The 57,482-nt window shown below is 63.1% G+C and carries 50 protein-coding genes (1 of these 50 running past the window's edge); 26 read left to right on the top strand and 24 right to left on the bottom strand.

What is annotated here, in order from left to right:
• On the bottom strand, positions 1–213 hold the beginning of the coding sequence (locus V7787_RS21710; RefSeq protein ID WP_198747674.1) for a DUF1028 domain-containing protein. Its footprint begins 465 nt before the window's first position; 213 of the gene's 678 nt are visible here — the first part of the coding sequence; it begins with the start codon at positions 211–213; its stop codon lies beyond the left edge, outside the window.
• Between the two features lie 317 nt (positions 214–530).
• On the opposite strand from V7787_RS21710, the gene V7787_RS21705 reads away from it, so the two are divergent.
• Both V7787_RS21705 and V7787_RS21700 read left to right on the top strand, forming a co-directional pair.
• Positions 531–1,850: a flavin-containing monooxygenase gene (locus V7787_RS21705; protein ID WP_104887761.1), complete on the top strand. Its 1,320-nt coding sequence runs from the start codon at positions 531–533 to the stop codon at positions 1,848–1,850.
• Positions 1,850–2,266, top strand: a complete 417-nt coding sequence (locus tag V7787_RS21700) for a RidA family protein (protein ID WP_014590706.1) — start codon at positions 1,850–1,852, stop codon at positions 2,264–2,266. Before V7787_RS21705 ends, V7787_RS21700 begins: the two co-directional genes overlap by 1 nt.
• A 198-nt stretch (positions 2,267–2,464) precedes the next feature.
• On the opposite strand, the gene V7787_RS21695 is transcribed toward V7787_RS21700, so the two are convergent.
• A complete protein-coding gene (locus V7787_RS21695) occupies positions 2,465–3,205 on the bottom strand; it encodes an SDR family NAD(P)-dependent oxidoreductase (protein WP_064492653.1) in 741 nt (246 codons plus the stop codon).
• A gap of 177 nt (positions 3,206–3,382) precedes the next feature.
• On the bottom strand, positions 3,383–4,210 hold the full coding sequence (locus V7787_RS21690) for an amidohydrolase family protein (protein WP_274141795.1): 828 nt from the start codon (positions 4,208–4,210) through the stop codon (positions 3,383–3,385).
• Positions 4,211–4,358: 148 nt separating this feature from the next.
• On the opposite strand from V7787_RS21690, the gene V7787_RS21685 reads away from it, so the two are divergent.
• Positions 4,359–5,297 (top strand): LysR family transcriptional regulator, encoded by a 939-nt coding sequence (locus V7787_RS21685; RefSeq protein ID WP_064492655.1) that lies wholly within the window; start codon positions 4,359–4,361, stop codon positions 5,295–5,297.
• A gap of 80 nt (positions 5,298–5,377) precedes the next feature.
• Here V7787_RS21685 and V7787_RS21680 read toward each other — a convergent pair whose 3' ends face one another.
• From V7787_RS21680 to pgm, 4 genes are all read right to left on the bottom strand, one after another.
• Positions 5,378–7,783 (bottom strand): TonB-dependent receptor, encoded by a 2,406-nt coding sequence (locus tag V7787_RS21680; RefSeq protein ID WP_064492656.1) that lies wholly within the window; start codon positions 7,781–7,783, stop codon positions 5,378–5,380.
• Positions 7,784–7,850: 67 nt separating this feature from the next.
• A complete protein-coding gene (locus V7787_RS21675) occupies positions 7,851–8,795 on the bottom strand; it encodes a FecR domain-containing protein (RefSeq protein ID WP_064492657.1) in 945 nt (314 codons plus the stop codon).
• Positions 8,792–9,304: a sigma-70 family RNA polymerase sigma factor gene (locus V7787_RS21670; RefSeq protein WP_010954430.1), complete on the bottom strand. Its 513-nt coding sequence runs from the start codon at positions 9,302–9,304 to the stop codon at positions 8,792–8,794. The genes V7787_RS21675 and V7787_RS21670 overlap by 4 nt, the downstream gene beginning before the upstream one ends.
• 78 nt (positions 9,305–9,382) lie before the next feature.
• Positions 9,383–11,020, bottom strand: coding sequence for a phosphoglucomutase (alpha-D-glucose-1,6-bisphosphate-dependent) (pgm, locus tag V7787_RS21665; protein WP_336089532.1), 1,638 nt, complete (start codon positions 11,018–11,020; stop codon positions 9,383–9,385).
• A gap of 173 nt (positions 11,021–11,193) precedes the next feature.
• Here pgm and V7787_RS21660 point away from each other — a divergent pair, with 173 nt between their 5' ends.
• Together V7787_RS21660 and V7787_RS21655 are read left to right on the top strand one after the other, a co-directional pair.
• Positions 11,194–11,841, top strand: coding sequence for a DUF1345 domain-containing protein (locus tag V7787_RS21660; protein WP_020191439.1), 648 nt, complete (start codon positions 11,194–11,196; stop codon positions 11,839–11,841).
• A 274-nt stretch (positions 11,842–12,115) separates the two neighbouring features.
• On the top strand, positions 12,116–12,376 hold the full coding sequence (locus V7787_RS21655; RefSeq protein ID WP_003247746.1) for a DUF1652 domain-containing protein: 261 nt from the start codon (positions 12,116–12,118) through the stop codon (positions 12,374–12,376).
• Here the strand turns inward: V7787_RS21655 and V7787_RS21650 are convergent.
• The 6 genes from V7787_RS21650 to tpx form a co-directional block, all read right to left on the bottom strand.
• Positions 12,373–14,460 carry a putative bifunctional diguanylate cyclase/phosphodiesterase gene (locus V7787_RS21650; RefSeq protein ID WP_064492659.1) on the bottom strand — a complete coding sequence of 696 codons (2,088 nt, stop codon included), beginning with the start codon at positions 14,458–14,460 and terminating at the stop codon, positions 12,373–12,375. The genes V7787_RS21655 and V7787_RS21650 overlap by 4 nt on opposite strands.
• Before the next feature lie 130 nt (positions 14,461–14,590).
• Complete coding sequence (locus tag V7787_RS21645; protein WP_064492660.1) at positions 14,591–16,081, bottom strand: efflux transporter outer membrane subunit; 1,491 nt, start codon at positions 16,079–16,081, stop codon at positions 14,591–14,593.
• Positions 16,078–19,185: an efflux RND transporter permease subunit gene (locus tag V7787_RS21640; protein ID WP_336089531.1), complete on the bottom strand. Its 3,108-nt coding sequence runs from the start codon at positions 19,183–19,185 to the stop codon at positions 16,078–16,080. Before V7787_RS21640 ends, V7787_RS21645 begins: the two co-directional genes overlap by 4 nt.
• Positions 19,182–22,280, bottom strand: a complete 3,099-nt coding sequence (locus tag V7787_RS21635) for an MdtB/MuxB family multidrug efflux RND transporter permease subunit (RefSeq protein WP_336089530.1) — start codon at positions 22,278–22,280, stop codon at positions 19,182–19,184. The genes V7787_RS21640 and V7787_RS21635 overlap by 4 nt, the downstream gene beginning before the upstream one ends.
• Positions 22,277–23,584 carry an MdtA/MuxA family multidrug efflux RND transporter periplasmic adaptor subunit gene (locus V7787_RS21630; protein WP_198747667.1) on the bottom strand — a complete coding sequence of 436 codons (1,308 nt, stop codon included), beginning with the start codon at positions 23,582–23,584 and terminating at the stop codon, positions 22,277–22,279. Before V7787_RS21630 ends, V7787_RS21635 begins: the two co-directional genes overlap by 4 nt.
• Positions 23,585–23,931: 347 nt before the next feature.
• Positions 23,932–24,432, bottom strand: a complete 501-nt coding sequence (tpx, locus tag V7787_RS21625) for a thiol peroxidase (RefSeq protein WP_064492664.1) — start codon at positions 24,430–24,432, stop codon at positions 23,932–23,934.
• Between the two features lie 300 nt (positions 24,433–24,732).
• Here tpx and V7787_RS21620 point away from each other — a divergent pair, with 300 nt between their 5' ends.
• Entirely contained in the window at positions 24,733–25,920 is a 1,188-nt protein-coding gene (locus tag V7787_RS21620) for a Bcr/CflA family efflux MFS transporter (protein WP_198747666.1), read from the top strand.
• Between the two features lie 73 nt (positions 25,921–25,993).
• Here the strand turns inward: V7787_RS21620 and V7787_RS21615 are convergent, their stop codons facing one another.
• From V7787_RS21615 to V7787_RS21605, 3 genes are all read right to left on the bottom strand, one after another.
• Entirely contained in the window at positions 25,994–27,274 is a 1,281-nt protein-coding gene (locus tag V7787_RS21615; RefSeq protein ID WP_012052080.1) for a serine/threonine transporter, read from the bottom strand.
• A gap of 411 nt (positions 27,275–27,685) precedes the next feature.
• A complete protein-coding gene (locus tag V7787_RS21610; RefSeq protein ID WP_103462591.1) occupies positions 27,686–28,882 on the bottom strand; it encodes an amino acid aminotransferase in 1,197 nt (398 codons plus the stop codon).
• A gap of 219 nt (positions 28,883–29,101) precedes the next feature.
• Entirely contained in the window at positions 29,102–30,127 is a 1,026-nt protein-coding gene (locus tag V7787_RS21605; protein ID WP_064492666.1) for an Ldh family oxidoreductase, read from the bottom strand.
• A 142-nt stretch (positions 30,128–30,269) separates the two neighbouring features.
• Here V7787_RS21605 and V7787_RS21600 point away from each other — a divergent pair, with 142 nt between their 5' ends.
• From V7787_RS21600 to V7787_RS21550, 11 genes are all read left to right on the top strand, one after another.
• Complete coding sequence (locus V7787_RS21600) at positions 30,270–31,142, top strand: MurR/RpiR family transcriptional regulator (RefSeq protein WP_064492667.1); 873 nt, start codon at positions 30,270–30,272, stop codon at positions 31,140–31,142.
• Between the two features lie 22 nt (positions 31,143–31,164).
• A complete protein-coding gene (locus V7787_RS21595) occupies positions 31,165–31,917 on the top strand; it encodes a transporter substrate-binding domain-containing protein (RefSeq protein WP_003247722.1) in 753 nt (250 codons plus the stop codon).
• 103 nt (positions 31,918–32,020) lie between these two features.
• A complete protein-coding gene (locus tag V7787_RS21590) occupies positions 32,021–32,740 on the top strand; it encodes an ABC transporter permease (protein ID WP_003247720.1) in 720 nt (239 codons plus the stop codon).
• Positions 32,737–33,447: an ABC transporter permease gene (locus tag V7787_RS21585; RefSeq protein WP_003247716.1), complete on the top strand. Its 711-nt coding sequence runs from the start codon at positions 32,737–32,739 to the stop codon at positions 33,445–33,447. The genes V7787_RS21590 and V7787_RS21585 overlap by 4 nt, the downstream gene beginning before the upstream one ends.
• 16 nt (positions 33,448–33,463) lie before the next feature.
• Positions 33,464–34,708, top strand: coding sequence for an NAD(P)/FAD-dependent oxidoreductase (locus tag V7787_RS21580; RefSeq protein WP_014590688.1), 1,245 nt, complete (start codon positions 33,464–33,466; stop codon positions 34,706–34,708).
• Positions 34,709–34,730: 22 nt separating this feature from the next.
• Complete coding sequence (locus V7787_RS21575; protein ID WP_010954443.1) at positions 34,731–35,513, top strand: amino acid ABC transporter ATP-binding protein; 783 nt, start codon at positions 34,731–34,733, stop codon at positions 35,511–35,513.
• 428 nt (positions 35,514–35,941) lie between these two features.
• Positions 35,942–36,751: a gamma-glutamyl-gamma-aminobutyrate hydrolase family protein gene (locus V7787_RS21570; RefSeq protein ID WP_020191450.1), complete on the top strand. Its 810-nt coding sequence runs from the start codon at positions 35,942–35,944 to the stop codon at positions 36,749–36,751.
• Positions 36,752–37,476: 725 nt separating this feature from the next.
• On the top strand, positions 37,477–38,388 hold the full coding sequence (kdgD, locus tag V7787_RS21565; protein ID WP_010954445.1) for a 5-dehydro-4-deoxyglucarate dehydratase: 912 nt from the start codon (positions 37,477–37,479) through the stop codon (positions 38,386–38,388).
• 104 nt (positions 38,389–38,492) lie between these two features.
• Positions 38,493–39,857, top strand: a complete 1,365-nt coding sequence (locus V7787_RS21560) for an MFS transporter (protein WP_064492668.1) — start codon at positions 38,493–38,495, stop codon at positions 39,855–39,857.
• A 77-nt stretch (positions 39,858–39,934) separates the two neighbouring features.
• A complete protein-coding gene (garD, locus tag V7787_RS21555; RefSeq protein ID WP_014756302.1) occupies positions 39,935–41,488 on the top strand; it encodes a galactarate dehydratase in 1,554 nt (517 codons plus the stop codon).
• Between the two features lie 58 nt (positions 41,489–41,546).
• Entirely contained in the window at positions 41,547–43,127 is a 1,581-nt protein-coding gene (locus V7787_RS21550) for an aldehyde dehydrogenase (NADP(+)) (protein WP_336089528.1), read from the top strand.
• Between the two features lie 133 nt (positions 43,128–43,260).
• Here V7787_RS21550 and V7787_RS21545 read toward each other — a convergent pair whose 3' ends face one another.
• On the bottom strand, positions 43,261–44,010 hold the full coding sequence (locus V7787_RS21545; protein WP_003247694.1) for a FadR/GntR family transcriptional regulator: 750 nt from the start codon (positions 44,008–44,010) through the stop codon (positions 43,261–43,263).
• A gap of 200 nt (positions 44,011–44,210) precedes the next feature.
• Between V7787_RS21545 and V7787_RS21540 the strand changes: the two genes are divergently transcribed.
• Entirely contained in the window at positions 44,211–44,861 is a 651-nt protein-coding gene (locus tag V7787_RS21540; protein WP_064492670.1) for a DUF998 domain-containing protein, read from the top strand.
• Between the two features lie 74 nt (positions 44,862–44,935).
• A complete protein-coding gene (locus V7787_RS21535) occupies positions 44,936–45,265 on the top strand; it encodes a hypothetical protein (protein ID WP_049588097.1) in 330 nt (109 codons plus the stop codon).
• 32 nt (positions 45,266–45,297) lie between these two features.
• On the opposite strand, the gene V7787_RS21530 is transcribed toward V7787_RS21535, so the two are convergent.
• From V7787_RS21530 to V7787_RS21520, 3 genes are all read right to left on the bottom strand, one after another.
• A complete protein-coding gene (locus tag V7787_RS21530; protein WP_064492671.1) occupies positions 45,298–46,218 on the bottom strand; it encodes a LysR family transcriptional regulator in 921 nt (306 codons plus the stop codon).
• A 39-nt stretch (positions 46,219–46,257) separates the two neighbouring features.
• A complete protein-coding gene (locus tag V7787_RS21525; protein WP_064492672.1) occupies positions 46,258–47,232 on the bottom strand; it encodes a quinone oxidoreductase family protein in 975 nt (324 codons plus the stop codon).
• Between the two features lie 113 nt (positions 47,233–47,345).
• Positions 47,346–48,560 (bottom strand): YeeE/YedE thiosulfate transporter family protein, encoded by a 1,215-nt coding sequence (locus V7787_RS21520; protein WP_198747661.1) that lies wholly within the window; start codon positions 48,558–48,560, stop codon positions 47,346–47,348.
• A gap of 130 nt (positions 48,561–48,690) precedes the next feature.
• Here V7787_RS21520 and V7787_RS21515 point away from each other — a divergent pair, with 130 nt between their 5' ends.
• A complete protein-coding gene (locus V7787_RS21515; protein WP_104887774.1) occupies positions 48,691–49,599 on the top strand; it encodes a LysR family transcriptional regulator in 909 nt (302 codons plus the stop codon).
• Here V7787_RS21515 and V7787_RS21510 read toward each other — a convergent pair whose 3' ends face one another.
• Positions 49,600–50,118 (bottom strand): DMT family transporter, encoded by a 519-nt coding sequence (locus V7787_RS21510; RefSeq protein WP_198747660.1) that lies wholly within the window; start codon positions 50,116–50,118, stop codon positions 49,600–49,602. It abuts the gene before it with no gap.
• Positions 50,119–50,294: 176 nt separating this feature from the next.
• On the opposite strand from V7787_RS21510, the gene V7787_RS21505 reads away from it, so the two are divergent.
• The 3 genes from V7787_RS21505 to V7787_RS21495 are packed head-to-tail and all read left to right on the top strand — an operon-like array spanning position 50,295 to position 51,490.
• Entirely contained in the window at positions 50,295–51,059 is a 765-nt protein-coding gene (locus V7787_RS21505; RefSeq protein WP_198747659.1) for a hypothetical protein, read from the top strand.
• Between the two features lie 20 nt (positions 51,060–51,079).
• On the top strand, positions 51,080–51,247 hold the full coding sequence (locus V7787_RS21500) for a hypothetical protein (protein WP_196766218.1): 168 nt from the start codon (positions 51,080–51,082) through the stop codon (positions 51,245–51,247).
• Between the two features lie 6 nt (positions 51,248–51,253).
• Positions 51,254–51,490 (top strand): hypothetical protein, encoded by a 237-nt coding sequence (locus V7787_RS21495; protein WP_198747658.1) that lies wholly within the window; start codon positions 51,254–51,256, stop codon positions 51,488–51,490.
• 100 nt (positions 51,491–51,590) lie between these two features.
• Here the strand turns inward: V7787_RS21495 and V7787_RS21490 are convergent, their stop codons facing one another.
• The gene (locus V7787_RS21490) at positions 51,591–52,172 is read right to left on the bottom strand and encodes a hypothetical protein (RefSeq protein ID WP_064492677.1); all 582 of its coding nucleotides are present in this window, start codon (positions 52,170–52,172) and stop codon (positions 51,591–51,593) included.
• Positions 52,173–52,388: 216 nt separating this feature from the next.
• Here V7787_RS21490 and V7787_RS21485 point away from each other — a divergent pair, with 216 nt between their 5' ends.
• Positions 52,389–54,521, top strand: a complete 2,133-nt coding sequence (locus V7787_RS21485; protein WP_014861625.1) for a TonB-dependent receptor — start codon at positions 52,389–52,391, stop codon at positions 54,519–54,521.
• 84 nt (positions 54,522–54,605) lie between these two features.
• Here the strand turns inward: V7787_RS21485 and V7787_RS21480 are convergent, their stop codons facing one another.
• Positions 54,606–55,898 (bottom strand): PQQ-dependent sugar dehydrogenase, encoded by a 1,293-nt coding sequence (locus V7787_RS21480; protein ID WP_064492679.1) that lies wholly within the window; start codon positions 55,896–55,898, stop codon positions 54,606–54,608.
• The gene (locus V7787_RS21475; RefSeq protein ID WP_020192131.1) at positions 55,895–56,323 is read right to left on the bottom strand and encodes a DUF2231 domain-containing protein; all 429 of its coding nucleotides are present in this window, start codon (positions 56,321–56,323) and stop codon (positions 55,895–55,897) included. The genes V7787_RS21480 and V7787_RS21475 overlap by 4 nt, the downstream gene beginning before the upstream one ends.
• Positions 56,324–56,487: 164 nt before the next feature.
• On the opposite strand from V7787_RS21475, the gene V7787_RS21470 reads away from it, so the two are divergent.
• The gene (locus V7787_RS21470; RefSeq protein ID WP_020192132.1) at positions 56,488–56,772 is read left to right on the top strand and encodes a hypothetical protein; all 285 of its coding nucleotides are present in this window, start codon (positions 56,488–56,490) and stop codon (positions 56,770–56,772) included.
• Between the two features lie 332 nt (positions 56,773–57,104).
• The coding region (locus V7787_RS21465; protein WP_336089526.1) for a toxin VasX at positions 57,105–57,482 on the top strand (378 nt) is incomplete at its 3' end.

Here is a 57,482-nt window from a genome sequence, read left to right as displayed (position 1 = left end):
CCTGTCCAGCGCAGCGGCGGGCGGCAACTGGCCATGCTCCAGGGCATCGAGAATCTGCGGGCCCAGCGCCGGCAGGGTGATGTTCTGGGTCGAGACTGCGCCCACACCGGCACGCACCCAGGGGCAACGGGCACCCACGGCGATGCTCGACGAGCTGATGGCAATACCGACCTGGCCGGTTTCCTGGCAACGACCAATGATGGAGAACGTCATGTCATGGTTCCTGTTGTGCTGTGCGATACACGGCATTCTGAGTGGAACCTTCGGGCGGGCGAAACGACCTTTTTCCGAGGGGGTAGGCAGGAAAAAACTATGCTCAGGGGCCCGCCCTTCGCACCCGCTCGAAAAACCACGTCACCCACCCGGCCAACCCGCCCCACAGGCCAGAAAACTCAAGGCCTTCGCCGTTTTATCGGCAAGCACCAGCTAAATACTATTTTCGCCATTTCCACGGCATCCCTAGTCTGGCTCCAGGCAACGGCGGTCCTCCAAACCGACCTGACAATAACCGCCTGAACAAGGGCTCGGACATGACACTGAACAACCTCGAAATCGACACCCTCGTCGTCGGCGCCGGCCAGGCCGGCGTGGCCATGAGCGAACACCTGAGCAAGCTTGGTGTGCCGCACCTGGTACTGGAGCGCAACCGCATCGCACAGGCCTGGCGTACCGGCCGCTGGGACTCGTTGGTCGCCAACGGCCCGGCCTGGCACGACCGCTTCCCGGGGCTGGAATTCAACCTCGACGCCGATGCATTCGCCGGCAAGGACCAGGTGGCCGACTACTTCGAGCAGTACGTACGCAAGTACAACCTGCCCGTGCGCACCGGCATTGAGGTGAAGCGCGTGGTGCGTAACAGCGACCGCCCTGGCTTCACCATCGACACCAGTGAAGGCGTGATTCGCGCCAATCGCGTAGTCGCCGCCACCGGCCCGTTCCAGAAACCAGTGATCCCGGCCATCGCGCCGAAAGACAGCAACCTGCACCAGATTCATTCCGCCGCTTACTTCAACCCAGAGCAGTTGCCTGAAGGCGCGGTACTGGTGGTCGGTGCCGGCTCTTCCGGCGTGCAGATTGCCGAAGAGCTGATGCGCGCCGGACGCCAGGTGTACCTGTCGGTCGGCGCCCACGACCGCCCGCCGCGTGCCTACCGCAACCGCGACTTCTGCTGGTGGCTGGGCGTGCTGGGCGAGTGGGACGCGGAAATTGCCAAGCCCGGTCGCGAGCATGTGACCATCGCAGTCAGCGGCGCCCGTGGAGGCCACACCGTGGACTTCCGTGCCCTCGCCCACCAGGGCATGACCCTGGTCGGCCTGACCCAGTCGTTCGAAAACGGCGTCGCGCACTTCCAGGACAACCTGGTCGAGAACATCAACCGAGGAGACGAAAACTACCTGGCCCTGCTGGATGCGGCCGATGCCTACATCGAACGCAACGGCCTGGACCTGCCGGAAGAGCCCGAAGCCCGCCAGCGCCTGGCCGACCCGGAGTGCATGCGCAACCCGCTGCAGCAGCTGGACCTGGCCAAGGCCGGCGTCAGCAGCATCATCTGGGCCACCGGTTACGGCGTGGATTTCAGCTGGCTGCAGGTAGACACCTTCGATGCCAACGGCAAGCCCCAGCACCAGCGTGGTGTGGCCCGTGAGCCGGGCGTGTACTTCCTCGGCCTGCCGTGGTTGTCGCGCCGTGGTTCATCGTTCATCTGGGGGGTGTGGCACGACGCCAAGCACGTCGCCGGCCACATCGCCACACAACGCACCTACACCGCCTACCGCGACCGCGAGCAACGCGCAGCGGATGAGCAGCAAACCGCCAAGATCAGCAATGTCAGCACCCTCGGAGCCCACTGATGCCTACCCATACTCGCATCCGCATGTTCAACACCAAGGAAACCTACCCCAACCAGACCCTGGACAACGACTTGTGTCAGGCCGTGCGGGCGGGCAATACCATCTACGTGCGCGGCCAGGTCGGTACCGACTTCGAAGGCAAGCTGGTGGGCCTGGGTGACCCGCGCGCACAAACCGAACAGGCGATGAAGAACGTCAAGCAACTGCTTGAAGAAGCCGGCTCGGACCTGTCGCACATCGTCAAGACCACCACCTACATCACCGACCCGCGTTTCCGCGAGCCGGTGTACAAGGAGGTGGGCAAGTGGCTCAAGGGCGTGTTCCCGATTTCCACCGGGTTGGTGGTAGCCGGGTTGGCCCAGGCCGAGTGGCTGATGGAGATCGACGTGATCGCCGTGGTACCCGATCAGCAATGACCGCAGGCCTGAATGGCGGGTGGTGACTGCCACCTGCCGTCCAGCCACGCCTGGGTTGCCCGTGCCGCAGCGTGCAAGCGCTGAGGTGCGGGCACGCCAACGGACGACAGTTCCACGCTGACACGTCGCCCGCAGTTCGCGCGTGGCTGGCTACCCGGCGCAGCTCCAACGCCATTGGGCGTACCACACCCAGTCCATTCAGTAGGTCGCCCTCCCGCCGCTGAGGTCAAACACAAAGCCAGTGGTAAAGCTGCACTCAGGCCCGGCGATCCAGCTGACCATGTTGGCAATCTCCTCGGCCTTGAGGAAGCGCCCCATGGGGATCTTGGCCTTGCTCGCGGCAATATGCTCGGCCGTCATCTCGGCCATCAGCGGCGTCTCGACCATCGCCGGTGCCACGCAGTTGAGCAGCACGCCATCCTGCGCCAGCTCCTTGGCTGCCGCCTTGGTGAAAGCGATGACCCCGGCCTTGGCTGCCGAATAGCCCGAGATGTACTGCACACCCTCCTTGCCGGCCATGGAGGCGATATTGACGATGCGCCCGTAGCCGCGCTCACGCATGTGCGCGATGGCGGTGCGGCAGCAATAGAACACACCGTTCAGGTCGATGGCGATGACCTTGTCCCAGGCCTCTGGCGGGTACTCCCAAGACGCCACCACCGGGCCGTTGATGCCGGCATTGTTGACCAAAATCTGCACCTGCCCCAAACGCGCCAGCGTCTGGGCAAAAGCCGCCTCCACCGAGGCCAGCGACGACACATCCACTGCCTGGCGCAGCACCGGCTCGAAGCCGTTTTCCGTACTGCTCCAGCCATCGACGGCAAGGTCCCAGATCACCACCTGGGCGCCGGCGACATGCAAGCGGCGGGCAATCGCCAGGCCGATGCCACGCATGCCACCGGTGACGATAGCGGTTTGGCCTTGCAGGTACTGGCTCATTGTTCAGCTCCATTTTCGACAGAAGGAATATCCGGCAAGCGACGCAGGTCACATGCCTTTTGGGGCGCTAGCCGAGACGATCCTCCAGGCCATGGAGGATGCCGCCCGGGACGGGTGTTCTGTTCAGTGTTCATCAGGATTGCGCGCTTGTTGTTGGAAGGGCACACAACGGAGGGGCTAGGCAAACCCGAACAATCGCCGAGGGGTGTCCCACATCACTGTGCGGCGCAGCCGGGCATCTGGCATCAGGCGCTCGGCCAGCTTCAGCAGCGGGCCGTAGTCCACCCGCGCGGGCTGGCGAATGAACGGCCAGTCCGAACCCCACACACAGGCTTGGGCGCCAAAGGCTTCGAGCAGGGCCTGCACGTATGCACAGCTCTGTTCGAACAAGGCATCCGCTGCGGCAAACTTCTGCATGCCTGACAGCTTCACGCAGGCGCGGCCACTGTCGGCCAGCCGCAGCAACGCCTGGAAGCCGGCCTGCTGCACACCGGCAGCGACATCCGGGCGGCCGCAATGGTCAATCAACAGACGAGCCTGCGAGCCTTGCAGCAGGCCGTGCAGGTCCAGCAACTGGTCGTCACACACCTGCAGCTGGGCGAACAGGCCAAGCTCGGCGAGCTTGCCGAACAGCCCGTCAACGCCCTTGAGGCTGGCTACCCCGTACAGCGCGGGGTTGAAGGCGATACCCACCACGCCTTGCGCCTGCAAGGCCGCCAGCGCATCAAGGTTGATGTCCGCCTTGACCACCGCCACCCCCTTGAACCGCCCCTGCCCGCTGGCCAAGGCATGCAGCAGGCAGCGGTTGTCGGTGTGGTAGCCGCTGTTGGGGCCCACCAGCAAGGCATGTTGCACGCCGTAAGCGTCCATCACCCGGGTGAACTGCGCCTGGGTGGCGACCTCCTGGCCGGAGGGCGCATAGGGTGCGTCGGGGTGATAGGGGAAACGGGGAGGGTCAAACAAATGGTTATGGCAATCGATCTTCGCTTCGTCAAATATGTTCACCCAGCACTCCCGTCAAGCGCCACTGCGCTTGTCTGCAGATCTTGTTATTGTGCGCCGCAAGGGCGATTAGGCTGGGGTTCACGATACTGTGTGGCCGGCTTTGACGCTCATACCCAGATGGCGAAAACCATAACCGAAGGTAATACACATGCTGCTTGGCAACGAAGGCGCAGACGCAAGCCCCATGGTGTTCAAGCTGCGGCACATGGAAGTGTTCAGGGCGGTGATGCTGACGGGCTCGATCAGCGCGGCGGCCAAATTGCTGTATGTGTCGCAGCCGGCGGTGAGCAAGCTGATCCAGTACATCGAAGCGCGCCTGGCCTACCCGCTGTTCGAGCGCGTCAACAACCGCCTGGTGCCGACGGCCGAAGCGCAGGTGCTGTTTCGCGAGGTCGAGCGGGTGTACCAGGCAGCGTTGCAGGTCAACGAATGCGCCCTCGCGCTGGGCGCTGGCGGCCAGCGCAAGTTGCGTATCTCGTGTAGTGCATCGTTGTCCACGGTGGTGATCCCGATGGCCCTGGCCCAGCTCAAGCGTGAATCACCGTCACTGAATATCGAGTGGCAAACCTCGTTGATGGGCGAAATGCCCAATCAGATCTTGTCGAAGAAGGTCGACCTGTCGATCGCCGCCCTGCCGGTGGTGCACGACCACCTGCATTCGCAAGCGTTCATGCGTGGACGCATGGTGGTGGTGATGCCGCCGGGTCACCCTTTGGCCGGTCAGCCCGCGCTGACCTTGCAGCAGCTGGAGGGCCATGCGTTGCTGCTGTTCCGGCCCGACATGCCGTTTGGCAAGCTGTTGGCCGAACACATCGGGCGCCGCGGGCTACAGCTGAAATCACTGTTGTCGTTCACCAATGCCAACGAGGCTGTGGCGTTGGTCAAGCAAGGCATGGGCATCAGCGTGATCGACGAGTTCGTTGCACAGGACAGCGGGCTCGCGGTGGTGCCGTTGGCCGATGAGATTCACTTCGATATCAGCTTCGTCTATTCGCGCTTCGAGCCGCCCTCGCATGCAGCGGTGCAGTTGATGCGGGTGTTGCAGGGGCAGGCGCAGAAGCTGGGGCGGGCGCTTGCGCCGGGCTGATCATCTACGCAACCGCCCCACCGAGTCGCCTGATTCCCGGTCGCACCCGCTCCCGCTGGGTAGGTATACAAGGGTCCGGTTTAAAAGCCGACCGTGGCCGAGAGCAGATAGGTCCGCGGCGTAGACAGGGTCAACCCCGGCTCACTGTCATCCGACGCCCCCGCCGAGCTCCAGTAGCGATCATCGAGCACATTCTCGACACTGGCCCGCAAGGTAACCTCGGTGGCGTCCACCTTGAAGGCGTAACGTGCGCCCAGGTCATAACGCTCCCAGCCATCGATGCGCTTGCTGTTGTTCTGGTCCAGGTACTGGGAACTTGAGTGAATGCCGCGCGCTGTGAAGGTTAGGCCGTTCACCCCTGGCACGTCCCATTCAGCCCCCAGATTGACGTTGTATTCGGGCGTGGCCGGCGCACGGTTGCCATCGTAGGCACCGCCGACGGTGTCGGTCAGCTCGCTGTCGATAAACATCACCCCACCCAACACCCGCACGCCCTGCACCGGTTCACCGAACACACTCAGCTCGATGCCGCGGTTGTCACGCTTGCCATTGGGGCCGAACACCCGCGAGGTGGGGTTGGTCTCGTAGGCCGGCTGGCGAATGCGGAAGGCGCTGGCGGTAAAGGCCACCTGGCCGAGGTCGTACTTGGCCCCCACCTCGATCTGGCGGCTGGTGAACGGCGGGAAGATCTGGTCTTCGTTGATCGAGGTCGATGGGGCGATCTTGCCTTGGCTCAGGCCCTCCATGTAGTTGGCGTACAACGAGAGCTGGTCGGTGACCTTGAGCAATACGCCCCCAGAAGGCGAGACCTTTTCTTCGTCATAGCCCGTATCGCCTTTGACGCCGTCGCTCCAGTCATCCACCTGCACCCGTTGCCAGCGCGCACCCAGGGTCAACAGCAGGCGGTCGTCAAAAAAGCCAAGGGTGTCGGCCAGGGCCACGCCGGAGAAGCGGTTTTCCGTGTAGACCTCGGGGTCGAGGCGGGTTGGCGTACCGGGTGTCGGTGCGGCCACCGGGTTGTAGAGGTTGCTCGGCGCCGAGGCATAGCGCGCCCCGCCGTTGGTGAAGTCCATGTAGTAATAGGTGGCGGCCAGGTTCAGCTCGTGGCTGACCGGCCCGGTATGGAACCAGTGACGTAAACCGGCCATGGCGGTGCGCACCGACTCGTCCCGGGTAAAGTCACGCGGCTGCACGGTGAAGTCGCCGGCATCGTTGGTGATCGACACGTTATGGCGCAGGAAGTCATGGTTGCTCTTGCGCGCACCGACCGCACCATAGGCCAGCAGCGATTCGCTGATATCGTACTCGGCGTTCAGCGAACCGAAGGTGTCGTTGGTACGCGCCTTGCTCCAGGCCTGGGCGTAGTTGTGACGTACGTCATTGGCATTGGGCACCTTGGCATTGGCACCGACCAGCACACGCTCCTGCGGGGCGTCGGTGTCGCGTTCGGTGTGGCCAAGGTCTGCCGAGAGACGCAGGCGCTCGCCTCGAAAATCCAGGCCCAGCACCGCCATTTCACGGTCGACGCGCTGGTGGTCCCATTCGGTATCACCGGCCTGCTTCACGCCATTGAAGCGCACGCCGAACTGCTGGCCTTCACCAAAGCGACGGCCGATGTCCACTGCGCCGCCAGCCTGGCCGGCCGAGGCGTAGCTGCCGGTGAATTCGGTGATCGGCTTGTCAGCGGCTCGCTTGGGCTGCACGTTGATACCGCCGCCCACGCTGCCGCGCGGCGATATGCCGTTGATCAACTGGCTGGGGCCTTTGATGATGTCTACCCGGTCGGCCATTTCCATGTCGATCGAATAGGTCGGCAAGATGCCATAGAGACCGTTGTAGGCCACATCACTGTTGAACAGGCTGAAGCCGCGAATGGTGAACTGCTCGAAACGCCCGCCCGCCGGGTTGGTAGCACGCACCGAAGGGTCGCTGGCAATCAGCTCGCCCAAGGTGCGCGCCTGCTGGTTCTTGACCAGTTCGCTGGTGTAGCTGGTGATGCTGAACGGGGTTTCCATGAAGTCGCGCGAACCGAGCAAGCCTTGCGCGCCCTGGCGTGCCACTTGGCCACCGGCATACGGCTGCGTTTCGTTGCCTGCGGCCAGGCCGCCGACGATGCTGGTGGGGGCGATTTCCAGCGCGCCACTGGCCTGGGGGGCTGGCATCAGGGTGAAGGCCCCCTCACCCACCGGTAGCGCCTGCAAGCCGCTACTGCGCAGCAACTGGCTGAAGCCTTCATCGACACTGTAACGACCGGACAAGCCGTTACTTTGCCGGCCCTCTACCAATGCCGGGTCGAGCGAAAGGCTGACACCGGCCTGGTCGGCGAAATGGGTCAAGGCGGCACCCAGGCTGGCTGGCGCCACCTGGAACGTACGCCGGGCCGGCTCATCGGCCCATGCGGGTGCACACAACAGCAGGCTCATCGCGAACAATGGATGTGCTGCGCGCGCCAGTGGGCGCAGGCGGCAGGATTTTACTGCAGGCATTGAACAAGGCTCCCCTTTTATTTTCTCCTACCGGTAATGACCGGCGAGTGAAAAAAAGGGGACAGCCTCATGCTCGATTTTCTCGTGCGGTCAGGCTCACCCAATAACGCGTGCGGGTCTGCACTTGCAACGGCAGGCTGGCGGCGAGCAGGGCCAACACCCGGTCGGTGTCGTCAAGGCGGAACGTGCCGGTAACACGCAAGCGCTCCAGTTCTGGTGCCCAGCGCAGTACGCCGGGGCGATACCTGCGCAGTTCGTGCAGCAACTCGCCCAGTGGGCGGTCGTCCAGCCGTAGCGCACCTTCGCGCCAGCCCAGTTGCCATGCGTCGAGGGCTTTGACAGGGCCAACGCCAGCCGCCTGCAAACTGGCCTGTTGGCCGGCCTGTAGCATCACGGCAGATCCACGCAACGGCTGCAGGCTGACTAAACCCTTGATCGCCGACACCCGGCAGGCCTCATCAAGCAGGCGCAGGCACGCCTCGCCCTCACTGAGCACCACCCGGCCGTAAGGCACCTGCAAGGTGAGGCTCAGGTTAGCGGGCACGCTGACGGCCACTTCACCGCGCAGCAGTGCCACGCGGCCTGCACCCAGCTCGATATCGACCGCACTGTCGGTGTTCAACTGCAACAAGGTGCCGTCGCTCAGCAGTGCCTGCCTGCGCTCCCCGACTGCGGTGCGCATGTCGGCGGTCCAGGCATCCAGCGGCAGCTCACGGCTCACCAGCCAGGCCACCGGCAACAACGCCGACACACCCAGGGCTTGTTTGAGCAGTGCCCGACGACCGGCATCCGGACGATCCAGGGCGGCCATCGCCAATGCGCCGGGCAACCCGGCAAACCGCGCTCGCAGCAGCGATGCCTTTTGCCAGGCGTCTTCGTGCAGGTGACTGCTGGCGCGCCATTGCGCCAGACGCAGCAGGTCAGATTCGCTTGCGTCGCCAGAATCCAGCAATGCCAGCCAACGGGCTGCAGCACGCAGCGCCTCGCGGGTTTCTGGGGTGTGCGGGCTCATTGCAACTCGGCCAACAGGCAATGTTCGTAAGCCTGCGCCATGTAGCGTTTCACCGAGCGCTGACAAACGCCCAGGCGCTGGCCAATCTCGGCGTAGCCCAAGCCTTCCAGCTGGCTCCAGAGAAAGGCCTTGCGTATCGCCGGCTTGAGGCCGTCGAGCAATTCATCCAGCGCTTGCAGGGTTTCGAGCAGTACCCAGCGCTGTTCTGGCGACGGCACGTGTTGCTCGGGCAACTGCGCCAAGGCATCAAGGTAGGCCTGCTCCAGGCTACGTCGCTGGTGGAAGTTGCTGAGCAAACGCTTGCCCACGGTCAGCAGGTAGGCACGCGGTTCGCGTATGTCTGCCAGCGGCTGGGCGCTGGCCAGAATGCGCAGAAAAGTATCCTGGCTGAGGTCGGCGGCATCCCAGGCATTGCCCATACGCCGGCGCAGCCAGGCTTCAAGCCAGCCGCGATGCTCCCGGTACAGGGCAGGCAGGCCAGGCTCCGGTGGCGGCGCGGCGTCGATCATGAGGAGGGTCCTGCGGCGGAGTAAATAAGATTAATTCTAATTTACATCACACCACAGAACCAAGCGGTTTGTTACCGGTCAGGCAATGGCTTCATCGACCAGCACTTGTGCTTCCTGCACCAGACGCTGCAAATGCGCCTCGTCGATAAAGCTTTCGGCGTAGATCTTGTAGATGTCTTCAGTACCCGACGGGCGCGCGGCGAACCAGCCATTGGCAGTCATCACCTTAAGCCCGCCAATCGCCTGGCCATTGCCTGGGGCGTGGCTGAGGATCTGCACGATCGGCTCACCGGCCAGCTCTGTCGACTTCACCTGCTCCGGCGCCAGCTTGCTCAGCAACGCCTTCTGCCGCGCATCGGCCTTGGCCTCGACACGGGTGGCGAACGGCTTGCCCAGCGCCTCGGTCAGGTCGGCATAAGCCTGGCTCGGGTTACGCCCGGTACGGGCGCTCATTTCGGCGGCCAGCAAGGCCGGGATCAACCCGTCCTTGTCGGTGGCCCACACCGAGCCATCGCGGCGCAGGAACGAAGCCCCTGCACTTTCTTCGCCACCAAAACCGAGCGAACCGTCGAACAGGCCCTGGGCGAAGAACTTGAAGCCCACCGGCACCTCATACAGATCGCGGCCCAGCCGTTGGGTAACGCGGTCGATCAGGCCGCTGGAGACCACGGTCTTGCCCACGGCGGCGTCACTGCGCCACTGCGGGCGGTGGCGGAACAGGTAGTCGATGGCCACGGCGAGGTAGTTGTTGGGTTGCAGCAGGCCGTCAGGGGTGACGATGCCGTGGCGGTCGTGGTCCGGGTCGCAGGCGAAGGCCACGTCAAAGCGCTCGCGCAGGCCTATCAGGCCCTGCATGGCATACGGCGAGGAAGGGTCCATGCGGATCTGGCCGTCCCAGTCGACGGTCATGAAGCGGAAGGTCGGGTCGACCTCGGTGTTCACCACTTCCAGGTCCAGCTGGTAGTGCTTGGCAATGGCCGACCAGTAGCGTACCCCTGCCCCGCCCAGCGGGTCGACGCCCAGGCGCAACCCGGCGCCACGGATGACATCGAAATCGATGACGTTTTCCAGGTCGGCCACATAGTTGCTGACGTAATCGTGGCGGTGGGTGGTCGGCGCCTGCAGCGCCTGGGCATGGTCCATGCGCTTGACGCCCGCCAGGTTAGCCGCCAGCAGCTCGTTGGCCTTGCCCTCGATCCACTTGGTCACGTCGCTGTCGGCCGGGCCGCCGTTGGGCGGGTTGTACTTGAAGCCACCGCTTTGCGGCGGGTTGTGCGACGGGGTGATGACAATACCGTCAGCCAGGCCCTGCGTGCGGCCGCGGTTGTGACAGAGGATGGCGTGGGAAACCGCCGGCGTAGGCGTGTATTCGTCATCCTTGGACAGCATCACCTGCACGCCGTTGGCGGCCAGCACTTCCAGTGCGCTGGCGGTCGCCGGCGCTGACAGGGCGTGGGTATCGGCGCCGATGAACAGCGGGCCATCGATGCCTTTTTCCTGGCGGTACAGGCAGATCGCCTGGCTAATGGCCAGGACGTGATACTCGTTGAAACTCAATTCAAGCGAACTGCCCCGGTGCCCCGAGGTGCCGAAGGCCACGCGCTGGGCCGCCACGGCAGCGTCTGGGCGGCCCGTGTAATAAGCGGTAAGCAGCCGGGGAATATCGACCAGCACGCTGGCCGGAGCCGGCTTGCCTGCCAAAGGACTGAGCGTCATGCAAAAACCTCGAGTTCAACGGATGTTGGTGTTGGAACGTGCAGTGTACTGAGAGTTGCAATGCCGTGCGATGGGGGCATCAAAGAAACCCCAGGCCCTGCAGGGTATTGCGCATCCCGCCCAACCCTATGACGGTCTAGAGTACAAGCCATACCCCTTGTGAACGAGGCTCCATGGCTTTCCATCGTCTGACCCGCACACACCCTCGCCTGAGCATCGCCGCTGCAGTCGGCCTCGCCGGCGCCTGGCTGATCCCCGCCGGTGATACCGTGCAGCACATCCTCGCTGGCTGGAACCTGGGGGTGTGGCTGTACCTGCTGCTGGTGCTCTACCTGAGCTGGACAGCCAGCCCGGAAAAGGTCCGCAAGGTCGCCGGCGTCGAAGACGAGAACGCAGGCCTGGTCCTGCTGACCGTGTGCATCGCCGCCATCGCCAGCCTTGCCGCGGTCACCCTGCAACTGGTCTCCAGCCGCGGCCTGCAAGGCACGGCCCTGGCCGTGCACTATCTCTACACTGGCCTGACCGTCGCCGGTTCCTGGCTGCTGATCGGCTGCATATTCACCCTGCACTACGCCCGCCTGTTCTACACCGGGCAAAACCACGAACCCCCACTGCGCTTCGCTGATGGCGAGCGCAACCCGGATTACTGGGACTTCCACTACTTCTCGTTCACCATCAGCGTGGCGGTGCAAACCTCAGACGTGGGTGTCGCCGGTCGTGGGTTGCGGCGGGTGGTGCTGGCGCATTCGCTGGTGGGCTTCGTGTTCAATACGGCGATTCTGGGGTTCACTATCAACATCGCCGCCGGGTTGTTGGGTTAAGCAAGCCGCTCGTCTGAAAAACCTGCGCGTCGAACGTCCGCGAAAGTCACCAAACCCGATGGTTACCTGGCACCTTGCGGCCGGGAAAACGTTTGCCATGCAGCCAGCCGTCACACTGCGCCCATGACAAGGGTGTGACCAGTGTCAAGCATTCGCACATTTGTCGTACTTGCAACCGAAAATTGCGCCTAGCAGGTGCTATCTTTAGTTTCCCGGCGGCCGCATCGATGTGGCCACCCGCTCATCACGTCCAGGTACGGACAAGGAGGCTGGCATGAACAAGATGACGTTCCCCAACGCCTGCCAGGTGATGCGCTGGCATTTCCATCCGTTAGGTTTCGAGGCCAGCATGGATGCGCCACGCAGCATGGTCGCGCGGCTGTTCGACCGCGCCAGCGGTGAAACCCTGCTGGCGATTGCGGGTATCCCCTGTGCAGCGATCATGGCCGCCGCCGATGTAGAGCGCATCATCGAGGCCGTCGAGGCGGAAATGGATGCGTTCATACCCGCCTTTACCTTGCGCGATGCAGTCTAGCCCGCAGCAGTGAGTTCCGGGGCCATGGCCTGCAACTTGCTCATGAACTGCTCGGCCGGCACGGGCTGGCCCAGCAGGTAGCCCTGCAACGAATCACATCCCAGACGGGTCAGGAAGTCCTGCTGCTTGTCGGTTTCAACCCCCTCGGCAACGATACGCAGGCCCAACGCCTGGCCCAGTGCGACGATTGCCGAAACAATCGCTGCATCGTCACTGTCCTGCTCCAGATCACGTACGAACCCGCGGTCGATTTTCAGCTCGTTGGCTGGCAGGCGTTTGAGGTACATCAGGCTGGAATAGCCCGTACCAAAGTCATCGATGGACAAGTCCACGCCCATGTCGGACAGGCGCTGCAGCACGGTCAGGCTGGCGTCGGCATCGTGCATGGCGGTGGTTTCGGTAATTTCCAGTGTCAGGCAGTTTGCTGGCAAGCCGTTCTGCTGCAGGGCGCGGGCCACGCTGTCGACCAGACCGGCATGGCAGAACTGGATGGCCGACAGGTTCACCGCCATGCGCCAGCCATGGTGCCCCTGGTCCAGCCACTGACGCATCTGACGGCAGGCCTCAGTGAGTACCCACTCACCGATGGGGATGATCAGGCCGGTCTTTTCCGCCAGGCCGATGAAGCGGTCAGGCAGCAGCAGGCCCTGCTGCGGGTGCTCCCAGCGCAGCAACGCTTCGGCACCGATCGGCTGGCAGGCCTGGGCGTCGAACTTGGGCTGGTAATGCAAGCGGAACTGGCGCTGCTCCAGCGCCAGGCGCAAGTCCTGCAACAGCTGCAACTGCTGGCGCGCATTGCTGTTCATCGACACATCGAAGAAGCTGTAACCGTTCTTGCCGGCGCTCTTGGCATGGTACATGGCAGCGTCGGCGTTACGCAGCAGCTCATGCTGGTCCTGGCCGTTGCCCGGATACAGGACGATGCCCAGGCTGGCCGACAGTTGCAGGTCGTGCTCGGCCACGCGGAAAGGCCGGGACACCAGGTTGACCTGCTTGACCGCCACGTCCATGGCATCGTTCGGCTCCTGCAGTTCCACCAGCAGCACGAATTCGTCGCCGCCAATCCGAGCCAGCGTGTCCTGGCTGTGCAGGTGACCGCGCAGGCGGGCCGCCACTGCCTTGAGCAGAAGGTCACCGATATGATGGCCAAAGGCATCGTTGACGGGTTTGAAGCCGTCCAGATCAATGAACATCAGGGCAAAACAGCCGCCCTGCTCCGCCACTTTGGCGATGGCCTGTTCGATACGATCGGCCAGCAAGGTACGGTTGGGCAGATCGGTGAGGGTGTCGTGCAGGGCCAGTTGGGTCAGTTCCTGGTTGGCCAAGGTCAGCGAACGGGCCAACTCGGCAGTACGTGCCTCGAGACGCGCGTCCAGCACCGAAGTCAGCAAAGCCACTGCCAGTACTGCCAGCGTGGTGATCAGCACCAGGTAAACCAGGCTGTCACCCTGCAATCCGCCCCCCAGCGCGCCGCAAAAGCTGCCCTCGGGGAAGTTCGCCGCTGCCATGCCGGTGTAATGCATGCCCACGATGGCAAAGCCCATGACCACCGCCGCCAGGCCGCGGATCTGCCGCACATAGGGGGTGTGTTTGCGCAGGCGGAAGGCAATCCACAATGCCGCCGCCGAGGCGCCCACGGCAATCAGCAGCGAAGCGCCGAACAACGTCGGGTCGTAATCGATGCCAGGCAGCATGCGCAGCGCGGCCATGCCTGTGTAGTGCATGCAGGCGATACCGGCGCCCATGATCAGCGCGCCGAACCCCAACTGCAGCGCTGGCAGGCTCGGCTGGCTGACCAGCCACAAGGCAAAGCCCGAGGACAGCACAGCGATCAGCAGCGAGAACGCGGTCAGGGCCAGGTCGTACCCCAAGTCGATGGGCAAGCTGAAGGCAAGCATGCCAATGAAGTGCATCGACCACACGCCGATGCCCATGGCCAACGCACCACCGCCCATCCACAGGCAGGCAGCGCGGCCCTTGGCCGTGGCGATGCGGCCGGTCAGGTCAAGGGCGGTATAGGATGCCAGTATCGCCACGCACAGCGAAATCAACACCAGCGAAGAGGAGTAGCTACCGGTCAGCATTGAGAGTTCCAGCGCCGGGAAAGGGGGCCCGGCAAAAGCTGACGATTGTACTCAAGCTTAAGCGAAACGCACGGGGTTTTTGCGAATGGGAATGGATCCAATAACCGCAGTCTACCCCCTCTGCGTTTGGTCAATTCTGCTCGGCAAACGCCTGCTCTGCATCCCAGCCGCCGCCCAACGCAGCCACCAGTTGCACACTGGCCACCAGGCGCCCTTGCAGCAGGTTCAGCACGCTGCGCTCGTTGCTCAGCGCCGTGGTTTGCACGTTGACCACATCCAGATAGCCGATCAGACCGGCACGGTACTGGTTCTCGGTCAGGCGCAACGACTCACGGGCGGCATCAAGCGCCTCTTGGCGCACCACGGCTTCATCGCCATACACCTTCAGCTGAACCAGCAGGTTTTCCACTTCCCTGAAGCCGTCCAGCACGGTCTGGCGGTACTGCGCCACCGTCTGGTCATACACGGCCACCGTGCGGTCGACCTCGGCGCTGCGTTTGCCGGCGTCGAACAGGGTCAGCGCCAGCTGCGGGCCCACCGACCAGTAGCGGTTGGGCAGCTCGATCCAGTTGCTGAAGCTGCTGCTGGAATAACCGCCACTCATGCTCAGGCTGAGGTCCGGGAAGTAGGCTGCCCGCGACACCCCGATGTTGGCGTTGGCCGCCATCACGTTGCGTTCGGCTGCAGCGATGTCCGGGCGCCGCTCCAGCAGCTGCGAAGGCAGCGAAACCGGTATTTGCGGCAACGCGGGAATCGCCTTGCTGTCGGCCAGGGCGAAGTCGGCCGGAGCCTTGCCCAGCAGCACGGCGATGGCATTTTCGAACTGCGCACGCTGCCAGATCAGGTCAATCAGGTCAGCCTGGGTGCTTTTGAGCTGGGTGCGTGCCTGGGCCACGGCATCCGGGCCGGCGACACCGGCGCGGTACTGGTTTTCGTTCATTCGCAGCGAGCGCTCATAAGCCGCCACGGTGGCTTCCAGCAAGCGCTTCTGCTCATCGATAACCCGCAATTGCAGGTAGTTCTGCACCAGCTCCGACTGTTGGCTCAAGCGGATCGACGCAAGGTCGGCGAAACTGGCTTCGGCACTGGCTTCGTTGGCATTCAGGGTTTCGCGCAGCTTGCCCCACAGGTCGATCTCCCAGCTCACGCCCAACTGCGCGTTGTAGGTGTTGCGAATGCCGCTGCTGTTATTGGACAGGCTGGAACTGGAGCTGCCGGTGCCCTGCGCCGAGCGGTTCTTGCTGGTGCTCAGGTCCAGACTGGGGAACAGCGCCGCACGGCTGCTGCGCACCAGCGCCTGGGCCTGGCGATACTGGGCTTCTGATTGCGCCACGGTCTGGTTGCTGCGGTTGAGCTCTTCGACCAGCGCATTGAGCCCGGCATCGCCGTAGATTTCCCACCAGGCGCCGCGGGCGATGGCGTCGGACGGCGAGGCCTGGGTCCAGCCTTCGGCGTGCTTGAACTGCGCCGCCGTGCTGTTCAGCTCGGGGCGTTGGTAGTCGGGGCTCAGGGTACAGGCACTGAGCAAGGCCACGCACAACCCGGCGCCGAGCAGGCGCGAGCCACGGCCACGGGTCAGTGCCTGCAGGGCACGGTGAAGTGGGGTCTGGGCAAAAGTCATAGCGGGGTTTCCAGAGCGGCGTCGGTACGCACGCCGCGCCAACGGTTGAAACGGTGGCGCAGGCGGTCCAGGTACAGATAAACCACCGGCGTCGTATAAAGGGTGAGGATCTGGCTGAACACCAGGCCACCGATGATGGTCAGGCCCAGCGGCTGACGCATTTCTGCGCCTTCAGCCTGGCTCAGCAGCAACGGCAATGCGCCAAGGATCGCCGCCAGGGTGGTCATCAGGATCGGCCGCAGGCGCAGCAGGCAGGCCCGGCGGATCGACTCTTCCGGCGAAAAGCCCTGATGGCGCTCCAGCTGCAACGCCAGGTCGATCATCAGGATGGCATTCTTTTTCACCACCCCGATCAACAGGAACAGCCCCAGCAACGAGATCAGGCTGAACTCGCCACCGGTGACGTACAGCGCCAGCAAGGCACCGACGCCCGCCGAAGGCAGTGTCGAAAGAATGGTCAGCGGGTGAATGTAGCTTTCATACAGAATGCCCAGCACCAGGTACACCAGCAGCAGTGCGCCAAGGATCATGAAGGGCTGGCCCTGCTGGGTCTGGGCAAAGGCATCGGCAGTGCCGCCGAGCTTGGCAATCACCTCCTCGGGCAGGCCCAGTTTGGCCACCGCGCGCTCCAGTGCCGCCATGGCCTGGTCGGGGCTGTAGCCCTCGGCGACGTCGAAGGCGATGTCTTCCGAAGCGAACTGCCCTTCGTGGCTGACCCGGTCGTTGGCCAGGCTGTTCTCGTAGTGGGCGATGGTCGACAGCGGCACCCGGGCGCCGTCGGCGGTGATCACCTGCACTTGCTCCAGCGTGCTCGGATCCCAGGCGTATTTGGGGTTGATCTCCAGCACCACCTGGTACTGGTTGAGGCTGTCGTAGATGGTGGAGATCTGCCGCTGGCTGTAGGCGTTGTTCAGTACTGCGGTGACCATGTCCATGTCGATGCCCAGGCGCTTGGCCTGGTCACGGTCGACCACCAGCGTCACCTGTTGGGTACCGGCACCATCGCGGGCGTCGATGGCGGTCAGCTCAGGCAGTGCACGCAGCGCCGCGACCACCTTGGGAAACCATTCGCGCAACGCCGCCAGATCGCCGCTTTGCAAGGTATACAGGTACTGAGAAGAGGTCTGGTCACGCCCACCGCCCCCCAGTTGCAGGTCCTGGTCAGCCATCAGGAACAGGCGCCCGCCGGGCACCTTGGGCAGTTCCTTGCGCAGGCGCTCGATCACCTTCTGCGCGTCGATCTTGCGCTCGCTGATCGGTTTCAGGCGCACCAGCACAAAGGCGTTGTTGGTACCGCTGTTGCCACCGATGAAACCGGCGACGCTCTGTACTGCCGGGTCGGCCAGCAAGGCGCGGCGGTAGATTTCCATCTTCGGCTGCATCACCGTGAACGACAGGCCGTCGTCACCCCGGATGAAGCCCATCAACTGGCCGGTATCCTGCTGGGGCATCAGCGTCTTGGGCACCACCACGTACAGGGCGATGTTGATGCCGATGGTGGCCAGCAGGCTGAGCAGGGTCAGCCGCTTGTGGCGCAGGGCCCAACCCAGGCTGCGGTCATAGGCAGCAACCATGCGCTGATGCAGCTTGTCGCTCCAGCGCTGCAGGCGTGTCTGCTCGGCCTGTTGCGGCTTGAGCCAGCGGGCGCAGAGCATCGGTGTAAGGGTGAGCGACACTACCAGCGAGACAATGATCGCCGCCGCCAGGGTGATGGAAAACTCCTGGAACAGGTTGCGCACGATACCGCCCATGAACAGGATGGAGACGAACACCGCCACCAGCGACACGTTCATCGACAGCAAGGTGAAGCCCACTTCCTTGGCGCCCAGGTAGGCCGCCTTCATCGGGGGCTGGCCGTTCTCGATGTGCCTGGAGATGTTTTCCAGCACCACGATGGCATCGTCCACCACCAGACCGGTGGCAAGGATCAGCGCCATCAGCGACAGGTTGTTGAGCGAGAAACCGCACACGTACATGACCGCGAACGTACCCACCAGCGATACCGGCACCGCCAGGCTGGGGATCAGCGAGGCGCGCAGGCTGCCGAGGAACAGGTAGACCACCAGGATCACCAGCACCACGGCGATCAGCAGGGTGTGCTCGGCCTCTTTGAGGGTGGCCTTGATCACGGGCGAGCGGTCCATGGCCACGTTCAGTTGCACGCTGGCTGGCAGCAACGACTGCAGTGCCGGAAGCTGCGCCTTGATCTGGTCGACCGTTTCGATGATGTTGGCGCCGGTCTGGCGGTTGACCACCAGCAGCACCGCTGCCTGGTCGTTGAAGAAGCCGCTGTTGTAACGGTTTTCAACGCCGTCGGTGACGGTCGCCACGTCAGACAGGCGCAGAATGGTGCCGTTCTGTTGGCGGATCACCACCGGCTCGTAATCCTTGGCGCTTTCCAGCTGGTCGTTGGCCCGCACCTGCCAGTTGCGCTCGGCGTCTTCGACAAAGCCCATGGGCCGGCGCTGGTTGGCGTTGGATACTGCGGTGCGCACTTCGTCCAGCGACAGGTTGTACTGGTTGAGCAGTTGCGGCTCGACGGCAATGCGCACGGCCGGCAGCGAACTGCCACCGATCTGCACCTCCCCTACCCCCGACACCTGAGCCAGGCTCTGTGAAAGGATGGTGTCGGCCAGGTCATACAGCTGGCCTTTCTGCAACACATCCGAAGTCAGCGACAGCACCATGATCGGCGCCTGCGACGGGTTGATCTTCTTGTAGGTGGGCATGCTGCGCATGCCACTGGGCAGCAGGTTGCGGGTAGCGTTGATCGCCGCTTGCACCTCACGGGCTGCGCCATCGATGTCACGGCCCAGCTCGAAGCCGATGATTACCCGTGTCGACCCCTGGTTGGAGCTGCTGGTGAGCGTGGTGACGCCGGCAATGCTGCCCAGCTTGCGTTCCAGCGGTGTGGCCACGGTGGACGCCATGACCTCGGGGCTGGCACCAGAGAGGTTCGCCGACACCACGATCACCGGGAAGTCCATTTGCGGCAGTGGCGCCACCGGTAGCAAGCCAAAGCTGACCCCACCCAGCAGCATGATTGCCAGGCTCAACAGCATGGTCGCCACCGGGCGACGGATGAAAGGCCCGGACAGGTTCATGCCTGGGCCTGCTTCACGTCAGTGGCCGGGCGCAGGCGGCGGGCCAGGCGATCGAAGTACAGGTAGATGACCGGGGTGGTGAACAGCGTCAGCACCTGGCTGACCAGCAACCCGCCGACCATCACCAGGCCCAGTGGCTGGCGCAGCTCGGCACCGGAACCGGTGGCAAGCATCAGCGGCACCGCACCAAACAGCGCGGCTAGGGTGGTCATCAGGATCGGCCGGAAGCGCAGCAGCGCCGCCTGGTAGATGGCATCGCGCGGGCTCATGCCCTGATGGCGCTCGGCCTCCAGGGCGAAGTCGATCATCATGATCGCGTTCTTCTTGACGATACCGATCAGCAGGATGATGCCGATGATGGCGATCATGCCCAGGTCGTTACCGCTGATGAGCAAGGCCAGCAAGGCACCGACCGCCGCCGACGGCAGGGTCGAGAGGATGGTGATCGGGTGGATGTAGCTTTCGTACAGCACCCCCAGCACGATGTACATGGTCACCACCGCCGCCAGAATCAGCAGCAAGGTACTCGACAGCGACGCCTGGAAGGCCTCGGCCGCACCCTGGAAGCGGGTTTGCACGCCCAGCGGCATGCCGATGTCCTTCTGCACCTGCTCGATCACCTGCACGGCTTCGCCCAGCGATGCGCCGTGGGCCAGGTTGAACGACAAGGTCACCGCCGGGAACTGGCCAATGTGGGAAATAGCCAGCTGCGCTTGACGCTGCTCGATCCGCGCCAGCGCCGAAAGGCGCACCTGGCCGCCATCGGTGGCCTTGACGTGGATCGACTCCAGCGCCTGCGGGCCGATCGTGGAGGCGTCCCTGGACTGCAACACCACGCGGTACTGGCTGGCCTGGGTGTAGATGGTCGAGATCTGCCGCTGGCCGAAGGCGTCGTACAGGGCATTGGTGATCTGCGAGACGCTGATCCCCAGGCGGCTGGCCATGTCACGGTCGATTACCAGGTACACCTGCAAGCCCTTGTCCTGCAGGTCGCTGGCCACATCGGCCAGTTCCGGGCGCTGCTGCAGCGCCTGCACCAGCTTGCCGCTCCACTGCGCCAGCAGGTCGGCGTCCGGCGACGACAGGCTGAACTGGTACTGGGTCCGGCTGACCCGGTCCTCGATGCTGAGGTCTTGCACCGGCTGCATGAACAGGCGGATGCCCACCAGCCGGTCGACCTGCGGCTGCAGGCGGCTGATCACTTCGCTGGCGCTGACATCGCGCTCGCCGTGGGGCTTGAGGTTGATCAGCAGGCGACCACTGTTGAGCGTGGCGTTGTCGCCGTCTACGCCAATGTAGGACGACAGGCTCTGCACGGCCGGGTCTTGCAGGATGACCTTGCTCAGGGCCTGCTGACGTTCGCTCATGGCAGCGAACGAGGTGGACTGCGGCGCTTCGGAAATACCCTGGATCACCCCGGTATCCTGCACCGGGAAGAAGCCCTTGGGCACGACCATGTACAGGAACACCGTGAGCACCAGGCTGGCCACCGCCACCAGCAAGGTCAGCGGCTGATGCTTGAGCACCCACTGCAGAGCACTGCCGTAGTGCTGGATCAGCCAGTCGATCCAGGCGCCACTGGCGCGGTAGAAGCGGCCTTGTTCTTCTTCCTTGGGCTCGCGCTTGAGCAGACGCGCGCACATCATCGGCGTCAGGGTCAGGGACACCACCAGGGAAATCAGAATGGCCACTGCCAGCGTGATGGCGAACTCGCGGAACAGGCGACCGACCACGTCCGCCATGAACAGCAACGGGATCAGGACCGCAATCAGCGAGAAGGTCAGCGAAATCAGGGTGAAGCCAATCTGTCGGGCGCCCTTGAGTGCCGCCTGCATGGGCGTCTCGCCCTCTTCGATATGCCGGGAGATGTTCTCCAGCATGACGATGGCATCATCGACCACAAAGCCGGTGGCGATGGTCAGGGCCATGAGTGTCAGGTTGTTGACCGAGAACCCGGCCAGGTACATGACCCCGAACGTCCCGATCAGCGACAGTGGCACGGCAATCGACGGAATGAGGGTGGCGCTGAAACGGCGCAAGAAAACGAAGGTGACCATCACCACCAGAACGATGGCGATCAGCAGTTCGTGCTGCACGTCCTTGACCGCGGCGCGGATGGTCTGGGTGCGGTCGGTCAGCACCGATACATCGAGGCCCGCCGGCAAGTTGTCGGTGATCGACGGCAGCAGGCCCTTGATGCGGTCGACCACTTCGATCACGTTGGCGCCCGGCTGACGCTGGATGTTCAGCAGCACTGCGTGGTTCTGGTTCGCCCAGGCGGCCAGCCGCTCGTTCTCGGCGCCGTCGACGATTTCGGCCACATCTTTCAGGCGCAGCGGCGCACCGTTGTTGTAGGCCAGGATCAGGTTGGCGTATTCCTCGGGAGAGCGCAGCTGGTCGTTGGCATCGAGCATCGACACCCGAGTAGGGCCGTCGAAGTTGCCTTTGGGCTGGTTGACGTTGGAGGCACCGATCAGCGTGCGCACGTCATCCAGATTCAAGCCATTGGCCGCCAGGGCGTCGACGTTGACCTTGATGCGTACCGCCTGGCGCTGGCCACCGGCAATGCTGACCATGCCCACGCCGCTGATTTGCGCAAGCTTTTGCGCCACGCGGGTATCGACCAGGTCGTTGAGCTTGGGCAGCGGCATGGTCTTGCTGGAGATGGCCAGGGTCAGCACCGGGGTGTCGGCCGGGTTGACCTTGTTGTACACCGGCGGTGCCGGCAGGTCACTGGGCAGCAGGTTGCTGGCGGCGTTGATCGCGGCCTGCACCTGTTGCTCGGCAACGTCCATGTTCATGTCGAGGTTGAAACGCAGGGTCAGCACCGACGCGCCGCCAGAACTGGTCGAGGCCATCTGTTCCAGGCCCGGCATCTGGCCGAACTGGCGTTCCAGCGGCGCGGTGACGGCGCTGGTCATCACCTGCGGGCTGGCGCCGGGGTAGAGGGTCATGACACGAATGGTCGGGTAGTCCACCTGCGGCAAGGCGGAAACCGGCAGCAACTTGTAGGCGATCAGCCCGGCCAGCACGATGGCCAGCATGCTCAGCGTGGTGGCGACCGGGCGCAGGATGAACAGGCGCGAGAGGTTCATGCGCCCGCCTTGCCTGCTGCGTTGCCGGGTTGTGCTTCACCTGTTTGCGCCGCGCCCTTGGCTTCCTGCCCTTGCAGGTGCTGGCCCGGGCTGGTCGGCACTTGCGAGCTGTCTTCGACCACTTCCACCTTGGTGCCTTCGCGCAGGCGGTCGGTGCCTTCCAGCACCAGACGGTCGCCAGCCTTCAAGCCGTCGAGAATGACGCTGTTCTCGCCATCGCTGGCGCCCACCTTCAGCTTGCGGACATTGACGGTGCTCTGCTCGTTGACCACATAGGCGAAGGTGCCATCGTTGCCAAACTGGATGGCCGCGGCCGGGGCCATGACCACCTGCTTGAGGGTGTCGGCCAGCAAGCGCACGTTGACGAACTGGTTGGGGAACAGGGCCAGGTCCTTGTTCTCGAAGCGGCCTTTGAACTTCAGCGTGCCGGTGGTGGTGTCGATCTGGTTGTCGATGCTGCCCAGCACACCGGTGGACTGCAGCTTGCTGTCACCGCGGTCCCAGGCCTCGACCGGCAGGCTGGCGCCACTGCGGTAGCGCTCCAGCACCGTGCTCAGTTCGGTTTCCGGCAGGGTGAAGGCGACGTTGATCGGCTCGGTCTGGGTGATCACCACCAGCGCGGTGGTGTCGTTGGCGGCCACCAGGTTGCCCAGATCGAGCTGGCGCAGGCCCACACGGCCACTGATCGGCGCACGGATCTGGGTGAAATCGAGGTTCAGGCGGGCGTCGTTGACCTGTGCCTGATTGGTCTTGACCAGCCCCTGGAACTGCGCAACCTGGGCTTCGGCGGTGTCCAGTGTTTGCTTGGCGATGCTGTCTTCAGCGTACAGGCCTTTATAGCGGGCCAGGTCGACCTGAGCGTTCTTCAACTGTGCCTGGTTCTGCGCCAAGGTGCCTTCGGCCTGCTGCAGGGCGATGCGATAAGGGCGCGGGTCGATTTCGGCCAGCAGGTCGCCAGCCTTGACGCGCTGGCCTTCCTTGAAGTGGATTTTCACCAGTTCGCCAGCCACGCGGCTGCGCACATTGACCGTATTGGTCGCGGTAACCGTGCCCAAGGCTTTGTAGTAGAGGGGGAAGTCGCCTATCCGCACCGGCACGACGCGTACGGGTACCGGGTCGCTGGAGCCGCCAAAACCTGGGCGGCCGCCGATCATGCCCATGCCCTTGCCACCGCGCACGCCACCGGCTTCTTTATGCGCAGGCGTCGTTGCGGGCCACAGCCACCAGGCCAGTGCAGCCATCAGCAGCAGGATCAGCAGGCCGACGAGCCAGCGACGAAGGGATCGGGAATTGGACGCTTGCATGGGTTGAACGAACCTTGTTCGGAATGACGACTTGAGGAGGATGAACGATAAGCACTGCCATCGTTTTAGCAAAGGGCCTTTACCAGAGGTTTACCTTTGCCTGACGTTGCCAAGAGGCGGAATTTTAAATGAAAACGGCCCGGAACGTGTTCCGGGCCGTTACAGGGTGTTGCTTGGAGCGGTGGCGGGCCTGAAGGTTCGGTTGCCTGGTCTGGCCCTTTCGCGGGTGAACCCGCTCCTACGGGGATGTCACAGCCTTTGAAACCTGTGCCGCACGTTGTAGGAGCGGGTTTACCCGCGAAGAGGCCATCACAGGCTACAGACGCCCGCCCTGCCCCACGCAATCCTTACTTCAGTACAGCCAGCGCCGCCTCGTAGTTCGGCTCGTCAGCAATTTCGCCAACCAGTTCGCTGTGCAGCACCTTGTCGTTCTCGTCCAGCACCACCACGGCGCGGGCGGCCAGGCCGGCCAGCGGGCCGTCGGCGATGGCTACGCCGTAGTTCTCGAGGAACTCGCGGCCACGCAGGGTCGACAGGTTCTTCACATTGTCCAGCCCTTCAGTGCCGCAGAAGCGTGCCTGGGCGAACGGCAGGTCAGCCGAGATGCACAGCACCACGGTGTTGGCGACGTCGTTGGCCTGGGCGTTGAACTTGCGCACCGAGGTGGCGCAGGTCGGGGTATCGACGCTTGGGAAGATATTCAGCACCTTGCGCTTGCCGGCGTAGTCTTTCAGCGACTTGTCAGCCAGGCCTTCACCTACCAGGGAGAAAGCCGGAGCCTGGGCGCCGGCCTGTGGCAGGTTGCCGTTGACCTGGACCGGGTTGCCTTTGAGAGTCACTTGAGCCATGACGAAATCCTTATGCGGGGTTTGAAAAGGACACTGAGTTAAGCATGAAGGCAGCCGGGTGCCTATGGGGGCAGGTGAAATTGTTCCATTGCCGGACGATTTTTGTGGACAAAAAATGCCGATAGCCGCGGTTACGGCCAGTTGCCTCACCGCTGCCGAACGCCCATCCCGGCCTCTCCATACAATTCCTACACCTCTATCGGAAGTTTCGCTACCAAGCTCACCTTGTACATCTTTAGCGTACTGATCTACTGGAGGACGAAAGCTATTTCTTGCAGTTCCAATCGAGGAGTTAATGGCATGAACCGCCCCGCTGGTTCGCTCCGGCGCCACCTGTGCTCAACGTTGCTGATTTTGTTATGTCTGCTGGGTGTGTTTCCTCTGGACGTGATCCTCCCATCATTCCCTGCGCTCTCAGATGAGTTTCGGGTCGACACAAAACAGATTGCGTACTCAGTGAGCTTTTTTGCTGTTGGTGTGGCCATGGCGCAAATCGTGATCGGCCCACTGTCGGATGGCATCGGGCGCAAGCGTTTGTTGCTCGCTGGGTTGAGCGTATCCATTGTGGGGGCGCTCGGTTGCGTATTTTCAACTCATTATGAAACGTTCATGGCCTTTCGCTTGGTGCAGGCCCTGGGTTGCGGCAGCCTCGTGCTAGGCCAGGCGCTTGTGCAGGACCTTTACAGCGGTACACAACGCAATGCCATGCGCATCCTGTTAACAAGCGCGAGCGGGTTGTTCATCTCCCTGTCACCGCTGGCAGGTGCTTTTCTTCAACAGTCCTTTGGCTGGAAAGCAAGCTTTACGGCATTCGTGATCATCGCTGCAATCGTTTCACTTTTATCGTGTGTGCTGCTTCATGACACACCTGCGTCGCGCGACCGGGCGCCAAGCATGTCCAGTTATCGGGTGATGCTGCGAGACACGGACTATCTCGCGCATTCCATGCTGTCCAGCCTCGCCTTTGCCTGCCATTTTTCCTTTATCGTCATAGCGCCCTTGCTGCTGATGGGCAGGCTGGAGCTGACGGCCTATCAATTCTCTCTGGTCTTTATCGGCTATGGGTTGGCATACATCGTCGGCGGCATGGCTGCGACCTACCTGAACAGTCGCGTAAGCCCGCAAGCTCAAATAAAAGCAGGCTTGCTGCTTATAAGTACTGCGGGCATTACCCTTTTGATGTGGGAATGGGTGGCAGGGTTATCTGTGCTGGGGGTTCTACTGCCGATGATTGTCTGTACCACCGGGACAACCCTGGTACGCCCCGCCGCAACGACCCAGGCTTTGGCGCGCTATCCGCGTCAGGCAGGTGCGGCAGCGTCGCTCAATACGACATTGCTGTTCGCCGGTGCCGGTTTGACGAGCAGTGTGGTCGCAGGTTTGGAAAGCGAGCTACCGGCAGGCTTGGGCGTGCTGTTCGTGGTGGCCAGCCTGTGCGGAGGGTGGCTGCTTGCCTGCACCAAGGACGATGGAATGCAACGCTGCTGAAACCTTGATCAGGAAAAAAAATATGCCCGGGTGGCGACAAGCGACCCGGGCATTCTTGAATGAAACGGGTGAATCAGCTTACAAGGCCGTACACCACCGAAGTCAGCGCAACCAGGCCGACCACAACGACGAACACGTTGGAGGCCGCACCGCTGTACTTGCGCATCGATGGCACACGGCGAATGGCGTACATCGGCATCAGGAACAACAGCACCGCGAGAATCGGGCCGCCGAGCGACTCGATCATGCCGAGAATGCTCGGGTTAAGGGTGGCGACGATCCAGCACACCACCAGCATCAGTGCGGCAACCACGCGGTCCAGGGCCTTGGCGCCTGGGCGCGCACCGGTCTTGGCGATGATGCCCTTCAGGCCTTCGCTGGCGCCGATGTAGTGGCCGAGGAACGACTTGGCGATGGCCACGAAGGCGATCAACGGCGCAGCGAACGCGATGGTCGGGTTGCTGAAGTGGTTGGCCAGGTACGACAGGATCGACAGGTTCTGCGCCTTGGCTTCGGCCAGCTGGGCGCTGCTCAGGGTGAGCACGCAGCTGAACACGAAGAACAGCACCATCACCACCATCAGCAGGTGGGCACGACGCAGGATCTGGCCGCTGCGCTCATCGGCGTGCTCGCCGTAACGGCGCTTCTGGTCGACGGCAAAGGCCGAGATGATCGGCGAATGGTTGAACGAGAACACCATCACCGGAATGGCCAGCCACAGGGTGTGCAGGAAGGCCGAGGCCGGCGGCACCTCTGTGGCGCTGTCGAGAATGCCACCGGTCCAGTGCGGCACCAGGTACAGGCCCAGCAACGCCAGCGCAACGATGAACGGGTAGACCAGCAGGCTCATGACCTTGACCGTGGCCTGCTCCCCGCAGCGCACGATGGCCAGCAGGCCGAGGATCAGCACGAATGACAGGATTGCCCGTGGCGGCGGCTGCATGTGCAGCTGGTGTTCCATGAAGCTGGACACGGTGTTGGTCAGCGCCACGCTGTAGATAAGCAGGATCGGGAAGATGGCGAAGAAGTACAGCACGGTGATCGAGGCACCGGCGGTGATGCCGAAATGCTCCTTGACCACTTCGGTGATGTCGCTGCCATCGCGCCCGGAAAGGACGAAACGGGTCAGCCCGCGATGGGCGAAATAGGTCATCGGGAAGGCCAGCACGGCCAGGATCAGCAGCGGCCAGAAGCCGCCAAGGCCAGCGTTGATCGGCAGGAACAGTGTCCCGGCGCCGATGGCTGTGCCGAACAGGCCCAGCATCCAGGTGGTGTCGTGACGCGCCCAAGTGCCGAGGGCGGCGGGGGTCGATTCTGCAAAGCGTTGTTCAACGCTTGGGGCCTGCTCATTCATTCCGGGTGAAGCTCCACTCGCAAGACTGCAACAGGCTGAGAATGGCGAAATAGACGTTTCGCCCAACTCAACCGGAAAAGAGGGGCGCGATTGTGCACGGAAAGGTTGCACTTGCGAAGCCCTTTTCCGAGGAGCGGTTGCACTTGTCTTTACAAGCGGAAGGCATTGCTGGTGTCGATCGATGGAATGTAGTGGCCTGGGGGCCTGTGGGGCAGCCTCTGGGGGCAGCCTGTGGGAGCGGGCTTGCCCGCGAAGCCAACACCGTGGTGAATGGCACGGGCTTCGCCCGTGTTCGCGGGCAAGCCCGCTCCCACAGGGATCACGCCAGCTTTCAGAAATTGAGCAAGACAGTTGCTCCCACAAAGTCCAACCGCGCCCCACAGGAGGGGCCGCAGCTGGCCCTTCGGCGAGTTACTTCTGAACGGCAGCGAACGCTTCGGCAACCCGTTGCAGGTTGGCCGGGCGCAGGCCGGACATGCACACACGGCCGCTGTCGATCAGGTACACGCCGAACTCGTCACGCAGGCGACGTACCTGCTCGACGCTGAAGCCGGTGTAGCTGAACATGCCGCGCTGGCGCAGGAAGAACTGGAAGTCCTGGCCCGGCAGCAGCACGGCCAGGGCATCGACCAGCGCCTGGCGCATGTCGAGGATACGCTTGCGCATCACTTCGACTTCTTCGGCCCACTGGGCATTCAGGCCAGCATCGCTCAGTACGCCAGCAACCAGCTGGGCGCCGAAGTTGGGCGGGCTGGAGTAGTTGCGGCGCACGGTGGCCTTCAGCTGGCCAAGCACGCTCTGGGCAGTGGCCTCGTCATCGCACACCACCGACAGGCCGCCCACCCGCTCGCCATACAGCGAGAAGATTTTCGAGAAGGAGTTGCTCACCAGGCACGGAACGCCCGCACGGGCCATTTCGCGGATGGCGTAGGCATCTTCCACCAGGCCTTCGGCGAAGCCTTGATAAGCGATGTCGAGGAACGGGATCAGCTGGCGCGCCTTGACCACTTCGACCACTTGTTGCCACTGGTGCTGCTCCAGATCGGCACCGGTAGGGTTGTGGCAGCACGGGTGCAGCAGCACCACGCTGTTGGCCGGCAGGCTCTGCAAGGTGGCCAGCATGCCGTCGAAGTCCACGCCACGGGTGGCCTGATCGAAGTACGGGTAGGTGTGCACCTTGAAGCCTGCACCCTCGAAGATGGCGCGATGGTTGTCCCAGGTCGGGTTGCTGACCCAGACTTCGGACTGCGGGAAGTAGCGCTTGAGGAAGTCGGCACCGACCTTCAGGGCGCCGGAGCCACCCACGGTCTGTACGGTGGCCACACGGCCGCCGGTCACGGCCGGGTGATCAGCACCGAACAGCAGCGCCTGGATGGCTTGGCGGTAGCTGGCCAGGCCTTCCATCGGCAGGTACAGGGAGGCTTCGTGGTCCTGACCGGCAATGCGTTTTTCCACCGCATCCACCGCCGCCAGTTGCGGCACCACGCCGGCCTCATCGTAGTACAGGCCAATACTCAGGTTGACCTTGTCGGCGCGCGGGTCGGCCTTGAAGGTTTCCATCAACGAGAGGATCGGGTCGCCGGCATAGGCATCGACATGTTTGAACACAGCGTGCAGCTCCTTGGATCAGGACGGTACGGAAAGTCAGTGTTGAGCATACCCGGAGTGCGGGTTCAGGAACATCCACTATTGTGCAAGGTTGTCTATGCAACATTGCATGACCGGGATGAGGGCTGGATTCTTCGCGGGTAAACCCGCTCCTACGGGTTCAGCGCACAGCCTGGGAACAGCTCAGGCACCTGTGGGTTTACCCGCGAAGAGACCGGGTCATCCAAGCAGCGCTTTCAGGCCTTGCAGCTCCTGCTCGGTCACCGCCACCCCCTCCTCCTCGGCCACCTCGCGCTCACGATAGCGCCGCTCGCCCGGCATGCGCGTCAGCCCCACCGCCTGCATGTGCTCCACCAGCTCGCGGCTGCGCTGGGCAAACCGCTGGCCTTCGGCCTTGCCCGGGTCGATGACGATGATCAACTGCCCGGTCCATGGCGTTTTCGCCCCCGGATGCCCGGACCAATCGAACTCCCAGGAGAAATGACCGCCGGTCAGCGCCGCCGCCAGCAGCTCGACCATCATCGACAACGCCGAGCCCTTGTGCCCGCCAAATGGCAGCAGGGCGCCGCCTTCCAGGATCGCCTTCGGGTCGGTGGTCGGCTGGCCATCGGCATCCACCCCCATGCCCTCCGGCAATTGCTGGCCGGCGCGCGCGGCAATCTGCACATCGCCATGGGCCATGGCACTGGTGGCCATGTCGAAAACGATCGGGTCATGCTCGGCGCAAGGCGCAGCGAAAGCGATGGGGTTGGTACCGAACAGCGGCTGGCGTGCACCATGCGGCACCACGCAGGTCATGCTGTTGACCACGCTGAGGGCTACCAGGCCCTCTTCGGCGAACGGCTCGACATCCGGCCACAACGCAGCGAAATGGTGCGAGTTGTGGATCGCCAGCACGGCAATGCCTGCGCTGCGCGCCTTCGCCACCAACAGCTCACGGGCCGCCGCCAATGCCGGCTGGGCAAAACCGCCCGCAGCATCGACACGCACATAGCCGGCGGCCACGTCGCTGACCTGTGGCGTGGCCTGGCCATCGACCCAGCCGCTGGCCAAGGTCGAGACATAACCGGGCATGCGGAACACCCCATGGCTATGGGCGCCATCACGCTGGGCGCTGGCGCAGTTGTGGGCCAGCACCCGGGCCACGGCCTCGCTGCACCCATGGCGCTGGAAAATGGCCTGCAACAGGCTTTGCAGCTCGGTAAAAGGCACGCGCACAACGGTGCTGGTGGAAGGTGCGGACATCTGAAGCTCCTTGTTGATTTTGGAATGGCTACAGCGTTGCAACGACAAAAACTTTCCTTCATGTGACAGCAATCTGTCAAATGTTGACTTGATGACAGAAAACATTCATTTTCTTCCCAAGCCTCACCCCTGGAGCCGCAGCATGAGCCAACTGATCAAGCAACGCCTGGAAAACAGCCTCGAAGGGGCCGCTGCCTCGGGTCGCAAGATCGCCACCTACATGCTTGCCAACCTGCACGAACTGCCGTTCCAGACCTCGGCCAGCATTGCCGCCAAGCTGGGCGTCAGCGAATCCAGCGTCGGGCGCTACTGTCGCTCACTGGGTTATGCCCACCTCAAGGCGCTTAAGCAAGACCTGCAGAACGATCTGGGCGATGGCCCGTGGCTGGTGGGTGATCGCTTGCAAGATTACCGCCAGAACCAGGACGCCAGCGACAACGCCGGCAGCCTGGAGCTGGAAATCGCCGCCCTGGTGCGCGTACACGAATACCGCCAGAGCCCCGCCTGGCACAACGTGGCGCAACGCCTGGCGAGCAAACCGCGGGTGTTCATCGCCGGCTTCCAGACCGAGCGCGGCATCGCCATGTGCATGAGCCACCTGCTGCAATACCTGCGCGATTGCGTGCAACTGGTCGACATCAGCGCCGGGCACTTCGGCGAAGTGCTGCTGGGCCGTGCCGAAGACAGCGCCCTGGTGGTGTTCGAGGCGCGCCGTTATTCCCGCCATGCTCTGATGCTGTGCCAGAAGGCGCGCGAGGCTGGCATTGCGGTCACCCTGGTGACCGACACCTTCTGTGACTGGGCGGATGCCAATGCCGACGAGGTGTTCCGCATCCCCACCGAGTTCAACCTGTTCTGGGAATCCACCTCGACGATGCTGTCGTGGGTGCATCTGATGGTCAACGAGGTCTGCAAGAAGCTCGGACCGGATGTTGAAAAACGCTTGGAAGCAACTGCCGCTCTACATAACGAATTCGTCGGCTACACCTCGTGGTCGACGGGCAAACAACAATAGCAAGAGTGCAATGAGGTGCGAGATGAACAAGTCCATGGCCTTGCTGGGTGCGTGCGCCCTGCTGCTGGCGGGTGCCGCCAGCGCTGAAACCCTGCGGTTCGCCACCGAGGGTGCCTACCCGCCCTTCAACTATGTAGACGCCGATAACAAGCTGCACGGCTTTGATGTCGACATCACCCATGCCCTGTGCGAACAGATGAAAGTCGAATGCACGCTGGTGGCCCAGGACTGGGAAGGCATCATCCCCGCCCTGATGGCGCGCAAGTATGACGCGATAGTGGCATCGATGATCGACACCGAAGAGCGACGCAAGAAGATCGCCTTCACCGAGCACTACTACCGCACGCCCCTGACCGTGGCGGTTGCCAAGGACAGCAAGATCGACAGCGCCCAGACCGACTTTGTCGGCTACACCGTCGGTGCGCAGTCTTCCTCTACCCAGGCCATCTACGCCGAAGACGTGTACGGCAAGGCCGGTGCCGACGTGAAACTGTACCCGACCATGGACGAAGCCAACGCAGACCTGGCGGCCGGCCGCCTGGACGGCGTGATTGCCGACAAATTCCCGCTGCACGAGTGGATGAACAAGAACGGCGGGGATTGCTGCAAGATCCTTGGCGACGTGGCCGACACCAAGGCCGATGCCGCCATCGCTGTGCGCAAGGACGACGAAGCCCTGCGCCAGCGCCTGAATACCGCGCTGCAACAGATTGTGGCCAACGGCACCTACCAGAAGATCGCCAGCAAATATTTCGCTTTCGATATCTACAACTGATCTTCAGGAAGTTGTGCGAACGCCCAGTGGGGGCGGCCTTGCGTCGCGACAGGGCCGCAAGGCCGCTCCCACAAGGCCGCATAACCTGCCCAAGAGGTTCGTCATGCTCGATCAATTGTCCTTGCTGTCTTTCGCCAGCGGAGGCTGGGGCCAGGCGTTGCTGGCCGGCGCGCTGGTTACTGTTTCCCTGGCCCTGGCCTGCCTGCCCATCGGCCTGCCACTGGGCCTGGTGGTCGCGCTGGCGGCGCGCTCGCGCAAACGCCTGCCACGGGCCTGGGCCACCACTTTTTCCACCGTCTTCCGCGGCCTGCCCGAGCTGCTGACGTTGCTGATCATCTATTACGGCTGCCAGATCGCCGCGCAGAAGATCCTCGCCGCCATGGGCTACCAAGGTGAGTTCCTCATCAACACCTTCCTCGCCGCGATGATCGCCTTCAGCCTGGTGTTCGCCGCGTTTTCCAGCGAGATCTGGCTGGCCGCCTTCAAGACCCTGCCCAAGGGCCAGCTGGAAGCCTGCTCGGCGCTTGGGCTTAGCAAGCGCACCGGCTTCTTCAAGGTGCTGCTGCCGCAACTGACCCGCATCGCCCTGCCCGGCTTGTCCAACAACTGGCTGTCGCTGCTCAAGGACACCTCGCTGGTGTCGACCATCTCGCTGGTCGACCTGATGCGCCAGACCAACCTGGCGGTCAGCGTAACCAAGGAACCGATGTTCTTCTACGGCGTCGCCTGCCTGGGCTACCTGCTGTTCGCGGCACTGTCCGGGCGCGTGTTCGCCTACATCGAACGGCGCAGCAACCGCCACCTGCAAGGAGCACGCGCATGAGCTTCGATCAACTGCTGGCAATGGTGCTCGACCCCGACCTGCTGGAGCGCTATGGCCCGCGCTTCATCGACGGCCTGCTGGTAACCGCCAAGCTGGTGGCGATTTCCTTCAGCCTGGGTGCTGTGCTCGGTCTTCTGCTGGCCCTTGCACGCCTGTCTCGCAGCCTGGTGCTGCAGCGCATGGCTGCCGGCTACGTGTACTTCTTCCGCGGCTCGCCGCTGCTGGCGCAATTGTTCCTGCTGTATTACGGCCTGGGTTCGCTCAAGGGTTTCTGGCAGGACGTCGGCCTGTGGTGGTTCTTCCGGGATGCGTGGTTTTGCACCTTGCTGGCGTTCACCCTGAACACCGCCGCCTATCAGGCCGAGATCTTCCGCGGCAGCCTGATGGCGGTTGCGCCTGGCCAGCATGAAGCGGCGCGGGCGCTGAACCTGAAGCGCTCGACCACCTTCTTCAAGGTGATATTGCCGCAGTCGCTGCTGGTGGCCATTGGCCCGCTGGGCAACGAACTGATCCTGATGATCAAGGCCAGCGCGATCGCCTCGCTGGTGACGATCTACGACCTGATGGGCGTGACCAAACTGGCCTTCTCGCGCAGTTTCGACTTCCAGATCTACCTGTGGGCCGCTGTGCTCTACCTGGTGATCGTCGAACTGGTGCGGCGCCTGCTGAAACACCTGGAGGCCCGCCTGGGCCGCCACCTGAACTGACCGAAGGATACGTTTCATGCATTGCCAGACCCTTGTCCTCGGCGCCGGCATCGTCGGCGTCAGCACCGCGCTGCACCTGCAGGCACGCGGGCGCCAGGTAATTCTGATCGACCGCGACGAACCGGGCAGTGGCACCAGCCACGGTAACGCCGGGCTGATCGAGCGCTCCAGTGTCATCCCCTATGCCTTCCCGCGGCAACTGAGCGCACTGCTGCGCTACGGCCTGAACCGCCAGCCCGATGTGCGCTACAGCCTGGCGCACTTGCCCAAGGCCGCACCGTGGCTGTGGCGTTACTGGCGCCAGTCGGCACCCGGGCGCCTGGCCGGCGCCGCCGCCGATATGTTGCCGCTGGTGCAGCGCTGTGTCGACGAGCATGACGCGCTGATCGCTGCCGCCGGCCTGGAAGGCCTGGTGCAAGCCAAAGGCTGGATCGAAGTGTTCCGCGACCCCGCGCTGTTCGAGCAGGCAAAAACCGATGCCAAGGGCCTGAGCCGCTACGGCTTGCGCTTCGAAATCCTTGAATGCGGGCAGCTGCAGGCACGTGAACATCAGCTGGACGCCACCGTGGTCGGTGGCATCCACTGGCTCGACCCGAAAACCGTGAACAACCCCGGCGCGCTCACCCGTGGCTATGCGGCGTTGTTCCTGCAACGCGGCGGGCAGTTCGTGCATGGCGATGCGCGCAGCCTGCGCCAGGCCAATGGCCAATGGCGGGTAGAGAGCCGTCGCGGCCCGATCACTGCCGACGAGGTGGTGGCCTGCCTTGGGCCACAGTCAGCCGACCTGTTCAGCGGCCTGGGCTACCAGATCCCGCTGGCAATCAAGCGGGGCTACCACATGCACTACAGCACCCGTGACGGCGCTCAGCTGGAGCACTCGATCTGCGACACCCAAGGCGGCTACGTACTGGCGCCGATGGCGCGCGGCGTGCGCCTGACCACCGGCATCGAGTTCGACGCAGCCAGTGCACCTGGCAATCAGATTCAGCTGGGCCGCTGCGAGGCCTTGGCGCGCAAGCTGTTCCCGGCCCTCGGCGAACGTCTGGACGACACGCCATGGCTGGGCCGCCGCCCCTGCCTGCCCGACATGCGCCCGGTGATCGGGCCGGCGCCGCGCCACCCAGGGCTGTGGTTCAACTTCGGCCATGCCCATCACGGCCTCACGCTGGGCCCGGTCTGCGGCCGGCTGCTGGCCGAGCTGCTCACTGGCGAGCCCCCCTTCACCGACCCCGCGCCTTACAGCGCGACCCGTTTCGACTGAACCCACGCGGGAGAACAACAAGATGACCGCACCACTGAGCCTTGCCACCCTTGCCCCCGAACCCGACCCGCGTCCGGTGCTGATCCGCATCGAAGGCCTGAACAAACACTATGGCGCGTTCCACGTGCTGCGCGACATCGACCTGCAGGTGCGCGAAGGCGAACGCATCGTGCTGTGCGGGCCGTCCGGCTCGGGCAAGTCGACCCTGATCCGCTGCATCAACCGCCTGGAAGTCGCCCAGCAGGGCAGCATCCAGGTGGACGGCATCGACCTGGCGGCCACCACTCGCGAGGCGGCACAGGTGCGCAGCGACATCGGCATGGTGTTCCAGCACTTCAACCTGTTCCCGCACATGAGCGTGCTCGACAACTGCCTGCTGGCCCCCACCAGCGTGCGCGGGCTGTCACGCAAGGACGCCGAGGAGCGGGCACGCATGTACCTGAGCAAAGTCGGCATCGAAAGCCAGGCGCACAAGTACCCCAGCCAGCTGTCCGGTGGCCAGCAGCAGCGCGTGGCAATCGCCCGGGCGCTGTGCATGAAACCGCGGATCATGCTGTTCGACGAGCCCACTTCGGCGCTGGACCCGGAAATGGTTGCCGAGGTGCTGGATGTGCTGGTGCAGTTGGCTGGCACGGGCATGACCATGCTGTGCGTCACCCATGAAATGGGCTTTGCCCGGCAGGTAGCCGAGCGGGTGCTGTTCCTTGAGGGTGGGCAGATCATCGAGGACAGCCCGCCGCAGGTGTTCTTCAACCAGCCGCGCACCGAGCGGGCCAAGGCGTTCCTGGCGCAGATCCTGCACTGATTGAAAGCCTGTCACTGTGGGAGCGAGTATACCCGCGAAGAAGACACCGCCGTGGATGGCACGGGCTTCGCCCGTGTTCGCGGGCAAGCCCGCTCCCACAGTGACCGAGGTTACTTCAAGTTACCTAATCATTGCGCCGCTGCAATGACCCAACTGCATCGTTAAATATTATTGACCGCAGACCCTGCCAAACCCACGCCGCCACAGGCCCGCATCGGTTTCAGCCCCCAGAAAACGGCGTATCCCCCGCGTTAAAGCCTGCTTCCGTCGTTTGACATATCGAACGGCTCTGGCAAGCTATCTACAAGCCCCGACCGGAATCGTCGCCTCTGACGAGCCGGCAGTGCTCGGGGCTACAGGCAGCACCCAGGGCCCCGAGCCGTGCGCCTGCACAACAACGACAGGTCGAACCTGTCCCAAGGTGACATATGTCCAACAGCAACATTGGCAACAAGCAACCTTCCCTGCGCAAACCCGTCGTCCTGATGACCATGGGCAGCCAAGAGCGCAAAGGCCATGACTACCAGGTCATGACCCACAAATACATTACCCCGCTGGTCGAGTTCTCCGGTTGCGTCCCGGTATTGGTGCCTACCTGCTGCGGCACTGAAGACCTCGAGACCTACCTGGACATGGCCGACGGCGTGTACCTGACTGGCGCTGGCAGCAACATCGACCCGGCCCTGTATGGCCAGGAAAACCAGACCCCAGGCAAAGGCCAGGACCAGAACCGCGACCTGTTCGACATTCCGCTGGTCAAGGCGGCGATCAAGCGTGGCCTGCCCATCTTCGGCATCTGCCGTGGCATGCAGGAAATCAACGTGGCCCTGGGTGGCGACATTTACCAGAAGGTGTATGCCGAACCTGGGTTCAATGACCACCGGGAAAACCCGGAAGACCCGGTCGAAGTGCAGTACGCCCAGGTGCATGGGGTGAAGATCCAGCCGGGCAGCTGGCTGCATGACACCCTGGGTACCGACGAGATTCGCGTCAACTCGCTGCATGGCCAAGGCCTGCATAAGCTTGGCGCCGGTATTGAAGCGATCGCCCGTGCCGAAGATGGCCTGGTCGAAGCGATTCACGCGCCAAGCATTTCGCCGTTCCTGTTCGCGGTGCAGTGGCACCCTGAATGGCAAGCGGCGAAGAACCCTGATTCGATAAAGATCTTCCAGGCTTTCGGCGATGCTTGCCGGGCCCAGGTACGCAAGGCGCAAATCAAGCGCCAGCACGCGGCCTGACCTTCAGTTTCCTCTGCTTTGATCGCGGGGCGGCGCAAGGCCGCCCCCGTTTCCCCGGTCACCCTCTGCTGGTCCCAGAACTCTTCCCGTGGAATCGGGCGGCGGGCTTGTGCCTGTCTCCGCGATCGTTTTTTCCCTCCCCTCAAGAGATACGATGACTGCTATGTGTTTGTCGTCGTACCTGCTGCGCCTGTGAAATCGAGCGCCGCCCGCGCGGCGCTTCGCGGGTAAACCCGCTCCTACGTTTGTTTCGGGCCAGTATCGCCTGTGTCAGACGCGCGCGACCGCCTTGTTTGTACGACGCGATATCGAGGCATGCGCCAACATGTGTTTGTCGTCGTACCTGCTGCGCCTGTGAAATCGAGCGCCGCCCGCGCGGCGCTTCGCGGGTAAACCCGCTCCTACGTTTGTTTCGGGCCAGTTATGCCTGTGGCATTTGCGCGCGAACGCCTTGGCGCATGCCTCGATATCGTGTCGTATAAACAAGGCAGTCGCGCGCGTCTGACACAGACGATACTGGCCCGAAACAAACGTAGGAGCGGGTTTACCCACGAAGCGCCGCGCGGGCGGCGCTCGATCTGCGCCACAACACACATATCCAGACAACCACCCTGGCGAGAACACAAAATTCTGAAAAAGGACTAGTCATCACGCAGGTTGTACGATAACTTACCTCCAACGAAAAGCCACACCCCTCACCCAAGCGCCACAGGATGCCAACAACAATGAATCCACAAGAACTCAAATCCATCCTCTCCCACGGCCTGCTGTCTTTCCCGGTCACCGACTTCAATGCCCAGGGCGACTTCAACCCGGCTGGCTACATCAAGCGCCTCGAGTGGCTGGCCCCATACGGCGCCAGCGCGCTGTTCGCCGCTGGCGGTACCGGTGAATTCTTCTCCCTGGCCGCCAGCGAATACAGCCAGGTGATCAAGACCGCGGTCGACACCTGCGCCACTTCGGTACCGATCCTCGCCGGTGTCGGTGGCTCCACCCGTCAGGCCATCGAATACGCGCAAGAAGCCGAGCGCCTGGGTGCCAAAGGCCTGCTGTTGCTGCCGCACTACCTGACCGAAGCCAGCCAGGACGGCGTCGCCGCCCACGTCGAAGCGGTGTGCAAATCGGTAAACATCGGTGTGGTGGTGTACAACCGCAACGTCTGCCGCCTGAACGCCGACCTGCTGGAAAAACTGGCCGAGCGCTGCCCGAACCTGATCGGCTACAAGGACGGACTGGGTGATATCGAGCTGATGGTGTCGATCCGTCGTCGCCTGGGCGAGCGCTTCAGCTACCTGGGTGGCCTGCCGACCGCCGAAGTGTATGCCGCCGCCTACAAGGCCCTGGGCGTACCGGTGTACTCCTCCGCGGTGTTCAACTTCGTGCCGAAAACCGCCATGGACTTCTACAACGCCATCGCCCGTGACGACCACGCCACCGTGGCCAAGCTGATCGACGATTTCTTCCTGCCATACCTGGACATCCGCAACCGCAAGGCCGGCTACGCCGTGAGCATCGTCAAGGCCGGCGCCAGAATTGCCGGTTACGACGCCGGCCCGGTGCGTACCCCGCTGACTGACCTCACCGCCGAAGAGTACGAAATGCTCGCCGCGCTGATGGACAAGATGGGCCCGCAGTAAGCGCTGCCCGCGGCCTGCCAGATGCCGCGCCCGGAGTGGGCCTGCCCCACTCCGGTTACAATTCGTGAGCCCGCACAAAAATAACTAGTGGGAGTATTGCCAGCATGCAAGCGACTAAGAAAACGCATGTGCGCTACCTGATCCTGTTCATGCTGTTTCTGGTGACCACGATCAACTATGCCGACCGCGCGACCATTGCTATCGCAGGCTCCAGCCTGCAGAAAGACCTCGGCATTGACGCCGTAACCCTCGGTTATATCTTTTCCGCCTTCGGATGGGCTTACGTGGCTGGCCAAATTCCTGGTGGCTGGCTACTCGATCGCTTCGGTTCCAAGAACGTCTACGCCTTCAGCATATTCACCTGGTCGCTGTTCACCCTGCTGCAAGGGTTTGTCGGTGGCCTGCCGGTTGCCTGGGCTGTGGTCACCCTCTTCACCCTGCGCTTCCTGGTCGGTTTCGCCGAAGCCCCGTCATTCCCGGGTAACGCGCGCATCGTCGCCGCATGGTTCCCGACCCAGGAACGCGGCACGGCGTCGGCCATCTTCAACTCGGCGCAGTATTTCGCCACTGCACTGTTCGCCCCGATCATGGGCTGGATCGTGTTCAGCTTCGGCTGGGAGCACGTGTTCGTGGTCATGGGTGTGCTGGGCATCATCTTCTCGATGGTGTGGCTGAAGACCATCTACAACCCGCGCCAACACCCGCGCATCAGCCCAAGCGAACTCGAGCACATCGAGCAGAACGGCGGCCTGGTCGACATGGATCAGAAGCGCGGCAGCGACGGCCCGAAATGGGGTTACATCAAGCAGTTGCTGACCAGCCGCATGCTGCTGGGCGTGTACCTGGGCCAGTACTGCATCAACGCCATCACCTACTTCTTCCTCACCTGGTTCCCGGTGTACCTGGTGCAGGAGCGCGGCATGACCATCCTCAAGGCCGGCTTCATCGCCTCGCTGCCGGCGGTGTGTGGATTCATCGGCGGCGTCCTGGGTGGTGTGATCTCCGACTGGCTGCTGCGCCGCGGCAACTCGCTGACCTTCTCGCGCAAACTGCCGATCGTCTGTGGCCTGCTGCTGTCCACCACCATGGTGTTCTGCAACTACGTCGATGCCGAGTGGATGGTGGTTGGCTTCATGACGCTGGCGTTTTTCGGCAAGGGCATCGGCGCGCTGGGCTGGGCGGTGGTCGCGGACACTTCACCCAAGCAGATCGCCGGGCTGTCCGGTGGCCTGTTCAACACCTTCGGCAACATCGCGTCGATCACCACCCCTATCGTGATCGGCTACATCATCAGCGCCACCGGCTCGTTCAAGTGGGCGCTCGTGTACGTGGGTGCCAATGCGCTGGTAGCGGTATTCAGCTACCTGGTAATCGTGGGCCCCATCAAGCGTATCGAATTGCGTGATGCTGCCCCAAAGCCACACGCTGAGCCGGCCTCCGACGGCGAACTGGCCAGCTCGCGTCACTGAAAAAACACGCCCGCGCCGGGTCACCCGGCATGGGCGGATGTACAAAAGCCTGAGAACCTGACAAGTAGGGCCCAAACATGCAGTTGATCGAACACTCCGACTCGCCCCGCTACGTCCGCCTGCACGACGACGACAACGTCGTGGTCGTCGTCAACGACGGCGGCTTGGGCGAAGGCGCCCGCTTCGCCGACGGCCTGACCCTGATCGAAGGCGTGCCGCAAAGCCACAAGGTGGCCACCGTGGCCATCGCCAAGGGCGAGCCCGTGCGCCGCTACGGGCAAATCATCGGCTACGCGCTGGAAGACCTGCGCCAAGGCAGCTGGGTGCAGGAAAGCCAGCTGGCCATGCCGGCCGCCCCGGAACTGGACAGCCTGCCGCGCTGCGATGCAGTGCCACAACCGCTGCCGCCGCTTGAGGGCTTCACCTTCGAGGGCTATCGCAACGCCGACGGCACTGTCGGCACCCGCAATATCCTCGGCATCACCACCACCGTGCAGTGCGTGACCGGCGTGCTGGAACATGCAGTCAAGCGCATTCGCAACGAACTGCTGCCCAAATACCCCAACGTCGATGACGTGGTGGCCATTACCCACAGCTACGGCTGCGGTGTGGCAATCAACGCCCGCGACGCTTACATCCCGATCCGCACCGTGCGCAACCTGGCGCGCAACCCAAACCTCGGCGGCGAGGCACTGGTGATCAGCCTGGGCTGTGAAAAACTGCAAGCCAGCCAGGTGATGCACGACAACGACCCCTCGGTGGACCTCAGCGACCCATGGCTGTACCGCCTGCAAGATGCCAGCCTTGGCTTTGTCGAAATGATCGAGCAGATCATGGACCTGGCCGAAACCCGCCTGAAGAAGCTCGACCAGCGCCGCCGCGAAACGGTCCCGGCCAGCGAACTGATCCTCGGTATGCAATGCGGTGGCAGCGACGCCTTCTCGGGCATCACCGCCAACCCGGCACTGGGCTATGCCGCCGACCTGCTGGTCCGCGCTGGCGCCACCGTGCTGTTCTCTGAAGTGACCGAGGTGCGCGACGCGATCTACATGCTGACTTCGCGCGCGGAAAACCAGGACGTTGCCGACGCGCTGGTGCGCGAAATGGACTGGTACGACCGCTACCTGCAGCAAGGCGCCGCCGACCGCAGCGCCAACACCACGCCGGGCAACAAGAAAGGCGGGCTGTCGAACATCGTCGAGAAATCGCTGGGTTCGATCGTCAAGTCGGGCAGCGGCGCTATCCAGGGTGTGCTCGGCCCAGGCGAACGGGTCAACCGCAAAGGCCTGATTTTCTGCGCCACCCCGGCCAGCGACTTTGTCTGTGGCACCTTGCAACTGGCGGCCGGCATGAACCTGCACGTCTTCACTACCGGCCGTGGCACCCCGTATGGCCTGGCCATGGCGCCGGTGGTCAAGGTGTGCACCCGCAGCGAACTGGCCCAGCGTTGGCCCGACCTGATCGACATCGACGCCGGCCGCATCGCCAGTGGTCGCTCGACCATCGAGGAGCTGGGCTGGGAGCTGTTCCATTACTACCTGGACGTGGCCAGCGGTCGCAAGCAGACCTGGGCCGAACAACACCGGCTGCACAACGACATCACCCTGTTCAACCCGGCGCCCATTACCTGATGCCGCAGCCCTGACCACGCATTCACACACGCCACTCTCAATCCCACAGGAGCACCCCATGCCTGAGATCCTCGGCCATAACTTCATCGCCGGTCAGCGCAGTGCCGCTGGCCCTCAGCGCCTGCAGAGCCTGGACGCCAGCACTGGCGAAGCCCTGCCCTACAGCTTTGCCCAGGCCACCGAAGCCGAAGTGGACCAGGCCGCCAAGGCCGCTGCCGCAGCCTTCGCCGAGTTCCGCCAACTGGCCCCGGCGCGTCGGGGCGAGTTCCTCGACGCCATCGCCGCTGAACTCGACGAACTGGATGACACCTTCGTCGCCATCGTCTGCCGCGAAACCGCCCTGCCCGCCGCCCGTATCCAGGGCGAGCGCGGCCGCACCAGCGGGCAGATGCGCCTGTTCGCCCAGGTGCTGCGCCGCGGCGACTTCCTCGGCGCGCGCATCGACCTGGCACTGCCCGAGCGCCAGCCGCTGCCACGCGTAGACCTGCGCCAGATGCGCATCGGCGTAGGCCCGGTCGCCGTGTTCGGGGCCAGCAACTTCCCGCTGGCCTTCTCCACCGCCGGGGGTGATACCGCCGCCGCCCTGGCCGCAGGCTGCCCGGTGGTATTCAAGGCGCATAGCGGCCACATGGCCACGGCCGACCTGGTCGGCTGCGCCATCGTGCGCGCCGCTGAGCGTACCGGCATGCCCAAGGGCGTGTTCAACATGGTATTTGGTGGCGGCGTGGGCGAGTGGCTGGTCAAGCATCCGGCCATCCAGGCGGTTGGCTTCACCGGCTCGCTGAAAGGCGGTGATGCCCTTTGCCGCATGGCCGCTGAGCGCCCGCAGCCAATCCCGGTATTTGCCGAGATGTCCAGCATCAACCCGGTCATCATCCTGCCAGGCGCCCTGGCCAAGCGTGGCGAGGCCATTGCCCGCGAGTTGGCGGGGTCCGTGTGCATGGGCGCCGGGCAGTTCTGCACCAACCCTGGGCTGGTGATTGGCTTGCAGTCGCCACAGTACAGCCAACTGCTCGCCGACCTTGGCCAGTACCTGGACCAGCAAGCCGGGCAAACCATGCTCAATGCTGGCGGCTTGCACAGCTACGTCGGCGGCCTTGAACACTTGCATGCCCATGCCGGTATCGAGCATGTGGCCGGCCAGGCGCAGGAAGGCAACCAGGCGCGCGCTCAGCTGTTCAAGGCCGATGCACGCCTGCTGGTCGAGTCCGACCCGCTGTTGCAGGAAGAAGTGTTTGGGCCCACCACCGTGGCCGTAGAGGTGCAGGACAACGACCAACTGCGCGACGCGCTGCTCGGCCTGCGCGGCCAGTTGACCGCGACGCTGATCGGCGAAGCGGAGGACTTCGATGCCTTCGCCTGGCTGGTGCCGCTGCTGGAGGAGAAAGTCGGGCGAATCCTGGTCAATGGCTACCCGACCGGTGTCGAAGTCTGTGATGCCATGGTGCACGGCGGCCCGTACCCGGCGACCTCCGATGCGCGTGGCACCTCGGTCGGCACTTTGGCCATCGACCGCTTCCTGCGCCCGGTGTGCTACCAGAACTACCCGCAGACGCTGCTGCCTGAGGCACTGCGCGACGGCAACCCGCTGGGGCTGCGGCGGTTGGTGAACGGTCAGTGGAGTGACGGGGCGATCTGACTGGTTGCCAGAAACAGGAAAGCCCTGCGCACGGCGGGGCTTTTCATTTTGACTGTACTGGCCTCTTCGCGGGCAAGCCCGCTTCTACAGGGCTATCTTGCCCGCGAAGAGGCCAGTACAGGCAGCAAAGGCTTCAGGTTCCTTGCGCTTCAGCCGCCTCATGCGCCTGGCGCAAGCGCTCGCGGCTGTTGCTCAGGTGCATGCGCATGGCCATCTTCGCCCCTTCGCTGTCACGCCGGGCAATCGCCTCATAGATCGCCTCGTGCTCATGCATCAGGCGGCTCATGTAATGCGCCTGGTCATCATGGGCCAGGCGCGCCGAATTCAGCCGGGTGCGCGGGATGATGCTGGTACCCAGGTGGTTGATGATGTCGGCGAAGTAGTGGTTGCCGCTGGCCTGGGCAATACGCAGGTGGAACTGGAAGTCCGCCGACACCGCATCAGTGGCGTGGGCCGCCCCCTCGTTGAGTTCGTCCAGCGCCGCCCGCATACCGGCCAGAGCTTCGTCGCTTCGCCGCTGGGCTGCCAGCCCGGCCGACTCGATCTCCAGGGCAATGCGCAACTCCAGCACCGCCAGCACTTCGCGCAGGGTGACCACGGTGGCCGGGTCGATACGGAAACCGCCCGTAGCCGGTGCATCCAGCACGAATGTACCAATGCCGTGGCGAGTCTCTACCTGCCCGGCGGCCTGCAACCGCGAGATCGCCTCACGCACCACCGTGCGACTGACGCCCTCTTCGGCCATGATCTGCGATTCGGTCGGCAGCTTGTCGCCGCGCTTGAGCTGGCCGCTGCGAATGCGTTCGGTCAGCACCGTGACCAGTTCCTGGGCCAGACTGCGCGGCTTGCGCCGGGTCCTTGCCTGTACCTGCTGCTCTGTCATTGCCCTGTATTTCACCTTGGAAGACAGCGCTCATCATAGCGCAAGCGGTTGTACGATCACATACACCCCGTGCGGTATTTATTGCCCATCTTTGCAGTCCCTGGCCCCATGAAAAAACGCGCAGAATCACTGGCCCATGGCCTGCGCGAGCCTGTACTGTACGCCTCCACGCTCACTGTTCCATGGAAGGAATCTGCAGTATGAAAACCCTCGACCGCCTTTTGCTCGGCAGTGGCCTGCTGATCCCCCTCTGGCTGCTGGCGGGGGTATGGCTCACCGCCCAGGCCTACCCTGGCTATGATCACCTGCAACAGGCCATGAGCCAGCTTGGCGCGGCAGGCTCGCCAACCCACAGCTGGTCACCACAGGTCAACAACTACCCTCTAGCCCTGCTGTTTGCCCTGTTTGCCTGGGGCCTGATGCGGCGCTGGCATAGCTCGAAGCTGGCGCTGCTGAGTGCGGGCCTGGTGTTGCTGCATGGCATGGGCAGTTTGGGCACCGGCTGGTTCCCCTGCGACCAGGGGTGTGCACCGGTACAGCCATCTACCTCGCAGCAACTGCATAACCTGTTTGGTCTGCTGATGTTCCTCTCGCTGACCTTGGCCAGCGCCCTATGGGCATGGCTAGGCAACCGCCTTGCCGGCTCCCCCGCCCTGGCGCTGTTTTCCCTGGCTTGCGTGGTGTTGGCGATCATCACCGTCGCGTTGATGGGCCAGGCGGCTCAGAGTGGCCAGCTGTTCGGCCTGTATCAACGCCTTAACTATGGTGTTTCGGTGCTCTGGGTTGCCAGCCTGGCCTGGACAAGCCTGCAGAAGCCGAAGGCCAGTCCCCTGCGCATAGCTGTGACCTGACGGCAAATTGCTGGCCCACGGCTGCGGAAAGCGAAGGCAAACTCCGTTCTCTTTCAGATGCTTAGGACAGCAACATGCGAGTACTTCTAGCAACGATGGCCGGCTGCCTGCTGGCCACCCTCGCTTTCGGCGCCCAGGCCAGGGCACTGAGCCAGAACGATCGCCACACCTGCGGCTGGGGCGCGCAGATAGCCGCCGAGGCCCAACAGGCCAAGCTTTCCGGGGTGACCTTGTATGCCACGCGCAAGAAGCTGCAGGTACGCAAATTCCCCAAACCCTGGATGCGCATGACTGCCTTCGGCATTACCGAGCAGACGTACAACAGCCGCTCGCGGCTCAAGCCAGCAGCGATCAAGCAGACGTACTTCGAGCAGTGCGTTCAGCATGCCGTTGCAAGACGATAACTCTCTATTTACTTACGCCTGCAAAGGCCGCATCAGCGTCTCCAAGGAGGGCCTGCCTTGAAGCGATCTTCTAGCCAGGCCTTGAAGACGCCCATCGCTGCCGTGTTCAGGCGCGCGGTCGGCCGTACCAGGTAAATGCCCGCCGCCTTGTCCAGCTGCCATTGCGCAAGCACCCTTACCAGGCATCCGCTGGCCAGGTCCTCGCCCATGAGCCAGTCACCTCCGGCCAGAATCCCCACGCCGCGCCGGGCCGCCTCCAGCAGCGCTTCGTTGTCATTACTGCGAAGGCTGCCGGCAACTTTGACACCTGTCTGTCGCGTATCGCTCATCAGGCGCCATTCAGGAAACGATCGTAAGCCATTGAAACCCAAACAGTTATGCACCGCCAAATCTTCCGGCTGCGCGGGTTCCCCATGCCGAGCAAGGTATTGAGGAGAAGCGCACAGGATCCGCACGTGATCGCACAGTTTACTTGCCACCAGACGATTGTCCGCCAGCTCACCAATCCGGATCGCGGCGTCGAAACCCTCGCCGATCAGGTCGACGAAACGATCGGCATACTCGGTCTCCACGATTACCTGCGGGTAGGCCAGTACAAAGTCGGCCAGCATGCCGCTCAACCAGCGTCGGCCCATGGCCGCCGGCAACGCCAGACGCAGACGCCCACGGACCGTTGCCGCACCTTCGGCTGCCTCTTCCTCCGCTTCGGCAATCAGCCGGCTAGCCTCGAGAACCTTGGCTACCAGCCGCTCGCCCTCATCGGTAAAGCGCAGTTGCCGCGTACTGCGCTCCACCAGGCGAATGCCCAGCCGCGTCTCTAAAGCACTCAGGCGTTTCGACAGCACCGTAGGGTGGCGCTCCAGTTGCCGCCCGGCGGCAGCAAACGAGCCCTGCTCATACAAGGCCAGCAGGGTGGCAAGTTCATCAGCGCGGCGACTGTCGAAGGTATCCATGGCAAGGCTCGGCTCAGGGCAGTGAAATCAGGGGGCGGATCAGGCAGTCAGCACCAGCGCGCCCTCCGACCGCCCTTGCTCCAGGTACTCATGGGCCTTGGCTGCTTCAGCCAGCGGGAAGCATCGCCAGACCCTAGGCTGGACGATACCTTCGGCAACCGCTGCCAGCACATCGGCCGCGCGCTGCTGGTACTCCTCGACCGTGCGGGTGTGTGCTGCGAGCGATGGCCGGGTCAGGTACAGCGAGCCATTGGCATTGAGCGTGGCCACCTCGATGGCAGGCGGTGCACCGGAGGTGCCGCCGAACGATACCAACAAGCCGCGCACCCTCAGGCTGCCCAACGAGGCCTCAAGCGACACCTTGCCCACGCAATCGTACACTACGTCCACACCTTGGCCTTGGGTCAGCTCACGCACCTGGCTGGCCAAGGTTTCCGCGTCGAACACCAGCACATGCTGGCAACCCGCCGCCCGTGCCCGCTCCACACTTTGCAGGCGCGATACCACCCCTATCACCGTCGCCCCCAGGTGCCGTGCCCAAGGCACCATCAGCTGGCCCAAAGCACCGGCCGCACCGTACAACAACACCTGGGTGCCCGGCCCTACGGCATAGGTGGTTTTCAACAGATATTGCGCCGTGATTCCCTTGAACAGCACCGCTGCGGCGGCCTCGTCCTCCAACTGCGGCGGCAGCGGGACCAGCCGCTCGGCCGGGAACAGCCGGCCACTGGCATAGGCACCGACCGGCCCCATCGCGTAAGCGACCCGGTCGCCCACCTGCACGTTGTGCACCCCATCGCCAATGGCCGAGACCCTGCCAGCGCCTTCCAGCCCCAGGCCTGAAGGCAATGCCAGCGCTGCTCCCCCCTTGCGCTGCAACACATCCAGCGGGTTCACGCCCATGGCCGTCTGCTCCAGCCAGACCTGGCCAGGCCCTGGAGATTGTGCTGCTACGTGTTCAAGCTGCATCAGGTCGGCAGCGCCGGTGCTATTGAGAATGATGCGGGTAGCCATGATCGAATCCTGCTGAATGAGTGCTCGAGTCAGGCTAAACAGGAAGCAAAAGTTGAACAATCAGGCGGGATGCAGATGATTTCTGCACCCCTTGCAGCAATTCAGTCAGTGCATCAGCAGCCAGTAAGCATCGTAGGGCGCCGTTCACCGACGAAGAACAAGGGGCGCAGGCGCACGCCTATCAGGTTGCCGGTATAGGCCGCCACCAGCCACAACCAGCCGTGTAAGCTACCCGAGGCGATACCACTGAAGTAAGCACCAATGTTGCAGCCGTAAGCCAGGCGCGAACCATAGCCCAGCAGAAGGCCGCCAATCACTGCGGCCACCAGCGACGGCAGCGGAATCTTCAGGCTTGGTGCAAAGCGCCCGGCCAGGCCCGCCGCCAGCAACGCACCCATTACGATGCCCAGGTCCATTACCGTGGTGATGTCCTGCCACAGCGGCGCAGCCAAAGCCTTGGCATTGGCCGGTGCCTGCCAGAACACCCAGCTACCGACATCCACGCCCAGCCCGCTGAGGACCTTGGCCCCCCACAAGGCGAAAGCCGAGGTAATGCCCCAAGGCCGCCCCGCCAGCGCCAAGGTCGCGTAGTTCAGCAAGGCCAGGGCGATGGCGCCCCACAGCAAGGGCCAGGGGCCACGCAGGAAGCGGCGAAGGCCTTGGTGCTCGCTGGCAGGCAGTGCTTCAAGCGCGCCATGCCGGCGCTTCTCAAGCACCACGGTGGCCCAGGCGATCAGCCCGAACACCGCCAGGCTTGCCAGCAGCGCAGGCCCTATCCCCCAGGCCTGCACGATCGAGGTGGCCGGAAGCGACGGCAAGGCAAACCACCAATCGGCATGGTGGGTGGCGCTGACCGAGCCGATGATGAAGAACAGCAGAGTCACCAGCATGCGCGCATTACCTCCCCCCACGGTAAACAGCGTGCCCGATGCGCAGCCGCCACCCAACTGCATGCCGATGCCGAAAATGAATGCACCGAACACCACTGAAACACCCGCAGGGGCAACCAGGCCAGTGACCGGGTTACCGAACAGGCTGCCAGCTGACAACGCCGGGAAGAACAGCAGCACCGCCAGGGTCAGCATGACCATCTGCGCACGCAGGCCCGCGCCACGGCGCTCGTTGATAAACACCCGCCAGGCTGAGGTGAAACCGAAGGCGGCGTGGTACAGCGTCAGGCCAAGGGCGGTGCCGACCAGCAGCAACACCACCTGCTTGAAGCCGGCATTGAGGTTGAGGAACCAGGCACTGGCCAGCATCAAGGTCAAGGCGATCAATGGCGCGCCGAGGCGACGTGGTTCAGGCGTGGCAGTTGCGGAAAGGCCCATCAAAATACTCGGACAATAGTAAACCGGACAGGGAGTATACGCCCAACAGCCGACACAATCGTTGTAGGAACACACAAAGCATTTGTTAAGCTGATTCAAGTCGTCAGAATTGACCAAGGCCATTCACCCGATGGATGAACTGCGCAAGATCGACCTCAACCTGTTGCTCGCCCTGCACGCCCTGCTCAGCGAAAGGCACGTGACCCGTGCAGCCTTGCGCCTGCACCGCAGTCAACCGGCGGTCAGCCACGCCTTGGCGCAATTGCGCAAACACTTCGACGACCCCTTGCTGGTACGCCAAGGCGGCAGCATGGCCCTCACCGCCCGCGCCCAATCGCTGGCACAACCGCTACAGGATGCACTGAGCAATCTCGACAGCCTGCTGGCCACCCCACTGTTCGAACCAGCCAGGGCCCAGCGCCGGTTCCGGCTGTCGTTGTCCGACTACGCTTCGCGCATCATCCTGCCGCACCTGCTGCGCCACCTGCGCCAAGTCGCGCCCGGGGTGGACCTGGCTATCAGCCAGGCCAGCCGTGAAACCATGTTGGCGCAGTTGCTCGATGGCGAGCTGGATCTGGCCCTGGGCCTGTTCCCCGAACTGCCTCAGGACATCACCGCCCAGCCCCTGTTTGCCGATCACTTCATCAGCGTTGCCGATCGCCAGGTGCTGCCTGCCAGCGGCGGCATGACGCTGGAAGACTGGCTGGCACGCCCACATGTATTGATGGCCATGCGTCCGGATGCTTTCGATGAAATCGAGCGCGCACTGGCTGCCCGGGGCCTGCAACGCCGTATTGCCCTGGCCTTGCCACACTGGAGTGCGGCAGTCGAAGTGCTGGCCGGCACCGACCTGATCCTGACAGTGGCCAGCCGCGCTGTGGGGTCGTTGCGCCAACACAAGACACTGCGCCAGTTCACACCGCCACTGGCCATCCCCTCGTTCGACTATCAGCAAGCCTGGCACAACCGCAAGGACAGTGACCCCGGGCACCGCTGGTTGCGCGAAACCGTATGGGCCTGCAGCCAACCAGGGCGCTGATCAGTTTTCTTGCGCCTTCACAGCTGCCGTGGGGTGGACCGGTGACGCCGCTGCCCAAGTGCCCTGTACCAGCAGCACACCGCACAGGATCAGCACCACGCCAGCCACCCTGGCCAGACTGAGCGGCTTGCCACCCAGCCCCATCACCCCGTAGTGGTCGGCAAGCACTGCCGTGATGATCTGCCCCGCCACCACCAGTACCAGGAACCCTGCTGCGCCAAGTTTAGGGGTGAGTGCTGCGGCGCCGGCTACATACATTGCCCCCAGCACGCCACCAATCCATAACCACCAGGGCCCCTGCAGGGCCTTGCCCATGTCTGGCGCCGGTACCCGGATAATCAGCAGGGCAGCGATCACCACCAGCATGCTCACCGTCAACGATGTGAAAGCCCCCCACAGCCAGTGCCCAAGTGCCCGACCTGCCGCAGCATTACCTGCGGCCTGAAACGGCAACACCGCACCGGCAAGCAACGCCATGGCCACAGGAAGCGCCAGCAGAAGCATTGATTTACTGAACATGGCAGTCCTCATCCAAGGTATCGATGGCCACCATGATGCTGCATGCCCCAGCACTGATAGAAATCAAAATCCTGCACTTGAACTATTCGTACCCTGCATACTGAAACATTCCTTCCGGCCGGCGTGCGCATGGCCGGCAATCGACTGCACCGTGCCACTGCCATGGAGCCTTAGCCATGAGCGACGAACGAAAGTCCCTGATCGACCGTGGCCACCTGCCAACCCGCAACCTGGCCGAATGCCTGGCGGTGGATCAAGCCGCCTTGGTCAACGCCTTGACAGGCCAACTGCCAGCAGCATTGGTAGAGCACCTCGCTGCCAGTGCGGACCAGACCCAGGCACTGGGCCTGTCAAAAAAAGTGGCGGCCATTGGCCTGGCACTGGGCAAGTGGCTGGAGCAAGCCGCCGAGTCGTTGCGCCAGCAAGTGTTCGAGCAATGCTGCACGCACCCGTCCGATACCGTGCGCAGCTGGGCGGCGTTCGCCCAGGCGTACCTGTCACGCTCGCAGCCTGCGGAAGATGCCCTGCTGGCGCAGTTTCGCTTCGCCCGCGATGAGCACTTCGGCGTACGTGAATGGGCCTGGATCGCCCTGCGCCCGCGCCTGGCCCAGCACCTTGAAACCGCCCTGGCGCTACTCGGCCGACATACCGGTGATGCCGACCCGCTGGTACGTCGGTTCTGCATCGAGATCCTGCGCCCGCGTGGCGTTTGGTGCGAGCACATTGCCACGCTCAAGCAACGACCAGAAGTGGCCGAGCCGTTGCTGGTACCGCTGCTGGCCGAAGCCGAGAAATACGCCCAGGACTCGGTCGCCAATTGGCTCAACGATGCCAGCAAGACCCGCCCCGACTGGGTACTTCAGCTGTTCAAGCGCCATCCCCCGGCCTGCAAGGCCTCACAGCGCATCCAGAGCCGGGCCACCCGAAGCCTGCCCCAGTGAACCACCACAAGGAAACACGCATGTCACTCAAGGCAAAACTCGACGCCGTCAAACAGCAGATGGCCCAACTGCCCACCGAGGTGCTGGAAAAATTTGGCGCCTCGCTGCAAGCCCTTATCGCCAGGCATCCTGAGGACCACGCGCTCAAAGCCGGCGACAACGCCCCGCTGGCCGTGCTGCCACTCTGAAAACCCGTGAATCCCTGGACGTGCGCTACCAACTGCCAAGCGGCCCCAGGCCATTACGGCATCGTCTTTGAGCTGGAGCCAGCGCTGGTGTACCGGGCACTCGGCGCCGACCTCAAGGCACTGAACGAATGCGACGACCTCAGCCTGCCGATAGCCAGCGCTTTCGTCATCGGCCAGGATGGCCGCATTCGCCAAGCCTTCGTCAATGTCGACTACTCCGAACGTGCCGAACCCAGGCCTTGATCGAAGCCGCCAGCGGCTAAGACCCACTCCCCGGCACCGGGCTGCCCGGACCGCAAACGGCCGATTGTAGGCGAGTAACCGAGGTCGGCAACGGCCAAGGTCAGCGCGAGGTTTCGACGCGCAGCACTTCGGTGTAGATCGCGTCAACCGTCTGGCCAACCTTGAGGTTCTTCATGCGTTTCTGCAGGTCTGGATTCTCGACCTTGACCACCTGCAGCTTGCCCTCCGGTGGCAACAAGCTCACCTCATGCGTCTTGAGGTCGATCTTCTTGATCTGAGAGGTAACCTTGACCTGGCGGAACGCCTCGCCGCCCGGGTTGGGGTTTTGCTCGGTTGCACGGATGGTACCGGACTCTTCAGTCGCTTTCGGCGCCCCACCCACTTCCGGATTGAGCACATAGGCCACGGCGCGTGTCACGTAGATGTCGACTTGGTCACCGACTTTCAGGTTGGGCAGCGCCTTGGCCCTTTCGGTCAGCTGGAACGTCACATCCTTCTTCTCGTCAGGGCCTTTCACCGTGACCTGGCGGGTGGCCAGGTCGATAGCCGTTACCTGAGTGGTGACATGGCTTTCCAGCGCCTCGCTCCCGATGGGGATGCCGGCAGCCTGTACCGTGAAGCTTGCAGAAGAGGCCAGCGTGGCAAGGGCTACAGCACGAGCGAGAGTACGAATGGGGTTCATAGGCGTGCTTCCATGTGATCAAGTCCGAATGGGCGCGTGAAAGGCTCACGCGCTAACAAGCATAGCCATTACCTGCCGCCTTGCCGGCCCTTCCGGCGCGCGACGCATTTCAGCGCCGAGACCATTGTTATAGCTAATACGAATTCTTTACACTTGCTTTACATTTGCAAATCATTACTATTCGTGACTCCCGATAACAACAAAGAGTCGCCTGTAATGGCAAAAAGGTCTGTTGCCCCAGCATCCATTTCCATGCTGGGCCTGCTCGTTGTGCCTGCTGTACACGCTGCCGCCCAAACCGATACGCAAAGTAGCCTCGCCCTGCCTGCCACCGCCGTCACCAGCGTCTATGAGCAGCAAAGCTACAAGGCCAGTGAAAGCCGCAGCGCCATGAAGATCGACGCGCCGCTGCGCGATATCCCGCAAACTGTCAACGTCGTTCCCGAAAGCGTGATCAAGGACCAAGGCGCACAGTCCATGGAAGACGTGCTGAAGAACGTGCCCGGCATCGGCCTGTCCAACGGCGACGGCCAACGCGATCAGGTAACCATCCGTGGCTTCAGCGCCATTGGCGACATGTACATAGATGGCGTGCGTGACGACGCCCTGTACTTTCGCGATCTGTCCAACATCGAGCGTGTCGAGGTGATCAAGGGCCCGGCCGCGGTGCTGTATGGCCGTGGCTCCTCGGGCGGGCTGATCAACAGCATCAGCAAGAAACCAAGCTTCACGCCCAAGCGCGAAGTCGGCATGAACGTCGACAGCGAAGGCAAACGCCGAACCCAATTCGACACCGGCTGGGCCGACCCGCAAAGCAATCAGGCCTACCGCGTAACGGGTGCCTTCGAAGACAGCGACACCTTCCGCGATGATGGCTACATCGACCGCAAGGCCATCGCGCCGTCGGCCTACTTCCGTCTCTCGGACGACCTGGAACTGAACCTGGGCGCCACCTACCTGTACGACAAGCGCCTGATCGACTTCGGCATACCGGCCCTGGGCAACCGCCCGGTGGACGTGGACCGCGACAAGCGCTTCGGCTCTGGCGATGCTGACCAGGATTACGCCCGCAGCGAGGTGTTCTCGCTTACAGCCAGCCTGGACTACCGCATCAACGACAACTTCACCCTGACCAACACCAGCCGTTACTACCGCTACGACCTGGACCGCAACAACACCTTGGCCGACAGCAGCCCGACGCGCTTCGTCACCGCGCCCGATGGTGAACTGCTGATCAAGCTCAACCGCGGCAACGTCGCCCGCGATGAGTACGGTGTGTTCAACCAGACGGAGCTCAAGCAACAGGCGCAACTGGCGGGCATGCAGCACAACCTGTTGTATGGCGTGGAAGCAGGCTTTCAGGACAAATACCAGCGCGTGCTGAGCCAGACCAACGTGGCCCAGGTACCGGTTTACCGCGATGCCTTGGTGCCGGTACCGGAACATGCCGCAAACCTGTCTTCCAAGGGCACCAACTTCCAGCAGACCACCGGTCTGTACGTGCAGGACATGATCGAGCTGAACGCGCACTGGAAGGCGTTGGTCGGTGTGCGTTATGACATCTTTGGCCAGGAGTACGACGACGACCGAGTGCAGAACATCGACCTCGATCGTACCGACAAGACCTGGAGCCCGCGTGCGGGTCTGGTCTACCAGCCAGACGCCATCCAGTCCTACTATGTGTCGGTCAGCCGCAGCTATCAGCCTTCTGGCGAAGTATTCGCGGTGAGCCCGAGCAACCAGCACCTGGAGCCGGAAGAAACCACCAATTATGAAATCGGCGCCAAATGGGACCTGCTCGACAGCCGCCTGTCACTGACCGCCGCAGTGTTCCGCCTTGAGCGCACCAACATGAAGACTGCCGACCCGGCCAACCCCAACCTGACCGTATTGGCTGGCGAACAGCGTACCGATGGCTTTGAAGCCACCGTCAGCGGGCATCTCACCGACAAGTGGCAGATCTATGCCGGTTACGCTTACCTGGACGCCGAAATCACCAAGTCCAACAGCAAGACCAATGGCGTGGCGAACGAAGGCCAGACACCTACCCTGACGCCGCGCAACAGCGCCAACGTCTGGCTGGTACGTACCCTGACACCAGAGTGGCGCGTGGCCGCCGGAGCCAACTACGTCGACGAACGCTACACAGCACTCGACAATGTGGTGGTGATGCCAGGCTATACCACCTTCGACGCCGCGCTGCTGTACAGCGTGCCGCAGTGGGATGCCGCGCTGCGCCTGAAGAACGTGTTCGACCGTGACTACTATGCCTCGGCACATGGCTCGGTCGACCTGATCACCCCAGGGGCACCGCGCACGCTGGAAGCCAGCTTCAACTACCGCTTCTGACCCACGCGCAATGCCTGTCATTCAGCAATTGGGCCGCTCTGCGGCCCATCGCCAGCAAGCTTTGACGATTTGATCAGATAGCATTCAGCGATTACGCGTCACCCGCCACACCGTATTCGCCAGGTCATCGGCAATGATCAACGCTCCCCGCGGGTCCACCGTCACCCCAACCGGTCGCCCCCGGGTCTTGCCATCCTCACCGCGAAAGCCCGTGGCGAAGTCGATCGGCTCCCCTGCAGGCTTGCCATTGCTGAACGGCACGAAGATCACCTTGTACCCCACCGGGTTAGGCCGGTTCCAGCTGCCGTGCTCACCCACGAATACACCGTCGGCAAAGCGCTCGCCCATTGCCGGGGTCGAGAAGTCCACACCCAGTGCAGCCACATGCGAACCCAGGCTGTAATCCGGCTTGATCGCCGCCGCCACCTTATCCGGGTTCTGTGGCCGCACCCGCTCATCCACATGCTGCCCCCAGTAGCTGTAAGGCCAACCATAGAAGCCACCCTCACGCACCGAGGTCAGGTAGTCGGGCACCAGGTCAGGTCCCAACTCATCCCGCTCATTGACCACCGTCCACAACTGCCCGGTCTGCGGCTGAATGGTCAATGCCGTCGGGTTACGCAAGCCGGTGGCATAGGGCCGGTGAGCGCCGGTCTCGGCATCGACCTGCCAGACCATGGCCCGATCGATCTCCACCTCCAGGCCGCGCTCGGTGATGTTGCTGTTCGAGCCGATACCCACATACAAGAAGCGGCCATCCGGGCTGATGGTCAGTGCCTTGGTCCAATGGTGGTTGATTTCGGCCGGCAGGTCGGTGACCTTGGTTGGCGGGCCGTCGGCCTGGGTCTGGCCTTCCTTGTAGTCAAAGCGCACCAGCGCATCCTGGTTGGCTACATACAGCTTGCCGTTGGCATAGGCTAGGCCGTACGGTGCGTTGAGGTTATCCGCAAACACGGCCTGTACCTCGTAGTTGCCATCGCCGTCAGCATCGCGCAGCAAGGTCAGGCGGTTGCCACCCTTGACCTGGGTATTGCCCTTGGCCTTGATCTGGCTGGCGATTACATCCTTGGGCTTGAGCTTGGCCGCGCTGCCCCCCCTGCCCTCAGCCACCAGAATGTCGCCATTGGGCAGCACCAGGCTCTGGCGCGGGATTTTCAGGCCGGTGGCAATGGCGGTGACACTGAAGCCCTCCGGCACGGTCGGTTTCAGTTCGCCCCAGGCAGCCGGTTGCGCAATCTTCATGCTCGGCAGCAAACCGCGCTGAGGCTCCGGCAGCTTCGGGTCCGGGCCATGGGCCTGGGTCGGCTCGCCGTCGCCACCACAGGCACTCAGCAATAGCGCCACGCCCAACAGGCTAAATGCATGCAAAGGCTTCATGCCACACCTCCTGAACGCAGGTTGCTCAAACCGGTCCAGGCGGCCACCACCGCGAGCACTGTCACGATTACCGACAACACCAGCCCAGAAGGCATCACCGCCCAGGCGTCCTTGGCATGCTCAAAGGCATTGATCAGCCCAAGCACCCAAGTCACCAGCAGCAGCACGAAGTACAGCGTAGCGCGCCCACCCTTGCGCTCTGCGCGGATCAGGTTGGCCAGCGCGAACAACAGTGCCAGCCCACAGAAGACCAGGGCCCCGGCGATCAGCCAGGCGGCGAAGTTGCTCCACTGAATCTGATAGCTGTTGTAGTAGGCGATATCGCTCAGCAGCGCGCCAAGGAACAACGGCACACTGCCCGCCAGCAGCAGGGCATGCAGCGGGCTGGGCGTACAGCGGTAAAGGGTTTGATCAGGTGCGGTCACGGTGCCTCCTTTTCATTCAGTGACCCAGGGCTGATGGTCTTGCGCCATCAGATAAGCGCAGGGTGCGCTTAGCAAAGGAGCCTCTTGACGCCGAGATAGTTCACCGCTTCGCTGTAATGAAATATCCTGCAAGGCATTTGCTGCCAAGCGCAGAAGGGGAAAACATGAGCAGACCACATGCGTCCTGGGCACTGGCCACCCTGCTCGGCCTCAGCCTGGCTCTCGCTGGCTGCTCCAGCAACGCCAGCAAGGCACGCTACGCCACGCCTGCAGTGGGCTCCAACTGCTTTGCCAAGGCCGTCCCCACTACCGGTGAAGGCGGCCTGGCCTGGGGCAATACCTTGAGCATTGCGCGACAGAAATCCCTGAATAACTGCGTGCGTTATGCCAGCCGCTCGGGAGGCACGCCCAGAACTTGCCAGGTAGTGATGGCCAAGTGCAAAAACTGAACATATAACAATCTTAAAGTACGAAACTTCCTACAAAAACACCGCAACTTTTCACACGATATTGCGCAAACACAATACATATACATTCAAATAAAGTATTACACTTTCATCCTCGACCGAAAAGCAGCGATCGAGGCATTGTCTTTAACTTGAATTCCAGATACTTGATCGCCCGGTCATCTCAGCAAGTAAGTAGGAAACTTCTTACAGCATAGAGTCGGGCCTGAAATCCAGCACAGTATGAATAACGGCATTTCAGTCTTGTCAGTACTGAAAGTTGCCGCAGTGCGTCTCTGGTTGGAAAAGACTGTCTCTTTGAGCAAGGAGCTCGCATGACCAATGCCTCCGTCAGTAGCGCCACCTCCGGCCCTGCCTGCAGCGCACGCGTGCCCATCCTGCCAGTGCGCTACGCCATCGTGCCCCGCACCGCCGACGCCCCCGCCTGCCGCTATGCCGATGCAGGCTTCAACCTGGAACAAGGCTTCCCCCCGCTGCAGCACTCGGCCTACACCCTCCGCGCTTTGCGCCCGGGCTATGTCTACGTGTTCATGAAAGGCCCTCAGGGCGAAAAGCTGGTCATTCATGAGCACGTCGGCGCGGGCCTCTACAAGGAGCTGCGCTACCAAGGGCTGGAGGACTACCACCGCCGTGAGCGCTACCTGTCCGGCCAGAGCACCGGCTGGGTGTGGGCCGACACCTGCCAGGACACC

The sequence above is a fragment of the Pseudomonas sp. CGJS7 genome (genome assembly GCF_036961695.1).
The sequence above is the reverse complement of the archived record's forward strand: the minus strand, read 5'-3'. Positions and strand labels throughout refer to the sequence as shown.

Bases quoted from the DNA above. Each gene is read 5' to 3' on its own strand.
- V7787_RS21580 (WP_014590688.1), top strand. From the start codon at position 33,464: ATGCATTGCCAGACCCTTGTCCTCGGCGCCGGCATCGTCGGCGTCAGC.
- V7787_RS21530 (WP_064492671.1), bottom strand. From the start codon at position 46,218: ATGGATACCTTCGACAGTCGCCGCGCTGATGAACTTGCCACCCTGCTG.
- V7787_RS21515 (WP_104887774.1), top strand. From the start codon at position 48,691: ATGGATGAACTGCGCAAGATCGACCTCAACCTGTTGCTCGCCCTGCAC.
- tpx (WP_064492664.1), bottom strand. From the start codon at position 24,432: ATGGCTCAAGTGACTCTCAAAGGCAACCCGGTCCAGGTCAACGGCAAC.
- V7787_RS21615 (WP_012052080.1), bottom strand. From the start codon at position 27,274: ATGAATGAGCAGGCCCCAAGCGTTGAACAACGCTTTGCAGAATCGACC.
- V7787_RS21660 (WP_020191439.1), top strand. From the start codon at position 11,194: ATGGCTTTCCATCGTCTGACCCGCACACACCCTCGCCTGAGCATCGCC.
- V7787_RS21535 (WP_049588097.1), top strand. From the start codon at position 44,936: ATGCGAGTACTTCTAGCAACGATGGCCGGCTGCCTGCTGGCCACCCTC.
- V7787_RS21640 (WP_336089531.1), bottom strand. From the start codon at position 19,185: ATGAACCTGTCCGGGCCTTTCATCCGTCGCCCGGTGGCGACCATGCTG.
- V7787_RS21675 (WP_064492657.1), bottom strand. From the start codon at position 8,795: ATGAGCCCGCACACCCCAGAAACCCGCGAGGCGCTGCGTGCTGCAGCC.
- V7787_RS21620 (WP_198747666.1), top strand. From the start codon at position 24,733: ATGAACCGCCCCGCTGGTTCGCTCCGGCGCCACCTGTGCTCAACGTTG.
- V7787_RS21630 (WP_198747667.1), bottom strand. From the start codon at position 23,584: ATGCAAGCGTCCAATTCCCGATCCCTTCGTCGCTGGCTCGTCGGCCTG.
- V7787_RS21650 (WP_064492659.1), bottom strand. From the start codon at position 14,460: ATGCTGACCGGTAGCTACTCCTCTTCGCTGGTGTTGATTTCGCTGTGC.
- V7787_RS21520 (WP_198747661.1), bottom strand. From the start codon at position 48,560: ATGGGCCTTTCCGCAACTGCCACGCCTGAACCACGTCGCCTCGGCGCG.
- V7787_RS21540 (WP_064492670.1), top strand. From the start codon at position 44,211: ATGAAAACCCTCGACCGCCTTTTGCTCGGCAGTGGCCTGCTGATCCCC.
- V7787_RS21695 (WP_064492653.1), bottom strand. From the start codon at position 3,205: ATGAGCCAGTACCTGCAAGGCCAAACCGCTATCGTCACCGGTGGCATG.
- V7787_RS21605 (WP_064492666.1), bottom strand. From the start codon at position 30,127: ATGTCCGCACCTTCCACCAGCACCGTTGTGCGCGTGCCTTTTACCGAG.
- V7787_RS21490 (WP_064492677.1), bottom strand. From the start codon at position 52,172: ATGAACCCCATTCGTACTCTCGCTCGTGCTGTAGCCCTTGCCACGCTG.
- V7787_RS21485 (WP_014861625.1), top strand. From the start codon at position 52,389: ATGGCAAAAAGGTCTGTTGCCCCAGCATCCATTTCCATGCTGGGCCTG.
- V7787_RS21595 (WP_003247722.1), top strand. From the start codon at position 31,165: ATGAACAAGTCCATGGCCTTGCTGGGTGCGTGCGCCCTGCTGCTGGCG.
- V7787_RS21545 (WP_003247694.1), bottom strand. From the start codon at position 44,010: ATGACAGAGCAGCAGGTACAGGCAAGGACCCGGCGCAAGCCGCGCAGT.
- V7787_RS21570 (WP_020191450.1), top strand. From the start codon at position 35,942: ATGTCCAACAGCAACATTGGCAACAAGCAACCTTCCCTGCGCAAACCC.
- kdgD (WP_010954445.1), top strand. From the start codon at position 37,477: ATGAATCCACAAGAACTCAAATCCATCCTCTCCCACGGCCTGCTGTCT.
- pgm (WP_336089532.1), bottom strand. From the start codon at position 11,020: ATGACGCTCAGTCCTTTGGCAGGCAAGCCGGCTCCGGCCAGCGTGCTG.
- V7787_RS21705 (WP_104887761.1), top strand. From the start codon at position 531: ATGACACTGAACAACCTCGAAATCGACACCCTCGTCGTCGGCGCCGGC.
- V7787_RS21600 (WP_064492667.1), top strand. From the start codon at position 30,270: ATGAGCCAACTGATCAAGCAACGCCTGGAAAACAGCCTCGAAGGGGCC.
- V7787_RS21575 (WP_010954443.1), top strand. From the start codon at position 34,731: ATGACCGCACCACTGAGCCTTGCCACCCTTGCCCCCGAACCCGACCCG.
- V7787_RS21585 (WP_003247716.1), top strand. From the start codon at position 32,737: ATGAGCTTCGATCAACTGCTGGCAATGGTGCTCGACCCCGACCTGCTG.
- V7787_RS21635 (WP_336089530.1), bottom strand. From the start codon at position 22,280: ATGAACCTCTCGCGCCTGTTCATCCTGCGCCCGGTCGCCACCACGCTG.
- V7787_RS21525 (WP_064492672.1), bottom strand. From the start codon at position 47,232: ATGGCTACCCGCATCATTCTCAATAGCACCGGCGCTGCCGACCTGATG.
- V7787_RS21645 (WP_064492660.1), bottom strand. From the start codon at position 16,081: ATGACTTTTGCCCAGACCCCACTTCACCGTGCCCTGCAGGCACTGACC.
- V7787_RS21670 (WP_010954430.1), bottom strand. From the start codon at position 9,304: ATGATCGACGCCGCGCCGCCACCGGAGCCTGGCCTGCCTGCCCTGTAC.
- V7787_RS21560 (WP_064492668.1), top strand. From the start codon at position 38,493: ATGCAAGCGACTAAGAAAACGCATGTGCGCTACCTGATCCTGTTCATG.
- V7787_RS21590 (WP_003247720.1), top strand. From the start codon at position 32,021: ATGCTCGATCAATTGTCCTTGCTGTCTTTCGCCAGCGGAGGCTGGGGC.
- V7787_RS21510 (WP_198747660.1), bottom strand. From the start codon at position 50,118: ATGTTCAGTAAATCAATGCTTCTGCTGGCGCTTCCTGTGGCCATGGCG.
- V7787_RS21480 (WP_064492679.1), bottom strand. From the start codon at position 55,898: ATGAAGCCTTTGCATGCATTTAGCCTGTTGGGCGTGGCGCTATTGCTG.
- V7787_RS21655 (WP_003247746.1), top strand. From the start codon at position 12,116: ATGAACAAGATGACGTTCCCCAACGCCTGCCAGGTGATGCGCTGGCAT.
- V7787_RS21470 (WP_020192132.1), top strand. From the start codon at position 56,488: ATGAGCAGACCACATGCGTCCTGGGCACTGGCCACCCTGCTCGGCCTC.
- V7787_RS21505 (WP_198747659.1), top strand. From the start codon at position 50,295: ATGAGCGACGAACGAAAGTCCCTGATCGACCGTGGCCACCTGCCAACC.
- V7787_RS21680 (WP_064492656.1), bottom strand. From the start codon at position 7,783: ATGCCTGCAGTAAAATCCTGCCGCCTGCGCCCACTGGCGCGCGCAGCA.
- V7787_RS21550 (WP_336089528.1), top strand. From the start codon at position 41,547: ATGCCTGAGATCCTCGGCCATAACTTCATCGCCGGTCAGCGCAGTGCC.
- V7787_RS21685 (WP_064492655.1), top strand. From the start codon at position 4,359: ATGCTGCTTGGCAACGAAGGCGCAGACGCAAGCCCCATGGTGTTCAAG.
- V7787_RS21700 (WP_014590706.1), top strand. From the start codon at position 1,850: ATGCCTACCCATACTCGCATCCGCATGTTCAACACCAAGGAAACCTAC.
- garD (WP_014756302.1), top strand. From the start codon at position 39,935: ATGCAGTTGATCGAACACTCCGACTCGCCCCGCTACGTCCGCCTGCAC.
- V7787_RS21500 (WP_196766218.1), top strand. From the start codon at position 51,080: ATGTCACTCAAGGCAAAACTCGACGCCGTCAAACAGCAGATGGCCCAA.